56 protein-coding genes and 2 pseudogenes (1 of these 58 running past the window's edge) are annotated in these 57,671 nt (G+C 40.3%); 14 read left to right on the top strand and 44 right to left on the bottom strand.

Annotation, left to right across the window (positions count from 1 at the left end; all coding sequences use genetic code 11):
• From QOZ98_RS00290 to QOZ98_RS00220, 15 genes are all read right to left on the bottom strand, one after another.
• A protein-coding gene (locus QOZ98_RS00290; protein WP_308785563.1) for a Crp/Fnr family transcriptional regulator crosses the window boundary here: on the bottom strand, positions 1 to 49 show its 5' portion. The gene continues 659 nt to the left of window position 1, outside the view; the window shows 49 of its 708 coding nt (coding positions 1-49); the start codon lies at positions 47 to 49; its stop codon lies beyond the left edge, outside the window.
• Between the two features lie 157 nt (positions 50 to 206).
• A complete protein-coding gene (gene moaA / locus QOZ98_RS00285; protein WP_308785562.1) occupies positions 207 to 1,223 on the bottom strand; it encodes a GTP 3',8-cyclase MoaA in 1,017 nt (338 codons plus the stop codon).
• Between the two features lie 56 nt (positions 1,224 to 1,279).
• The gene (locus QOZ98_RS00280; protein ID WP_308785561.1) at positions 1,280 to 1,513 is read right to left on the bottom strand and encodes a MoaD/ThiS family protein; all 234 of its coding nucleotides are present in this window, start codon (positions 1,511 to 1,513) and stop codon (positions 1,280 to 1,282) included.
• Positions 1,510 to 1,947 carry a molybdenum cofactor biosynthesis protein MoaE gene (locus tag QOZ98_RS00275; protein ID WP_308785560.1) on the bottom strand — a complete coding sequence of 146 codons (438 nt, stop codon included), beginning with the start codon at positions 1,945 to 1,947 and terminating at the stop codon, positions 1,510 to 1,512. The genes QOZ98_RS00280 and QOZ98_RS00275 overlap by 4 nt, the downstream gene beginning before the upstream one ends.
• A 77-nt stretch (positions 1,948 to 2,024) precedes the next feature.
• The gene (locus tag QOZ98_RS00270) at positions 2,025 to 3,272 is read right to left on the bottom strand and encodes a molybdopterin molybdotransferase MoeA (protein WP_308785559.1); all 1,248 of its coding nucleotides are present in this window, start codon (positions 3,270 to 3,272) and stop codon (positions 2,025 to 2,027) included.
• Positions 3,273 to 3,378: 106 nt separating this feature from the next.
• Positions 3,379 to 3,894 (bottom strand): MogA/MoaB family molybdenum cofactor biosynthesis protein, encoded by a 516-nt coding sequence (locus QOZ98_RS00265; protein ID WP_308785558.1) that lies wholly within the window; start codon positions 3,892 to 3,894, stop codon positions 3,379 to 3,381.
• Positions 3,895 to 4,184: 290 nt separating this feature from the next.
• Positions 4,185 to 5,705 (bottom strand): nitrate/nitrite transporter, encoded by a 1,521-nt coding sequence (locus QOZ98_RS00260; protein ID WP_308786128.1) that lies wholly within the window; start codon positions 5,703 to 5,705, stop codon positions 4,185 to 4,187.
• 166 nt (positions 5,706 to 5,871) lie between these two features.
• Complete coding sequence (locus tag QOZ98_RS00255) at positions 5,872 to 6,399, bottom strand: hemerythrin domain-containing protein (RefSeq protein WP_308785557.1); 528 nt, start codon at positions 6,397 to 6,399, stop codon at positions 5,872 to 5,874.
• 25 nt (positions 6,400 to 6,424) lie between these two features.
• On the bottom strand, positions 6,425 to 7,072 hold the full coding sequence (locus QOZ98_RS00250) for a response regulator transcription factor (RefSeq protein WP_308785556.1): 648 nt from the start codon (positions 7,070 to 7,072) through the stop codon (positions 6,425 to 6,427).
• A complete protein-coding gene (locus QOZ98_RS00245; protein ID WP_308786127.1) occupies positions 7,069 to 8,103 on the bottom strand; it encodes a sensor histidine kinase in 1,035 nt (344 codons plus the stop codon). Before QOZ98_RS00245 ends, QOZ98_RS00250 begins: the two co-directional genes overlap by 4 nt.
• A 32-nt stretch (positions 8,104 to 8,135) precedes the next feature.
• Positions 8,136 to 8,594, bottom strand: a complete 459-nt coding sequence (locus QOZ98_RS00240) for a GAF domain-containing protein (protein WP_308785555.1) — start codon at positions 8,592 to 8,594, stop codon at positions 8,136 to 8,138.
• Positions 8,595 to 8,633: 39 nt separating this feature from the next.
• Positions 8,634 to 9,323 (bottom strand): respiratory nitrate reductase subunit gamma, encoded by a 690-nt coding sequence (narI, locus tag QOZ98_RS00235; protein ID WP_308785554.1) that lies wholly within the window; start codon positions 9,321 to 9,323, stop codon positions 8,634 to 8,636.
• Positions 9,310 to 9,885, bottom strand: a complete 576-nt coding sequence (narJ, locus tag QOZ98_RS00230) for a nitrate reductase molybdenum cofactor assembly chaperone (protein WP_308785553.1) — start codon at positions 9,883 to 9,885, stop codon at positions 9,310 to 9,312. Before narJ ends, narI begins: the two co-directional genes overlap by 14 nt.
• On the bottom strand, positions 9,878 to 11,464 hold the full coding sequence (gene narH / locus QOZ98_RS00225) for a nitrate reductase subunit beta (RefSeq protein WP_308785552.1): 1,587 nt from the start codon (positions 11,462 to 11,464) through the stop codon (positions 9,878 to 9,880). Before narH ends, narJ begins: the two co-directional genes overlap by 8 nt.
• Complete coding sequence (locus tag QOZ98_RS00220; protein ID WP_308785551.1) at positions 11,454 to 15,128, bottom strand: nitrate reductase subunit alpha; 3,675 nt, start codon at positions 15,126 to 15,128, stop codon at positions 11,454 to 11,456. Before QOZ98_RS00220 ends, narH begins: the two co-directional genes overlap by 11 nt.
• 423 nt (positions 15,129 to 15,551) lie before the next feature.
• Between QOZ98_RS00220 and QOZ98_RS00215 the strand changes: the two genes are divergently transcribed.
• The 5 genes from QOZ98_RS00215 (at position 15,552) to QOZ98_RS00195 (ending at position 19,196) form a co-directional block, all read left to right on the top strand.
• Complete coding sequence (locus QOZ98_RS00215; RefSeq protein WP_308786126.1) at positions 15,552 to 15,977, top strand: hemerythrin domain-containing protein; 426 nt, start codon at positions 15,552 to 15,554, stop codon at positions 15,975 to 15,977.
• Positions 15,974 to 17,839 (top strand): tetratricopeptide repeat protein, encoded by a 1,866-nt coding sequence (locus tag QOZ98_RS00210; RefSeq protein ID WP_308785550.1) that lies wholly within the window; start codon positions 15,974 to 15,976, stop codon positions 17,837 to 17,839. The genes QOZ98_RS00215 and QOZ98_RS00210 overlap by 4 nt, the downstream gene beginning before the upstream one ends.
• A gap of 320 nt (positions 17,840 to 18,159) precedes the next feature.
• Positions 18,160 to 18,648 (top strand): flavodoxin domain-containing protein, encoded by a 489-nt coding sequence (locus tag QOZ98_RS00205; protein ID WP_308785549.1) that lies wholly within the window; start codon positions 18,160 to 18,162, stop codon positions 18,646 to 18,648.
• Positions 18,649 to 18,660: 12 nt separating this feature from the next.
• Complete coding sequence (locus QOZ98_RS00200; protein ID WP_308785548.1) at positions 18,661 to 18,834, top strand: hypothetical protein; 174 nt, start codon at positions 18,661 to 18,663, stop codon at positions 18,832 to 18,834.
• Complete coding sequence (locus QOZ98_RS00195) at positions 18,831 to 19,196, top strand: hypothetical protein (protein WP_308785547.1); 366 nt, start codon at positions 18,831 to 18,833, stop codon at positions 19,194 to 19,196. Before QOZ98_RS00200 ends, QOZ98_RS00195 begins: the two co-directional genes overlap by 4 nt.
• Before the next feature lie 183 nt (positions 19,197 to 19,379).
• Here QOZ98_RS00195 and QOZ98_RS00190 read toward each other — a convergent pair whose 3' ends face one another.
• The 3 genes from QOZ98_RS00190 to QOZ98_RS00180 all read right to left on the bottom strand — a co-directional run bounded on the left by QOZ98_RS00190 (position 19,380) and on the right by QOZ98_RS00180 (position 23,359).
• Positions 19,380 to 19,694, bottom strand: coding sequence for a cupin domain-containing protein (locus QOZ98_RS00190; protein ID WP_308785546.1), 315 nt, complete (start codon positions 19,692 to 19,694; stop codon positions 19,380 to 19,382).
• Between the two features lie 266 nt (positions 19,695 to 19,960).
• Complete coding sequence (locus tag QOZ98_RS00185) at positions 19,961 to 21,010, bottom strand: 2,3-butanediol dehydrogenase (RefSeq protein WP_308785545.1); 1,050 nt, start codon at positions 21,008 to 21,010, stop codon at positions 19,961 to 19,963.
• Positions 21,011 to 21,463: 453 nt separating this feature from the next.
• Positions 21,464 to 23,359 carry a heavy metal translocating P-type ATPase gene (locus tag QOZ98_RS00180; RefSeq protein WP_308785544.1) on the bottom strand — a complete coding sequence of 632 codons (1,896 nt, stop codon included), beginning with the start codon at positions 23,357 to 23,359 and terminating at the stop codon, positions 21,464 to 21,466.
• Between the two features lie 302 nt (positions 23,360 to 23,661).
• On the opposite strand from QOZ98_RS00180, the gene QOZ98_RS00175 reads away from it, so the two are divergent.
• Positions 23,662 to 23,871, top strand: a complete 210-nt coding sequence (locus QOZ98_RS00175; protein ID WP_308785543.1) for a heavy-metal-associated domain-containing protein — start codon at positions 23,662 to 23,664, stop codon at positions 23,869 to 23,871.
• A 116-nt stretch (positions 23,872 to 23,987) separates the two neighbouring features.
• On the opposite strand, the gene lepB is transcribed toward QOZ98_RS00175, so the two are convergent.
• Positions 23,988 to 24,704: a signal peptidase I gene (gene lepB / locus QOZ98_RS00170; protein WP_308785542.1), complete on the bottom strand. Its 717-nt coding sequence runs from the start codon at positions 24,702 to 24,704 to the stop codon at positions 23,988 to 23,990.
• A 324-nt stretch (positions 24,705 to 25,028) separates the two neighbouring features.
• On the opposite strand from lepB, the gene QOZ98_RS00165 reads away from it, so the two are divergent.
• Both QOZ98_RS00165 and QOZ98_RS00160 read left to right on the top strand, forming a co-directional pair.
• Positions 25,029 to 25,277, top strand: coding sequence for a helix-turn-helix domain-containing protein (locus QOZ98_RS00165; RefSeq protein WP_308785541.1), 249 nt, complete (start codon positions 25,029 to 25,031; stop codon positions 25,275 to 25,277).
• 188 nt (positions 25,278 to 25,465) lie between these two features.
• Positions 25,466 to 26,242, top strand: a complete 777-nt coding sequence (locus QOZ98_RS00160) for an ion channel (protein ID WP_308785540.1) — start codon at positions 25,466 to 25,468, stop codon at positions 26,240 to 26,242.
• 249 nt (positions 26,243 to 26,491) lie between these two features.
• Here QOZ98_RS00160 and QOZ98_RS00155 read toward each other — a convergent pair whose 3' ends face one another.
• The 5 genes from QOZ98_RS00155 to QOZ98_RS00135 all read right to left on the bottom strand — a co-directional run bounded on the left by QOZ98_RS00155 (position 26,492) and on the right by QOZ98_RS00135 (position 33,146).
• A complete protein-coding gene (locus tag QOZ98_RS00155; RefSeq protein ID WP_308786125.1) occupies positions 26,492 to 26,689 on the bottom strand; it encodes a phospholipase D-like domain-containing protein in 198 nt (65 codons plus the stop codon).
• 379 nt (positions 26,690 to 27,068) lie between these two features.
• A complete protein-coding gene (ppsA, locus tag QOZ98_RS00150; protein ID WP_308785539.1) occupies positions 27,069 to 29,684 on the bottom strand; it encodes a phosphoenolpyruvate synthase in 2,616 nt (871 codons plus the stop codon).
• A 272-nt stretch (positions 29,685 to 29,956) separates the two neighbouring features.
• Positions 29,957 to 31,417: a UDP-N-acetylmuramoyl-L-alanyl-D-glutamate--2,6-diaminopimelate ligase gene (locus QOZ98_RS00145; RefSeq protein ID WP_308785538.1), complete on the bottom strand. Its 1,461-nt coding sequence runs from the start codon at positions 31,415 to 31,417 to the stop codon at positions 29,957 to 29,959.
• Positions 31,418 to 31,683: 266 nt separating this feature from the next.
• Positions 31,684 to 32,139 (bottom strand): inner membrane protein YiaA, encoded by a 456-nt coding sequence (gene yiaA / locus QOZ98_RS00140; protein WP_308785537.1) that lies wholly within the window; start codon positions 32,137 to 32,139, stop codon positions 31,684 to 31,686.
• A 368-nt stretch (positions 32,140 to 32,507) separates the two neighbouring features.
• On the bottom strand, positions 32,508 to 33,146 hold the full coding sequence (locus tag QOZ98_RS00135; protein WP_308785536.1) for a pyridoxamine 5'-phosphate oxidase family protein: 639 nt from the start codon (positions 33,144 to 33,146) through the stop codon (positions 32,508 to 32,510).
• Between the two features lie 653 nt (positions 33,147 to 33,799).
• Here QOZ98_RS00135 and QOZ98_RS00130 point away from each other — a divergent pair.
• The gene (locus QOZ98_RS00130; RefSeq protein WP_308785535.1) at positions 33,800 to 34,438 is read left to right on the top strand and encodes a hypothetical protein; all 639 of its coding nucleotides are present in this window, start codon (positions 33,800 to 33,802) and stop codon (positions 34,436 to 34,438) included.
• A gap of 193 nt (positions 34,439 to 34,631) precedes the next feature.
• On the opposite strand, the gene QOZ98_RS00125 is transcribed toward QOZ98_RS00130, so the two are convergent.
• Both QOZ98_RS00125 and QOZ98_RS00120 read right to left on the bottom strand, forming a co-directional pair.
• Positions 34,632 to 35,303, bottom strand: a complete 672-nt coding sequence (locus QOZ98_RS00125; protein ID WP_308785534.1) for a DNA alkylation repair protein — start codon at positions 35,301 to 35,303, stop codon at positions 34,632 to 34,634.
• Positions 35,304 to 35,828: 525 nt separating this feature from the next.
• Entirely contained in the window at positions 35,829 to 36,059 is a 231-nt protein-coding gene (locus QOZ98_RS00120) for a hypothetical protein (protein ID WP_308785533.1), read from the bottom strand.
• 510 nt (positions 36,060 to 36,569) lie between these two features.
• On the opposite strand from QOZ98_RS00120, the gene QOZ98_RS00115 reads away from it, so the two are divergent.
• Entirely contained in the window at positions 36,570 to 37,187 is a 618-nt protein-coding gene (locus QOZ98_RS00115) for a hypothetical protein (RefSeq protein ID WP_308785532.1), read from the top strand.
• A 500-nt stretch (positions 37,188 to 37,687) separates the two neighbouring features.
• On the opposite strand, the gene QOZ98_RS00110 is transcribed toward QOZ98_RS00115, so the two are convergent.
• The 8 genes and pseudogenes from QOZ98_RS00110 to QOZ98_RS00075 all read right to left on the bottom strand — a co-directional run bounded on the left by QOZ98_RS00110 (position 37,688) and on the right by QOZ98_RS00075 (position 46,761).
• The gene (locus tag QOZ98_RS00110; protein WP_407676694.1) at positions 37,688 to 38,476 is read right to left on the bottom strand and encodes an endonuclease I family protein; all 789 of its coding nucleotides are present in this window, start codon (positions 38,474 to 38,476) and stop codon (positions 37,688 to 37,690) included.
• Positions 38,477 to 39,214: 738 nt separating this feature from the next.
• Positions 39,215 to 39,550, bottom strand: a pseudogene (locus tag QOZ98_RS00105) (lamin tail domain-containing protein); the annotation flags it as partial.
• A gap of 806 nt (positions 39,551 to 40,356) precedes the next feature.
• Positions 40,357 to 40,875, bottom strand: a complete 519-nt coding sequence (locus QOZ98_RS00100) for an SMI1/KNR4 family protein (RefSeq protein ID WP_308785531.1) — start codon at positions 40,873 to 40,875, stop codon at positions 40,357 to 40,359.
• A gap of 284 nt (positions 40,876 to 41,159) precedes the next feature.
• On the bottom strand, positions 41,160 to 41,408 hold the full coding sequence (locus QOZ98_RS00095) for a hypothetical protein (RefSeq protein WP_308785530.1): 249 nt from the start codon (positions 41,406 to 41,408) through the stop codon (positions 41,160 to 41,162).
• A 283-nt stretch (positions 41,409 to 41,691) separates the two neighbouring features.
• Positions 41,692 to 44,271, bottom strand: coding sequence for an ABC transporter permease (locus QOZ98_RS00090; protein ID WP_308785529.1), 2,580 nt, complete (start codon positions 44,269 to 44,271; stop codon positions 41,692 to 41,694).
• The gene (locus QOZ98_RS00085; RefSeq protein WP_308785528.1) at positions 44,268 to 44,951 is read right to left on the bottom strand and encodes an ABC transporter ATP-binding protein; all 684 of its coding nucleotides are present in this window, start codon (positions 44,949 to 44,951) and stop codon (positions 44,268 to 44,270) included. Before QOZ98_RS00085 ends, QOZ98_RS00090 begins: the two co-directional genes overlap by 4 nt.
• A 119-nt stretch (positions 44,952 to 45,070) precedes the next feature.
• Positions 45,071 to 46,075 carry a sensor histidine kinase gene (locus QOZ98_RS00080; protein ID WP_308785527.1) on the bottom strand — a complete coding sequence of 335 codons (1,005 nt, stop codon included), beginning with the start codon at positions 46,073 to 46,075 and terminating at the stop codon, positions 45,071 to 45,073.
• Positions 46,076 to 46,077: 2 nt separating this feature from the next.
• Entirely contained in the window at positions 46,078 to 46,761 is a 684-nt protein-coding gene (locus tag QOZ98_RS00075; protein WP_308785526.1) for a response regulator transcription factor, read from the bottom strand.
• Between the two features lie 455 nt (positions 46,762 to 47,216).
• Here QOZ98_RS00075 and xerS point away from each other — a divergent pair, with 455 nt between their 5' ends.
• Positions 47,217 to 48,182: a tyrosine recombinase XerS gene (gene xerS / locus QOZ98_RS00070; RefSeq protein ID WP_308785525.1), complete on the top strand. Its 966-nt coding sequence runs from the start codon at positions 47,217 to 47,219 to the stop codon at positions 48,180 to 48,182.
• Positions 48,145 to 48,345 carry a tyrosine-type recombinase/integrase gene (locus tag QOZ98_RS00065; protein ID WP_308785524.1) on the top strand — a complete coding sequence of 67 codons (201 nt, stop codon included), beginning with the start codon at positions 48,145 to 48,147 and terminating at the stop codon, positions 48,343 to 48,345. The genes xerS and QOZ98_RS00065 overlap by 38 nt, the downstream gene beginning before the upstream one ends.
• 113 nt (positions 48,346 to 48,458) lie before the next feature.
• On the opposite strand, the gene QOZ98_RS00060 is transcribed toward QOZ98_RS00065, so the two are convergent.
• The 9 genes and pseudogenes from QOZ98_RS00060 to QOZ98_RS00020 form a co-directional block, all read right to left on the bottom strand.
• On the bottom strand, positions 48,459 to 49,256 hold the full coding sequence (locus QOZ98_RS00060; RefSeq protein ID WP_308785523.1) for a fumarylacetoacetate hydrolase family protein: 798 nt from the start codon (positions 49,254 to 49,256) through the stop codon (positions 48,459 to 48,461).
• Positions 49,257 to 49,282: 26 nt separating this feature from the next.
• Positions 49,283 to 49,605, bottom strand: a pseudogene (gene aspA, locus QOZ98_RS00055) (aspartate ammonia-lyase); the annotation flags it as partial.
• 166 nt (positions 49,606 to 49,771) lie between these two features.
• On the bottom strand, positions 49,772 to 50,122 hold the full coding sequence (locus QOZ98_RS00050) for a DUF2178 domain-containing protein (RefSeq protein ID WP_308785522.1): 351 nt from the start codon (positions 50,120 to 50,122) through the stop codon (positions 49,772 to 49,774).
• Positions 50,112 to 50,351 (bottom strand): helix-turn-helix transcriptional regulator, encoded by a 240-nt coding sequence (locus QOZ98_RS00045; RefSeq protein WP_308785521.1) that lies wholly within the window; start codon positions 50,349 to 50,351, stop codon positions 50,112 to 50,114. The genes QOZ98_RS00050 and QOZ98_RS00045 overlap by 11 nt, the downstream gene beginning before the upstream one ends.
• Before the next feature lie 414 nt (positions 50,352 to 50,765).
• Positions 50,766 to 51,320, bottom strand: a complete 555-nt coding sequence (locus tag QOZ98_RS00040) for a S66 peptidase family protein (RefSeq protein WP_308785520.1) — start codon at positions 51,318 to 51,320, stop codon at positions 50,766 to 50,768.
• Between the two features lie 447 nt (positions 51,321 to 51,767).
• A complete protein-coding gene (locus QOZ98_RS00035; RefSeq protein WP_308785519.1) occupies positions 51,768 to 52,250 on the bottom strand; it encodes a hypothetical protein in 483 nt (160 codons plus the stop codon).
• Between the two features lie 286 nt (positions 52,251 to 52,536).
• The gene (locus QOZ98_RS00030; protein ID WP_308785518.1) at positions 52,537 to 53,538 is read right to left on the bottom strand and encodes an LLM class flavin-dependent oxidoreductase; all 1,002 of its coding nucleotides are present in this window, start codon (positions 53,536 to 53,538) and stop codon (positions 52,537 to 52,539) included.
• 142 nt (positions 53,539 to 53,680) lie between these two features.
• The gene (locus QOZ98_RS00025) at positions 53,681 to 54,241 is read right to left on the bottom strand and encodes a GNAT family N-acetyltransferase (protein WP_308785517.1); all 561 of its coding nucleotides are present in this window, start codon (positions 54,239 to 54,241) and stop codon (positions 53,681 to 53,683) included.
• A 130-nt stretch (positions 54,242 to 54,371) separates the two neighbouring features.
• Complete coding sequence (locus QOZ98_RS00020; protein WP_308786123.1) at positions 54,372 to 55,142, bottom strand: MBL fold metallo-hydrolase; 771 nt, start codon at positions 55,140 to 55,142, stop codon at positions 54,372 to 54,374.
• A 678-nt stretch (positions 55,143 to 55,820) separates the two neighbouring features.
• Between QOZ98_RS00020 and QOZ98_RS00015 the strand changes: the two genes are divergently transcribed.
• Entirely contained in the window at positions 55,821 to 56,156 is a 336-nt protein-coding gene (locus tag QOZ98_RS00015; RefSeq protein ID WP_308785516.1) for a winged helix-turn-helix transcriptional regulator, read from the top strand.
• A 245-nt stretch (positions 56,157 to 56,401) separates the two neighbouring features.
• Here QOZ98_RS00015 and QOZ98_RS00010 read toward each other — a convergent pair whose 3' ends face one another.
• Positions 56,402 to 56,845 (bottom strand): Lrp/AsnC family transcriptional regulator, encoded by a 444-nt coding sequence (locus QOZ98_RS00010; RefSeq protein ID WP_308785515.1) that lies wholly within the window; start codon positions 56,843 to 56,845, stop codon positions 56,402 to 56,404.
• 118 nt (positions 56,846 to 56,963) lie between these two features.
• Here QOZ98_RS00010 and QOZ98_RS00005 point away from each other — a divergent pair, with 118 nt between their 5' ends.
• Positions 56,964 to 57,527: a cysteine hydrolase family protein gene (locus QOZ98_RS00005; protein WP_308785514.1), complete on the top strand. Its 564-nt coding sequence runs from the start codon at positions 56,964 to 56,966 to the stop codon at positions 57,525 to 57,527.
• The last annotated feature ends 144 nt before the right edge of the window (positions 57,528 to 57,671 follow it).

Below are 57,671 nucleotides of genomic sequence, written 5' to 3'. Positions count from 1 at the left end.
TTTTACTGGTTTTTGGATCATCATGCCGAATTTCACCTTCATGGTCCATACTTCCAATCCTCCCTTCGTGTGTCAATTAAACGATAGGACTAAAAATATACTTCTTTATCATTGAAACGTTGCGATCTCTGTCGAAAAGTTTGAGAAGTACGACTACTTATATGTTTTGTAAACTAATTTTCGTAATTAAAAACAGCAAATGCATTTTAACCGCCAATATAAGACATACCGATTTTTTTACGGGTTTTTGCAGTTTGTTCTGTTCGTTCGTCAGAATAGCGATCTGTACGATTGCCCCATACATCGCTGACTGCCTTTAAAATTTCAGCATCACTTAAACCATTTCGTATTAAGTCACGAATGTCAAAACCTTCTGTGGCAAATAAACAAGTATAAAACTTCCCATCAGAAGACAGGCGTGCACGCGTACAGGAAGAACAGAAAGATTCTGAAACGGAAGTAATAAATCCTATTTGTGAGTTGCTTTCTTTATAACTGTATCGCTTTGCCACTTCACCAAAATAGTCTTTATCGACAGGATCAAGTTCGTAGACGGTTTGAAGCAACTCAAGAATTTCTTTTTTCGTGATTACTTTTTTAAAGCTCCAGCCATTGTCGGTTCCCACGTCCATAAATTCAATAAAGCGCAGTGTAATTCCCCGTTCTTTAAAATAAGCGGCCATTGGCAAAATTTCTTTTTCATTAACATCTTTTTGAACGACCATGTTTATTTTTATTTCAAAACCTAGTTCGTTTGCATAGTCAATTTGCTGAAGTATGTTTGAAGAACCAACACCTCTGCCATTGAGTTTACCAAAAAGAGTAGAATCCAATGCATCCAGACTGATGTTCAATCTTCTTAAACCCGCATCATACAAAGCTTGTCCTTGTTTTTTTAACAAAAGACCATTAGTGGTCAACCCCAAGTCCTCTACGCCGTCGACTGATAAAATTTGCTTGATCAGTTCTGGAAGTCCAGTACGTAATAAGGGTTCTCCCCCTGTTAATCTGATTTTTTTAACTCCCATCGATACAAATAACTTAGTCAACCGATAAATTTCTTCAAAAGATAGTAATTCCTGTTTTGGTAAAAATGCATAGTCATCCCCAAAAACTTCTTTGGGCATACAATAGGAGCATCGGAAATTGCACCGGTCTGTAACAGAAATTCGCAAATCGCGGATCGGCCGGCCCAGTTGATCGTTCAATGGTTGTCTTTCCATAGTGCTTCTCCCTTTCTACTGCTTGTAATATCAAGTCTACAAGCACAGTCTGTTAGTCAGCCACCGCTTACTGGTGGAATTAAGGCAACTATATCGCCATCTTTTAAGAGCTCACTAGACAATACATATTCTTCATTAACCGCGAATTGAACTGAACTTCCTTTTAAACCGCCATATTTTTCTTCAAGCAGTTTTTGCAGCTCACCAACAGATTTTTCTGCAAAACCAAAAATTTCACTAGTCTTATCTGTTATGTTTCGGACTCCCGCAAAATACTGTACCGTAATCATATGAATCCTCCTGGTTTTTTCTTTTGGTCGCCAATCCATTCTTCGCCATTATTCCAAATTTCTTTTTTCCAGATCGGAACGATTTCCTTGATTCGTTCAATCGCATACTCGTTGGCTTCATAAGCATATTTTCGGTGAGGCGAAGAAACCGCAATGACTACCGCGATATCACTGATTTGAAGTTCCCCGATACGATGGGCAATTGCCACTTGGCAGCCTTCCCATTTCCTCTTTATCTCCTGTCCGATTTGTGCCAGTTTCTTTTCTGCCATCGGCACATATGCCTCATACTCAAGGAAAAGTGTTTGTGCCGCACCTGTCCATTCTCGAACGTGGCCAGTAAAAAGTATGACTGCCCCTGCTTCTGCTCTTAAAACATAGTCTGCATAAAGTTGAGGATGGATCGGTTCTGATACGATGCTAAATGCTTTCATCTAGTTTCCCTTCCAACCAGTTCACAAAACACTGGCCTATCTTTCTGGTGTTGGTTCGAAATTTTTTTCCTGCTGAATTATTCTATTTTCCATAATGCACTGCCTTCTTCTACTCCTAGGAGAAGTACGTCTACCGTATCTCCACTTTTGAATCCCCTTGTCCCATCAGGCAAGACAATAAGTGCATTTCCTTTTGCGATTGAAGCAACGGCATTAGATTTGTTAAAGCCGGCTGGTTTTATAGTGTGGCCATCATATACCGCTCTAATAAAACGAGTAAACGGATTTGCTTTTGTAAAATCTTCTCCTAGTATGGCTGTTGTATGCGGCAAATATAGTTTTTCTGCACCCATCATTTTTAACAAAGCTGGGCGAACAAATAACTCGAAACCTGTAAAACAAGCAGAAGGATTTCCGGACAATCCAAATAAATATTTGTTATCCGCCACTGCCACTGTTGTTACACTTCCAGGACGCATGGCAACTTTATTAAATAAAATTTGTGCACCCAGACGCTCATAAATGGCCGGCAGAAAATCAAAGTCGCCAACAGATACACCGCCAGTGGTTATCAAGCAATCCGTTTCCTCAGCCGCTTTTTTTACAATTTCAAAACTCTTATCCAATTTGTCCGCAGACAAGCCATATGTTTTACACAAAATTCCCATACGAGCTAGTTGCGCCGCAATCATTGGACCATTGCTGTTGCGAATTTTTCCCGGAACGAGTTTGTCAGCTACATCCAACAGTTCTGTTCCTGTCGACAGAATGCCAACTATTGGCTGTTTAGAAACACATACTTGTGCATATCCGAAAGTAGCCAAAAGTGCAACGGTACCAGGATGGATCAAGTTTCCTCTTTCTATTACTGTTTCACTTTGTTTGATATCTTCGCCTTTCTGCGAAACATTTTCCAAAGGCGTGAAAGGTTTTCGAATTGTGAAAGAGTCCTTTGATTCAACAGTTTGCTCAAACATGACAATGGCGTCTGCGTTTTTCGGGAGCGGTGCACCTGTCATAATCCGGATTGCCTCGTTGCCGGACAGAAGTTTTTCTGAAACTGATCCTGCTCCAATGTGGTCGATAACTGTAAACTTGATGCGATTATCACCGGAAGCTCCAATTGAGTATTTGGAAATGATGGCAAAACCGTCGTACGGAGACCGATCAAATGGCGGTACTGGGTGCTTAGCTATAATAGGTTCTGTCAGTATCCGATTATAGCTTTGATCAAGGGATACCATCTCGGTCCCAAGCAGCTGTGCCTGTCCAATTACTTTTTTTACAGCTTCTGCCACCGGAATCGGCTTACGTTGTTCAACCATCTCCATCTACCCCTTGAGTTTATTTATAAAATTTACTTGTAAGAATCATAAATATTATCGAGAAATCACACGTACTGTTTGATAGAGCCAGGCATCGGATGCATACCTATACGCGAGGGTGATGATGTTTGCAGAGTTCAAAAATGATATGACGGATTTCTGGCAAAATGAGTCGTTTCATTCCAATTTTTACTGCTGCACGCGAACCCGGTAGAACAAAAATTGCTTTTTCCGATGCCACACCTGCTGAAGCCTGACTTAAAACTGCTTTGGTTCCAATACTTTCTTTAAAGCTCAAGTAGCGGAACATTTCTCCAAAACCTCTCAATTCCTTATCAAAAAAAGGCTCAATTGCTTCCAGCGTCACATCACGTTCGGAAATGCCTGTGCCTCCGGTAGTTATGATTGCATCCAGTTCTTCATTCTCCAACCATTCAGACAATACTCCACTAATTTCGTTCTTGTTGTCATTTACGATTTTATAATTACAAACTTCCAAGCCGTTTGCTTTTGCTAATTTTTTAATCAATTCACCGCCTGTATCAGTTTCCTTATTCCGCCTATCGCTGATTGTTAAGATAGCGATATGTATACTTCTTTTTAATGGGAACGAATTCGACACTTAGCTCTCCCTTTCTAAATCACCCAAACAAGCGATGATATACTTTCCTGCCTTCTGCCGTACTTCGAACTCCGTAAATCAGCAGACAGAATCAACCGCTTTTCAAATGCTTTTATCTCAACAAAATATGGGGTAAATTTAACTGCGCTACTTAATCGCAATCCAGCATTTTCTGCATCGGCTAATTGTAATAGGACGATTCCGATCAGGCAGTACCTGCACTGTCTCTCCCCCACATCATACTGTGCAAGAATTGCTGGGCTCATTTTTCACCTTTTCATCTAACTCATTCAGTTGCTTTCTGAGCCTAGAGTTTCTTTATATTTAGGAGTAATGTCTGTAAAAGTTCCGACATAACGCACAACTTCGCCTGTATCATCGTTTACTGCACTAATATTCAACCACTGAAGATACTCTTCTCCATTTTTTCTCTTATTCCAAATCTCACCTTGCCACATGCCATTTCCCTCAATCTCTTTCCACATCTTTTTGTAGAAATCAATAGGTTGTCTGCCAGACTTCATGATGCTTGGTTTTTGTCCAACCACATCAGATTCGTCAAATCCTGTTAAACGGGTAAAGGCTGGATTGACCGTTTTTATTTTCCCCGAAATATCCGTCACCAGGATTCCTTGGCCCGTAGAATTGAAAACTTCAACAGACAGCTGCAGACGATCTTGGTAGTACATCCAGACAACCAGCACGAGACTTGCCAAAGCCACTTGGGAGAGAAGCATAAAACCGATAGAATATTGGCCCGTAACTGAAAAGATAATCGATAGCATAATCGGAGGGAAAAATCCGCCTAAACCGCCCATCATCGATACGATTCCGTTCGCAATACCGGCTTGTTTATTAAAGTAGAAAGGAACGAGTTTGAAGATAACACCATTGCCAATCCCGGCACTTACGGCAATAGCTAGACTACCTACTGTATAAAGCTCAATTGTTGGAGAAAATGCCAAAATAATAGCGGCCACCGTATAGATGGAGAAAGTACCCATCAATAGCAGCAATGGCTGCAATTTGTCGCCAAGCCATCCTCCTACTGGCCGCAGAAAAGTTGCAAGGGCGATAAAACCAGCAGTTCGCATCCCGGCATCCACTTTGTCAAGCCCGAAGTTGCTGACTAAAAAATTGGGCAGATAAATCGTAAATGCTACAAAAGAGCCAAATGTGATGAAATAAAATAAAGAGAAATACCAAAGCTTTTCATTTTTATAGACACCTTTAATTTGTTCAATAATAGGAGTTTTCACTTTTGTTTCGTGACGATCCCCGAAGAAAAAATTCAGTGCTGCAAAAATTAGCAACAGGATTAAGTAAATTTTGACAGTCGATGACCAGCCAATTTGAGTAGCTATCAATGGTGCAGAAAATGTGGTGATGGCTGTCCCGATGTTGCCGGCACCATAAATCCCATTGATAAAACCGTGCTTTTCTTTCGGGTAATACTTAGGCAAGGAAGTAACACCGACAGAAAATACTGCTCCACCGATTCCTAAGAATAACCCACTCACAATAAGGTCTGTAAAACTAGAAGCTTCGCTCAAATAAAACACAGGAAACAAAAGCAAGATAAAGCTTACTAAAAATATAATACGAGCTCCAAAGATATTGGCATAATACCCTAGTGGTATACGCAGAATTGATCCGAGTACGACAGGAACTGCTGTTACAATAGCCAATCTTTCTGGAGCAATGGCTATGTCTTCACTGATAAATGGAATAAGCGAGGATATTATCACCCATACCATAAAACCTACTACAAGATTCATTGTTTGAAGCGGCAACTGCATTTTCTTAATCATCAAAATCACCTTTTCTGCTAAATTTTGTTTACGCTTTTTTTCGTACTTATTTCCTGCCTTCATTGTATCCCGTGGTCAGTTTCTTTTTAATAAGGGAGAGCCCTTCCGCTGAAAGGGAAAACCCTTAAAATAAAAAGCCGCTTCCAAAGGAAGCGGCTCGGTTGATTCAGGTAATAAGAGTATTTAATTTTTTGTATAATTCGTCTTGATCTACCGCTTTCATCGCTTTTTCAGCCATTGGAAACAGCACTGTTTCCTCTTTCATAAAATGGACGGTCAATACTTCGAAAGCCTCTGCAGCGTCTTGAGCAACAGCTTTCATTTGTTCCAGCGTCAGCAAGTCGATATTATCACGGGTATGATGAAAAAAATGCCCAATATAAGCATCAATTTCCTGGTGCTCATCTTGAATTCCGACAAGTGGACCCTGCTCAAACCCTATATAGTTACCAAGCGCCGGGAAAAAGAATTCTTCTTCTTTATCAGTATGGTTTTTAAAGGGTTCGATAAATTCAAAGAGCTTCTGGCGTAATGTCTTCATGTTTTCACGACCAGCTTCCAAGCTTAGCCGATCATCTTCAAACGATAAGACGAGCGCATGCCATTCATTCATCAAAAAGGTTAAATAGGCATGTTCATTTTCCAATAGCCTCATCCCTGGTTCTTTAAAACGAAACTCTGACTTTTCTGCCATGCAAATGCCGCCTCCTAACTAATCATCAAAAATTCATTAGTTTTTTCTTTAACACATATTCAACTAATTCTGGGCGGCTCTTTAACTGCAGCTTTTCCATTATTTTTGACTTGTGAGCTTCCACTGTTTTTACAGATATGAAAAGTTTTTGAGCAATTTCTTTATTTCCGTAGCCTTTAGCAACCAGGGGAAGCACTTCAATTTCCCGTTTAGACAGTATCTCAAAAGGATCTGATTCCTTAACATTATGATCTTTATTCTGCAATTCCCGAACCAGTGAAGTGGCCATATTCGGATGGATATAAGTTCCACCGTTATAAATAACTCTTATTGCCTGCAGAAGTTCTTCATCTGGTGCACTTTTTAGCATATAGCCAGAAGCACCGTTTTTTAACACATGAAATAAATACTCTTCGTCGTCATGCATTGTTAAGACTAGAATTTTGGTTTCAGGAAAGTCTTCCTTAATATTTCCTGTCGCCACTAACCCACTTTCACCCGGTGGCATGCTTAAATCTAGAAGCAGTACATCAGGATGGTATTTGGCTACCATCTGATAAGCTTCGATTCCATCTGCGGCCATCGCAATTACTTCCATATCCTCTTGGAAATTAAGAATCATGGAAAAACCGCTGCGCACAATTGCATGGTCATCTGCTATAACAATCTTCATTCCGCCATCTCCCGCTGTTCTTTTAAAGGCACACGTAAATGCACGGTTGTTCCTTCACCGATTTCAGAACTTATCGTCACATTTCCTAGCACCAATTCGGCTCTTTCATTCATTCCGTACAATCCAAGCCCTGTTCCTAAAGGATTACTTCCTCGAATAAAACCAGCACCTTCATCTTTAACAATTAAGTGCAATATGTTCTGTTCTTCAAACAATCTAACTTGAACAGTTTCGACATGAGCGTATTTAACTGCGTTAAATACAGCTTCTTGACAAATTCTGTAAAACACTGTTTCTACTTCAGTTTCATAACGGTTTCGTTCAATTGTAGATACGAAGTCGACGCTCAAACCAGAACTTTCTTCCAGGCGTTTAAAGTGTGATCGAAAAGCTGCTTCTAATCCAAAATCATCGAGGGCCGAAGGACGAAGTTCAACAGACAAATTGCGTATATCATCCATTAACCTGATCAATGTAGTGGTGCTTTCATTGGTTTTCTTCAATACATCTTTATCATCTGTCATGTATTTAAGGGCACGCAAATCAACAACAGCACTTAAAAGTTCTTGAGCTACACTGTCATGCAATTCCCTAGAAATACGCTTTCGTTCATTTTCCTGTGCTTTGATGACATTTTTCATCATTGTATTTTGCTCAAGTTTACTTTGAGTTTCAAATTGAACTGATAAATCTCTTAATATAAATACCCGAGTGCCTTTTTCAGCATCTATTACATGGAAAGTGGCGGCATAGGGTGTGATTCCTTTGCCCTCAGTTTCAAGAAAAACTTGAAAAGAGGAAAAATCTTCATGGCTGGAACTTGTAAAATAACAATCTTTGCATGTTGTCAGATCACTTTCACTGGTATAGCCTATACAAACCGTGCAAAGTGCATTTTCCGCTCCTTTTTTTAACTGCTCCAGCACATGGACATTCATAATTTTTTCGGCGGCAGGATTCATGGAAATTGTCTGGCCTTCCCTGGTAAAAAAGAAAATTGCTTCAGTGCTGTTTTCATACATCTTCAGCATCAAGTCTGTTAATTGTTCTTTTTTGTCAGAAATCAATTACGCAACAATTCCTTTCCATCCAGTTTGCCCAAACCGGACTTTGACATGCTGATTAACAGCTGCAATTTTTCCGTTGTCATTAAATTTGATTCCCGATATCCCCCTAGAAGCACACCGACCACTCTCCCGCTATGCCATAAAGGTGTAGCTCCTACACTCTGTAATTTTTCCAACCTTAGTATTGGGTAGTTGAACAAATCATCTTTTGAAGCAAATTCGCTTACATTTGGTACCATTAAAGGCTTGCCGCTTTTAAAAACACCTCCGGCAATCCCTTTTCCTGACTGAAGAACAACTTTTTTGATGCGCTCGCTTATATTGCCAGAAATGTACTGCCATTTTAATACGTAAAGATTTTCAGCTGGTTGGACCAATGCAAGCGCCATAATATCACAACCAAGAGCTTCCCGAAATTTTTCAATCTGCAATTGGTATTCTTCTATATACTCCATACTTTTATCTCCTATCAAATTAAAAAGAAATACTCATTTTTAATTTGTTGGTTTGTGTCTTCTGTATAGGATATAACTTCTGCCCACATAATTCAACGGCACGCTCCAAACATGCACAAGACGAGTAAATGGCCAGAAAGCAAATATTGCGAAACCTGTTAAAATATGAATTTTAAATGACAAGGGAACATTCGCCATAATTTCAGGATTGGCATTGAAAAAGAAGAGATCACGGAACCAAACTGAGACTGTCAATCGGTAATCAAAATCGGGTTGTACCGCATTGGTAACCAGGGTTGCATACATCCCCATAAAAACGATAAACAAAAGAAGTGAGTTTACTGCAAGATCGGAAAATGAACTTAATTTTCGGACACTCGAAATAGAAAAACGTCTAAACGTCAAAATAATCATCCCAAACAAAGTCATGAAACCGAAAAATCCGCCAATGTAGATTGCGCCGATATGATAGAGGTGATCATTTACTCCCATGGCGTTCATCCAGCTTACTGGAACTGCCAATCCACCGATATGACCAAAAATCACTGGGATAATACCTAAGTGGAACAATAAACTGCCGAACATCAGCTGCTTTTTCTCAATAAACTCACTGGATTTTGCTGTCCAATGAAACTTATCGACACGGTATCGGTATATATGGCCGAATATGAAAATAGCCATACAAATATATGGGAAAACCACCCAAATGAATTTATCAACTGTTTCCATCGACAGGCACCTCCTGCTCGATGCATACTTTGAATGTTTCACGCAATCCTTTAACAAGATAATAGTATGGACTATTTTTTTCTTCTAAAGATTTAAGTAAATGAAACGTTCCATCTTCCAGTACTGCAATCAGCATTTGGAAACTTTGAGGTGCCCGGGGGTCCCCCAGCCACTCAGCTGCATATAGAAACTCACAGATAAGCGGGAGGAAATCAGATAGTTCCGAGTCAGGCATTTCAAGTCCGAACATTTCATACGAAACCTTCATCTTAGCGAGCATCTGTCCACGCTCTTTAGCATCTTCAAACTTGAAATACGTCATAAACAATGTACTGTCTTTGTCGAAATCAAAGATATCAGTATACATTTCCTGTATCTGATCCAAGCTCAATTCATGCATCAGTTCCCAGTAGCGTTGAACATGCTCAAATGCAGGATGATCGGCATCAAATGATTCCTCTATAAGAGAAGGGTGAAAATCCAGTTTTTGCGGATAGGTCAGATGATGGGCAAAAAAACCAAATGATACTTTATAGCGATATAGCTTTTCTAAATTAATCACGCCATATACCTCCATAGAAGTTTTCTTCGTAAATTTCTTTGCCTGTTTTCGTAGCTGTGCCAGTCGGGCTTGGTGATGCTGGCCCACAACCATCACATGATCCACCAGAATCAGTTCCCCAACCTCCCATGCCTTCCGTATCGAAACCTTCCATACCTTGTGCGCGGTAAGGGTTTACGCGCCCTTCACGATGTGTACTTGGAATAACAAACCGGTCTTCATATTTGGCAATTGCCAAGAGTCTATACATTTGTTCCGTTTGATGGGCCGTCATGCCAATTCGTTCCAAGCGGCTTTCATCAAATTCTTTGCCGGTTGTCTTCGCACGCATGTATGAACGCATCATGGCCATACGTTGCAGCGAATGTTTCACCGTCTCCGTATCCCCCGCAGTCAACATATTTGCAAGGTATTGAATCGGTGTCCGCATTTCTTCTATTGCCGGGAAAATCATATCTGGATTCTTAATGGAATCTTTTCCTTCAAAATAGTTCATAATTGGGCTGAGCGGCGGCACATACCAGACCATAGGCAATGTACGGTATTCAGGATGAAGCGGGAAAGCGAGTTTATGTTCAATTGCCAGTTTATAGACAGGTGAATTCTGTGCCGCTTCAATCCAGTCTTCCGAAATTCCGTCTTTTCTTGCTAATGCCATCATCTCTGGATCGAATGGATCAATAAACAAATCACATTGTGCTTTGTATAAATCTTTTTCGTCTGGTGTGGAAGCTACTTCCAGAACTCGGTCCGCATCATAGAGCAGGACTCCTAAATAACGAATCCGGCCAGTACAGGTTTCCGAGCACACTGTAGGCAAGCCTGCCTCGATACGCGGAAAACAGAATGTACATTTTTCTGCTTTATTGGTCTGCCAGTTAAAGTAAACTTTCTTGTATGGACAACCAGTCATACAATAGCGCCAGCCTCGGCATGCTTCTTGGTCAACTAAAACAATACCGTCTTCTTCCCGTTTGTAAATTGCTCCGGAAGGGCAGGATGCGACGCAGCTTGGGTTTAAGCAATGTTCGCACAGTCTAGGCAAGTAAACCATAAACGCCTTGTCGAAGTTAAACTTGATTTCTTCTTCAATTTTTTGAATGTTCGGGTCAAGTGGGCCTGTAATGTGTGCACCAGCCAAATCATCTTCCCAGTTTGGACCCCATTCAAGGTCCATTTTTTTGCCGGTAATCAACGAGTGTGCTCGTGCAACGGGTGAATGTTCCAGTTCACCGGCGTTGGTCAAGTGCTCGTAATTATAGGTCCATGGTTCGTAATAATCTTTCATTTCAGGCATGTCAGGATTATAAAAGATTTTTCCCAACGCAATTTTTGATAACTTATTGCCTGACTTTAACTCCAGCTTTCCTTTGCGGAGCTGCCATCCGCCTTTATACAGTTCCTGATCTTCCCAACGCTTTGGATAGCCAATCCCCGGTTTAGTTTCTACGTTGTTGAACCACATGTATTCAGCACCTTTACGGTTAGTCCATGTGGTTTTGCACGTAACACTGCAGGTATGACAGCCGATGCATTTATCAAGATTCATAACCATTGCTACTTGTGCTTTAATCTTCAAGCCAGTCAACCTCCTTCATTTTCCGAACCGCTACATATTCATCACGCTGATTGCCGATAGGTCCATAGTAGTTAAAGCCATAGCTAAGCTGCGCATATCCTCCGACCATTTGAGTTGGTTTCAAATGGATCCGCGTTGGTGCATTATGGCTGCCGCCGCGGGTATCTGTAATTTCCGATCCCGGTACTTGAATGTGCTTATCTTGGGCGTGATACATGAACATCGTGCCTCTTGGCATGCGATGGCTGACTACGGCACGTGCTGTAACTACGCCGTTCCGGTTGTAAATTTCAAGCCAAGCATTATCGTCAATGTCATGAGCCTTCGCATCTTCATTGTTGAGCCAGACAGTTGGTCCTCCACGGAATAACGTCAGCATGTGCTGATTATCCTGGTAAGTGGAATGGATATTCCATTTGCCATGTGGTGTCAAATATCGCAATACGAGTGAATCGACTCCGCCTTTAATCTTCTTATCATTTTTGCCAAACACCATAGGTGGCAATGTCGGTTTATAAACCGGCAAGGCTTCGCCAAACTGCTGGAAAATTTCATGGTCAATATAGAAATGTTGTCTGCCGGTCAATGTCCGGAATGGAACTAAACGTTCGATATTCGTTGTAAACGGCGAGTAACGTCTTCCCATTTTATTGGATCCACTAAAAACTGGCGTTGGAATGACTTCGCGCGGTTGGACGGTGATGCTTTGGAAAGTAATTTTCTCTGCGGCGCGATCTGCAGAAATATCCTTTAGTGGGACTCCGGTATCTTTTTCCGCCTCGATATACGCTTTTTGTGAAACCCGTCCATTGGTCGCTGACGATAGATTTAGCATCGCATCTGCTACTTGACGCGCTGTTTGGATTTTCGGCAAACCGTTTTTAATCGTTTCATCAAAGTAAGTGCCGTTTATATGCTTCAATTCCTCATACTCTTCCGCAACTGAGAAGCTGACGCCGTGGGCACCGGTTTTGCCCGTAGCCAAATTTGGGCCTAAGGTAATATATTTATTGTGAATTTGAGTGTAATCCCGCTCCACTATACTGAAGTTCGGCATTGTTTTGCCGGGAATCGCTTCAATTTCGCCTTTAGTCCAATCTTTAACTAAGCCCATCGGCTGTGATATTTCACTGACCGTGTCATGAGCCAGAGGTGTAATTACGACGTCTTTGTAAATGCCTGGCAAATGTGTTTCGGCCATTTCAGAGAATCTTTCAGCTAGTTTCGCGTAAATATCCCAATCTGAACGGGATTCCCAAAGTGGATTGACAGCTGGATTAAACGGATGGACAAAGGGATGCATGTCAGTTGAAGACAAATCCGTCTTTTCATACCATGTAGCAGCAGGTAAAACAATATCCGCATACAGTGGCGTTGAAGTCATCCGGAAGTCGAGTGCAACCATCAGATCTAACTTGCCTTCGACATCTTCTCTCCAGACAATTTCTTCTGGTTTTTCTTCGACGTTCGGTTCAGCCAACAAGCCATCCGAAGCGCCCAGCAGATGTTTCATAAAGTATTCCTGTCCTTTGGCAGAACTGGAAATCAGGTTTGAACGCCAAATGAACAAGGTTCTTGGGAAGTTCTCAGGTGCACCAGGATCTTCTACTGCAAATTTTGTCTTACGTGATGTAACCTGCTCAACAGCGTAATCTAAAATTTCCTTATCGGTCTTCCCACCTTTTTCAGCAGCTTCTTCAGCAAACTGGAGGCTGTTTTTATCGAATTGTGGATAAGAAGGCAACCAACCGAGTCTTGCTGCCAAAACGTTATAATCAGCAGGATGCTGGTAAGCAACGTTTTCTGCGAGCGGTGAAGTTAGTGCATCTGTGCCACTTTCTTCATATCTCCATTGCTCAGTTGCAAAGTAAAAGAAGGATGTTGCATTCTGCAGTCTTGGAGGGCCCTGCCAATCCTTTGCAAAAGCGACTGTAGACCAGCCTTCAATCGGACGGCATTTTTCTTGCCCAACATAATGGGCCCATCCCCCACCGTTAACACCTTGAGAGGCTGTGAGGATGACCAAGTTTAAAATTGCACGGTAAATGGTGTCGCTGTTGAACCAATGGTTGATTCCGGCACCCATTATGATCATCGAGCGGCCATCTGTATCCAGTGAATTTTGTGCAAACTCGCGGGCGATTTGCGTAACGACTGATGCTTTGACAGATGTTATTTTTTCCTGCCATGCCGGTGTATAATGGGACGTTTCGTCATCGTAGCCCTTGGCATTGTATTCGCTGTCTGTCCGAATAATACCGTATTGGCTCATCATCAAATCATAAACAGTTGCAGCGTAACGTTCAGTGCCATCTGCCAACAAGACTTTTCTTGCTGGAATCACGCGCTTAAACACGCCATTTCCTTGGTTATCGAAATATGGGAAAACAATTTCCTTCCATTCCTCTTGATGGCCTTCTACACTCAATGCCGGTTCTACTTTAGAACCATCCTCATTTTCAAGAATCAAGTTCCATTTTTTATCTTCTTCCCATCGCTGACCCATCGTACCGTTTGGAACCATCAATTTGTCTGCCGCTTCATCAAAGATGACCGGTTTCCATTCTGCATGTTGTGAAGTATCTCCTAAGTCACTGGCACGCAGGAAGCGGCCGCCTTTTAGTGTATCTTCATGAGGATCCAGAAGAATCATAAATGGCATGTCCGTAAACTGTTTTGCATAATTGATGAACATCGGTTCTTGGCGTGTTTGGTAAAACTCATCCAAAATTACGTGTGTCATGGCTTGAGCCAATGCTGCATCTGTTCCAGGGTGTGGAGCCAGCCAATTGTCTGCAAACTTTACATTTTCCGCATAGTCTGGAGCTACAGATACTACTTTTGTTCCTTTATAGCGAACTTCTGTCATAAAATGCGCATCCGGCGTCCGAGTCATGGGCACATTTGATCCCCACATCATTAAGTAGCCTGCGTTATACCAATCCGACGACTCAGGTACATCTGTCTGCTCGCCCCATATCTGAGGGGAAGCAGGCGGAAGGTCCGCGTACCAATCATAGAAACTCAGCATCTGTCCACCAAGAAGCGAAATAAAACGTGCTCCTGAAGCGTAGCTGACCATCGACATCGCAGGGATTGGCGTAAAGCCGGCCACCCGATCCGGTCCGTATTTCCGAATTGTATAAATCAATTGTGCCGCAATCAGTTCCAGAGCATCATCCCAGTTAACCCGAATATGCCCGCCTTTTCCCCGTGCTGATTTATAAAACATCGCTTTTTCAGGATCCTCCACAATGCTTGCCCAAGCCTCTACTGGATTAGCATGGCTTGCACGTGCTGCTTTCCAAAGCCGCCAAAGCTTGCCGCGCATATAGGGATATTTCACCCGAAGTGGGCTGTACTCGTACCAAGAAAAGGTAGCTCCTCTTGGACATCCGCGTGGTTCAAATTCTGGCATGTCCGGTCCACAGGAAGGATAATCAATTTGCTGATTTTCCCACGTGATAATGCCGTTCTTCACAAATACTTTCCAGCTGCACGATCCCGTACAGTTGACGCCGTGTGTGGTGCGGACTACTTTATCATGTGACCATCTTTGGCGATACATATTTTCCCAATCTCTACTTTTTTCTTCAAGGATTGACCAGCTGCCTGAATAACTTTCTACTGGTTTAAAAAAATTTAATCCAAATTTTTTCTTCATCGCTTACTACCACTCCTTCTCAGAATGAAAAACATGGATGGGAATACACTCCATATCATTCGTATATTTTCATTATGGAAGCGAAACAAAAAAGTTCCCATTAGGGAAAGTCCTATTGAACCTGTGGAACTCCCTTGTCCCCAAAAAATTACCGTCTTTTGTTCCATTAATAGAAAGACCACTTACACACCTTTTATAAAAATTTTGTATAAGTAGACAGGAAAAGTTCAGTGTTCCTTCCATAGTTATTTATGCAAAAATCAATCCTATGAAGACAAGTTCCCATTTGGTTAAACTATGCTTTAACGTCTGTCATTAGAGCGAATAAGGGAGTTCCCTCTTTCCTATAAGGAAAAGCCCTAGCTGGAAAATTCAAGGTTTTTAGCGTGTTATACTGAAAAAAAATGAGGGGAATGAATGATTATGTCAGGACCATCTTTGCGCCAATTGCATGCACATCATGCAATTCATGAAGGCGCCTTATCCGGAGCATTAACAAAAACTGAAGAAGTAGAAGATTTATTGAGAGCTAAAGAATACGAGGTCGCTCGTCAGGCAGCCGACCATTTACTGGAATATTGGGAAACACGGATCCTCAGCCATGCCGATGCGGAAGAAGAAGGATTTTATTTGGAAATGATCGAACAAAAACCCGAACTCCAGCAAACCGTAGCCGAGTTGACGCGAGATCATGATATATTGCGCATTATTGTTGCTGATATTAAAAAACTGCTTGAAGAAGAAGGCGTCAGCTACGGAGTTATGAAACAGTTTCATGCGTTGCTTGTGATAAATGCTATTCATAGCCGTGAAGAAGAACGGCTGCTTCTTAAGGAGCCTTCCCTATGATAAATACACTTGGAAGAAACGACTTATGTCATTGTGGAAGTGGAAAAAAATACAAAAAATGTTGTGGAGTCCAAGATTCTTCAAAAATGTTCATCGAAGCACAAAACAAAGCACTTCAAGGATTGCTTCAGGAGTTTTTTGAAAATCATCCTCGCCCGTCAGAACAAAGAGATTTGTTGAAATGGAAAGATACAGTTGAGAACCTGCTCGTCCCACTTTACGGAGAGGATAAATCGAACGGAATTATTGGAGATATCTTTTTCTTTTCCGAACGTGTCGATGTTTGGAATGCTTTTATCGAACAGAAGATTGCCAAAGAAGAAAGAATACAAATCAAGCAGATCCTTGAAACGTGGCTCAATCCCATGTTTATGGCCGGCGAAGTTGTTTCTGTCACTAACTACCGGGCACAGGTCCGGGATTTACTTTCTGAAGCAGTCATGGAAATTGAAGTCAATGAATCTTTTCCTGTTGAAGCTGGAAATATTGCTACCGGTTTTTACTTGCCTGATGTTCGTATTGGTGCACATTTCTTAATGGTGCTAAATAGCCTGACCGTTGCTGTTGAAGTAGAACAGGATAGCATTTCTAAGCTTCAGAATATGTACCGGAGCTCTGAAGCTGCAACGGCACAAGAATTTTACAGCCATAATATACTGACTGTTTATCAATTACTGAGCAGCGGCCTCATAGCTACTGACAAAGTATCTTCAGCCGTACTTGAGACTGTACAAGAGTTGGAAAACTTCCTTATAGCTCATGATTTAAAAAGCGATGAACTAATCGAAGCCTTCTTCCATTACGCAGAACCTTTAGCGCTGATTCCAAAAGAAGCAGTAGCCGGCGCAATTCAATTTGCCATCGAAAACCGGTTGATAAAACTGGAATGGCGTACCGACGACACTGCAAAGTACTTTGCCGTAGACGAAGACAAATTGGAAGGCTTCAAAAAAGAAATTGAATCTTTTTATCTGAACGCGATGAGTAATGAAGACACTGAAAAAGAAGCAGCTTATGCCTTCGAAGTAGGAACAGATCCAAAAGGCAATGAACTTCAGAATTGGCAATTGTATATGCATTTAAAAAATGCCACCATCCAGAGTGAAAATGAATTAAAACGCCAGATGGAGTATTATCACAGCAAATCCTATGAACCGAAAACCAAATTCGAAAGTGCTCAACTTCTTGCCTACAATGCATACACGAATTCAAATACGGCCAGCCGCCTGAAAGAAATTCAGCAGTTAGATCCCAAAAATACTGACGCATTTCTACTAGCTGCTGAAATGGAAACCGATTTGGCAATCAAAGAACAATTGCTTCAACAGGCAGTTGCCTGCGGCAAAGAACGTTACGAGCCGGAAATGGATGTTGCTTGGTTATACGTTCCCAATCGCCCCTACTTGCGTGCGTTATTTTTGCTTGGGAACTTCTATTGGGAACAAGCACGCTTTGAAGAAGCCTTCCCTGTTTATTATGAGGTACTCCGTTTAAATCCAGGTGATCACCAGGGCGTACGATATTTAACGGTATCTGCTTTAATAGCACTAGGACGTTTTGAGGAAGCTGAGAGTTTGATTCTCCATTACGAACAAGAATTAAGTGATAACGCATTCTTCGGTTGGTTTAAGTGGTCGATTGAACAGCAAAAGAGCATGCTTTCACAAAAATCCCAAGATCTCTATACAGAAGCTATTGATCAAAATCCATATGTGAAAAAGTATATTGAGAAACAGTCTGGCGCTTTGCCTTATCCAAAGTCAGCTGCTATCACTCCACGCTCTCCCGAAGAAGCAGCGTTAATTTGGACATTTTTAGCGCCGACTCTCAAAGGCAGTAAACACAATATATTTCAGACATAGAAAAATAAAAGAGCTTCTGAAAAAGGCTGCATTTTCCGTACAGAGGATGCAGCCTTTTAAATTTATTTCCAAAGGCTCAGCTATTGCTCAGCTTATGAATGAACGAGTTTATTCCGACATTATTTTATTGCAGTAATGAAGCACACAGCAAGCTCACATTATTTTTAAGGCAATAGTTAAAACAAGTGCCACTTCTCCTTAAACTTGACGTATATCAAGGTTTCTCCAAAAAATTTCAGTTAAGCTAAGTCTATAAAAAGCTACAACTTTTTATGTGGAGTGAACCATATATTGTTACGTAATAAATAGGAGTGTTCAATATGAAGAAAATACTCATTCTTTATGCAAGTTCTACGGGAAATACAGAAGAAATAGCCTGCTTGATGCGGACATATATAAATCCAAAAGAATTCGAGGTGACGCGAAAAAATATAGAACTGGACAATATGGATTTAAACTTTCTGCTTAACTATGACGGCATTTTGTTCGGTACCTATACTTACGATGATGGAGATCTTCCTTTTGAAACAGCAGTTTTCTGCGATAGCCTGGAAAACGTTGATTTAAGTGGAAAAGTAATTGGAGTTTTTGGTTCAGGTGATGCTGCCTATTCTCAATTTTGCGAAGCAGTAGATTTGATGAAAGAAAAGTTTAGACACATGAATGCGACAGTCATTGACCATACGGTAAAAGTTGATCTTTTTCCTAATCTTTTAGAAGATCTGACGTCGATTAAAAAGCTGACGGATCAATTTCTAAAAACTTTATCAAATTCTATAACAACCGAACTGTTCAAGATAAAAAAATGAGGAGAGATTAAAATGAATGATCAAAAACAAACTATATGTGACTGTGTTAATGAGACAGATCGCATGATTAATGAAGGATTAGGCAGCGGCTCAATTAATCCGAAATATGCAGAAGTACATGCAGAACTTAAAGAAAAACAAGAACTTCTATCGCTTTCTAAAAAAAAGACAGGTGACAGTATATGAATGCCATTCAATTGACCTCAATGTTTTTAGTTGATTTTAAATTTTCATCATTAGTGCATAATCATAATTTGATTCTCATTGTTGGTATTGTAGTTCTTTTCATTTCTGTACTTTTACGATCAGTAAAAACACTTTCTTTGCAATCTATTCTTTTGTTTTTGTTGTTTGCAAGCCAGGAAGTCTTTTCCAATCCACTTTATATCTTATTGATTGTTCTGCAGTTAGCTTTAGGCTTCTGGGTAATGTGGAAAGTGAAAGAGGCGATAGATGAAACATACTATCGGCATTCCGAAAAAACACTAAAAAGAACACGAGATATAACAAGAGGTGGAAATCCTGGCACGCATCATTTTTTACTTTAAAAAATGACTGATTAACTTCAAAAAATCCACTTTTCATATGAACATATAAAAACGTCTATTCAACGCCTGGCAAGAGCGTTGTATGGACGTTTTTTACCGCTGATTTACGGTATATCTTTTATAAATACACCAAATGAAAAAGTCCATCCGATGATGTGCCGGCTTGGACTTTCCATTCTTGATTTATTCGTCTGCATGAACCACATATACAGTCATCGATGTGGTTCCATTATTTTCTATGCTTATTTTTTGATGAGGATTGCAGTGAATGATATCTCCCTGCTGAACAGCAGTGTCGATATCATCCAGATAGCATATACCCTCTCCATCGACTACAAACACATAAGCATTCTTATGAGGATGTCCATGCTTAGGCATTACTTGTCCTGGCAGAAAGTTAAATACAATTACTTTACTTTTTTCTTCTTCTATAACTATTTGCTTTGACATTTTCTTTTCATCATATGTTTGAAGATCCAACAACTTTTTAATAGTCATCATTTTTTGCTCCATTCTGGTTTGGTTTTTTTCTGCTTTCTTGTTAGGTAAATATTGTATCGATAACTTCTTACTGTTCTATCATACGAGTTTTCAAGATAAAAAAACTTGATCACCGTCAAGGAACTAATATAAAAGATTTGCTATAGTGCGAGCTTTTATCTCTAGATCGTTTTTCCTTAAAAAAATACACCTCCTATTGCAAGTTGTTTGTTCAGCAATTGGAGGTGCAGTTTATATTAAGTTAAATTTTGTAGACTCAGCAGTTACTTTTCACCGCTTAATTCTACAAGGATTTTCACTTGTGTTTTATCTTTCGTTAAAGCCTCAAAGCCTTTGTCCACAATATCATCTAATTGAATTTGAGAGGTTACAATGCTTTGCGGGTTTAATTGGCCCGTCCCCATCAAGTCTACCGTTTGTTGAAAAGAAGTAGGTGTATAGGCAATAGAAGATGTGATTTTCACACCTGTATTGGTCAGTTGAAGAGGATTCCATTCTATTGGTCTCGCAAAAATAGAAACAATCACCATCGTTCCACGCGCTTTAGTGGACGCAATTGCTTGTGTAAATGTTGGAGCTACACCTGCAACTTCAAATGATACATCTACCCCGTCTGGAACAATTGCACGAATTGCTTCTACAGGATTTTCTTTTCCAGAGTTTACGATATGTGTTGCACCTAATTCTTTTGCTTTTTCAAGACGTGTTTCTGATAAATCCAAAACAATGATTTTGCTTGCTCCTGCAGCTTTTGCCGCAATTACAGTCACTAATCCAATAGGTCCGGCTCCAAATATGGCTGCAGTATCACCAAATTGAAGTCCCCCTTCTTTGATCGCTTGTACAGCAACAGCAGTTGGTTCAACCAGCGCCCCTTCTTGCAAACTTAATGTTTCTGGAAGAAGGTAAACATTTGATTCGGGTGCATTGGCAAAAGTTGTGAATCCTCCATCTCCGTGAAGGCCAATAAAGCTGAATCCATCGTATTGATCAATATCTTCTGGCTTGTTGCCAAAAGTTAAAGTAGGATTAATCGCAACGCGATCTCCAACATTAAACTTGGTTACTTGTGATCCTACTTTTTCAATAACACCAGCAAATTCATGTCCCATGATAAGGGGAGCGATCTGACCGGTTAATTGGTCTTCTTTTTCAGTAGGGACAAAAACCGGTCCTTCTTGATACTCATGCAAATCACTGCCGCAAATGCCAGCCCACGCGACACGGACGGTTACTTCATTGTCTTTTAATGCTTTTAATTCTCGTTCTTCGATGCGAATGTCTTTTTCTCCATACCATACTGCTGCTTTCATAATGCAATTCCTCCTGAGTTTTGAGTTCTTTAATCTTGAATCCTGTTAATAAATTCTAAGAGTCAAAGCATCCATTTCTTTCGGCTCTCTTCAATCTTAATAGAATTCTTACTTTCTATCTGTAACTTTTCTCACAAAGCGAGTTGTTTTTCTTATCAATAATTCACTATGCAGGCGCCATTAAAACTTATTAACAAACTAGAAAATAGAATGAATAAGTCTGCTTGGCTTCAGTTTCACAAATAATATATATTAATTTGCGATTAAATCATTGACCATAAAAGCACCAGTAGCGCTAATAGTGTTCAAGCGTCGTGTGTTCAGACATAAAATTATTCCTCCTCGCATTTGATTTGGATACATATCAGTAAAAAAAGAAAGAAATTATGATTTTTATTTTCTCCATTCATTTACCAAGTCGCATTAACTATAAGAGAAAGTTATATAATAAAATTAAGCATCCACGGGTTCCATGTTTTCTTTAATGTGCATATTTTTACGGTTGAATCCCATCAACCTCGTGGCATTCAAGATAACAATCAAGACGCTCGCTTCATGTATGAACATGCCAGATGCTAGATGGACTGAACCAATCAGTACACCAATCAACAAAACGGCAACAATTCCGATTGCAAAAAATGTATTTTGTTTCATATTGCGGATAGTTGCTTTAGATAGCGAATAGGCATGAGAGAATTGCATCAGTTTATCTGCCATTAAAACAACATCGGCAGTTTCCATTGAAATGTCTGTTCCGCCTTCCCCCATTGCGATACCAATATCCGCTGTTGCGATGGCGGGTGCGTCATTGACACCATCACCTGCCATTGCGACAATACTCCCATTTTCTTTTAACTTCTTGATGAAAGCCACTTTGTCTTCCGGCAATAATTCTGCATGAAATTCATCCAACTCCAATTGGCCAGCAACAAGTTCAGCTGTGTGCTGATTGTCTCCAGTCAGCATAATAATTTTCTTGATCCCATTTTTTCTCATTTGAGCGAGGGCTGGTGCTGCATCTTCACGAATCTGATCGGCAATCGAAAAGATGCCGGCTACTTCCCCGTTTACTGCTGCTAAGATTGCTGTATTACCAGCTTTTTCATTTTCCACTGTATAGGTTTCAACTTCTGGTGAGATGATAATGTTTTTTGCTTTCATCAGTTTTCGGTTACCAATTGCCAAAACATGTCCTTCTACTGTAGCCAGTAAACCATTGCCTTTAATGACTTCAACTTTTTCCGGTTTTTTATCGAGATCCATATTCCGTGATGTTGCTTCTTTGACAATTGTCTGGCCGAGATGGTGTTCAGACACTGTTTCAGCTTGTGCTACTAGCCGAAGTAAACTTTGTTCATCAAATGAATGAAAGACTTTAATATTTGTCACCTCAGGTTTACCTTTGGTCAATGTGCCCGTTTTATCAAACACGAGTGTATCAACTTTCGAGAAGCGGTCCATCACTTCGCCACCCTTGACCAGTACACCATTTTTTGCGCCGTTGCCAATACCTGCCACACTGGAAACGGGTGCGCCGATAACTAATGCACCGGGGCAGGCAATGACAAGAAAGGTAATTGCGAGATGAAAATCTCTTGTCAGAACATAAACTAGAATGGAAAGTACAACTACCGCAGGTGTGTAAATATTAGCAAACTTGTTCAAGAACTTTTCTGTTTTTGACTTGGATTCCTGTGCTTCTTCCACGAGTTCAATAATCTTTGCGAATGTTGTATCGCTTCCGACTTTTTCCGCAATAATTTCAATATAGCCAACATCAATAACGGTGCTGCTAAAAACTTTATCGCCTGATTTTTTGGATGCCGGAACCGATTCTCCTGTAATGGCTGCTTCATTTAATGAGGCATGGCCTGTGACGATTTTGCCATCCACTGGTACTTTCCCGCCAGTCCGGATAATGACTCTATCCCCTTTGATTACTTCTTCTACCGGAACTACCAAATCATTGCCCCGGCGTATAATAGTTGCTTCTTGAGGTGCCATATCCACCAAGTTTTTTAGAGAGGAACGTGTTTTTTCCAGTGTTCGCGCTTCTAAATAATCTCCAAACAAGAACAGAAATGTTACGACCGCCGATTCCACATATTCTCCAATAAATAAGGCACCAACAACAGCGATGGTTACAAGCATTTCAATACTGAACGCTTTCATTCGAAGCGCTTGAAGCGCCTTTATTGCTATTGGAATTCCTGCAATTATTGAAGCCACGATTAACGTCATTTGCCGCAAGTTCTCATAGCCCATGTAATGCAAAACTGCGGCGAGTATCAATAAGAAACCAGCGACAAAGGCAAGATCTTTTTTATGCTTATGAATAAATCCAACCACTTCTCACACCCCTCTTTCTCTAATTATTTTGTACACCCATCTTTCTAACTACCTCCATTTTTTGCTCTGCCCTTTTCTTTACTTACTTTTTCTCTACAGATTTATCATAAATCGTTTTGAATAAAGATTACTTGATCTTTATCAAGACTTAACATTTTCCTATCGATTAGTTTTTCTAATGCCTAATTTCTCATTATTTATAATTCAAGAATATTACTCCATATAAAACATTGATTAAGGTCAAGGAGTTATACTTTCAAACGTTTTATACTGAAGATAGAAAAAATAAAGGAGAGATTAACATGACCACAGTTAAATTCCAATTAGAACCACTTACTTGTCCTTCTTGTATCAAAAAAATTGAAGGGAAAGTAGGAAAAATAGATGGCGTTGAGGAAGTGAAAGTCCTTTTTAACTCAAGTAAAGTAAAAGCCAGCTACAATGAGGAAAAAGTGTCATCTGAAGAATTGAAAAAAGTCATCGAAAACCTGGGTTATCCCGTAGTTGCTTAATAGCAGGTATCAGAAAGGGCTGTAGATCTTATATATTAAACAAAAACACGAGCTTCCTTAGATAGAAGGAGCTCGTGTTTTTGTATGCAATGATTGCTTTAAGATATTATCAATATCTATTCTTCATATCCCAACACTTTCCCCTGCAATTGTTCAATAGGGATTGGCCCGTACTCTCTGCTGTCCATCCCTCTCCACCACATATCCACTAAAACAAATACAGTATTTTCATCGGCGGAAACAGGTTCCATCGAAGTATTGAAATAATTTTCCATCGCTTCGAGATTGACATTCTCTGCATCCACCCTTTCAAAATACTCGTCTTTTGTTAAACCCAAACTTGTTGCAGCTCCATAAAAAGTGTTGAGTTTTTTTCCGTCCAGATAAACTTGTCCCTCTTGTATTTCTACCGTTTCACCGGGCATTCCTATTAGGCGTCCCAGTTGTTCTTCCCCTTGAAATTGATAGTAAAGGATATCACCGCGTTCCAGCGGCTTCATATCTTTCGAAACAATAATATTGCCGTGAAAGGAAGTAATTAAATCATGATTTCCCCGGTCCATTGAATCAGATAACCACTTTATAGCGAAGGTATTATCAGTTCCCGGAACACTGGAAACAATCTCTGGAGTTTGGGCATCCATGATCACGCCCTTGGTTTCTTCAGTAATCATATTAGTGAAAACATTAGGGGAATCGAAAACCTCAAAATACGTAAGAGTGAGAACGAGAACCCCTAAGATGCTTCCGATGATTTTCAGTGAAGAAGGGTATTTCCGTTTTAGCGGAGCATTAGATAGCCTTTCGAATTCCCCATCTTGTCGATTATTCATTTTATATTCCCCCTGCTTTTTAAGAAATACTCTAAAGAGTCTAGGTAACCAAAGAGTTACACTTAGCTTTCATTTATGGAATGTAATCAGAATTCACCTGATAAAATCCCTTCAGAAAAGTCTTTTATGAGGATTTAATGCTGCTAGGTAAATTGAATAACTTAGAACTCAAATTTTTTTAAATTTTGATAGTGTATATTTTTAATAGTTCACTTCAAATTTACAGATTATTTACAAAACGATTACAATAAATCATTTACTAATATATGATGAAAAGACTAATATATATAAGCAAATCATTATATAATGATAAGGGGTGAAGAAATGTTAAATGAACCATGCAATGGTTTTGGGGAATTTATTCAAGTGTCACGTGAACTTAACAATCTTTCCGTGGAAATGTTAGCCGGTCGATTGGGCGTCTCAAAGAATATAGTTGAAAGGTTGGAAAGCGAATCTCTCTATCCTTCGTACTCTTTAATTGTAAAGTTGTCTAATGTTTTAAATGTGAATGAAAGTAAACTTAATGATTTTATCTGGTGTGAAAACAAAAAATGCGGAAATCTTGCATAGTACATTTTTTGATACTCTGACTTATATAGAAAGAAAAGTTGCCTAACGTTGCAGCTCTTCTTTCTATTTTTTTGTTTTTACAGCATACTTTGCTGCTGTCCTTTGTGGCGTACAATATGCTGTGAATAATTGAGTTACCGGCGCTCACATTTGGTAGTGTATACTAATCAAAAAAGGGAGGTTCAGAATTGATTATACTTCGCCGACTCTATCTGCAGGCGACCAGCCTGTCGTGGCTCATCCTCACTGTAAGCACATTAGTATTAATTGCATTTAGTACGCTCATGCTGCCTATCATTGAGCCGTCAACTTTTACAAGATATACAGATTCATTATGGTTCACCATGACGACGATCCTGACAGTCGGTTATGGCGACCTTTACCCTTCCACCTCTGCAGGAAGAATCTTTACAGTTGTTTTTCTATACATAATTGGCATTGGGTTGTTTGCCTCATTCATTGGAAAGGCAATAGAAAGTCTGACACTACATAAAAAACGGGAAGAAAGAGGTGAGTTAATGTACAAGGGACAAAACCACATTGTCATTATCGATTGGTCATATAAAGCTGAAAATGCAATAGCTGAGATCCTGAAGAAAGATAAACAAATCAAAGTAGTGGTGATCGATAGACTGGAAAAAGCAAAAGAGATCAATACGAGAATTCACTATGTCCGAGGGAATGCCACCCATGAAATAGTACTGCGGCAGGCAAATGTTCAACAGGCAAAAGCAGTCCTAATTTTTGCGGATGACCGGATTGAAGATCAGATGCTGACGGATGGAAAATCGCTGTTAATTGCCACAGCCGTAGAAAGAATGTCTCCGGGTGTATATACAACTGTAGAAGTTGAGCGGGAGGAACATCTCCCAAGCTTCTCGCACATCAAGGTGGATAAATTTATCATGTCCAATGGTACGATAGCGAAAATGGCAGTAAACTCAATCTTTTCTGAAGCGAACTGAGCGTTAGGATTAGAACAGTGCTGCTCCAGAATTCCTTAGATAAAACCATTGGAGATTTTTCTCCAGTGGTTTTATCTAAGGATAGATTTTTACGTATAAATATTTTTTCATTAGTTCGCTGAATTTCTTCGTATTCCTTTTTAGGATCTTCTATTGTTTTTTTCAAGGCATTCAAATAACAACCCTCTACTGATAGTTATCTCTAACAATGGAATACCGATTCCACCTCTTTAAAATACCTTATCCTATTCATAAAATCGGACTCAACAAACGCGACACGCCTTCGCGGAATTTGATTGTCCAATTGCGCTGAGCGTATAGCTCTTTTGTCAGTTTTCGGCAGCTGGCAGTGTCCGACTCAAACAAAGACTCTAGTTCAAGCGCGACCATCCGGTTAAATACCAGCGCATTAATTTCGAAATTTAAGCGAAAGCTTCTGGCATCCAGGTTGGTCGTGCCTACGGTTGAAATTTCGCTGTCAATCGTCAGCGTTTGGAGTGCAGAAACCCGCGGTCATATAAGTAGACATCGGCGCCGTAATCGAGCAGTTCGCCAAGAAACGACCAGGATCCTTCGCCATGTCCCATTCCTATTCTCTAAATATCCTGATAGTCCTCTTTTCAAAAACGAAAAAGCTATCCAGACAGAAGATTTTTCTGCTCGGATAACTTTTTTTGGCCGCTTTACAAAATTTGGCCGCTTTGTAGACTTACTCTAATAGGTATCGAAAAAGAGAGAAGAATTGGTAATGACTCCTTAGAGTTAGAGTTTCATTTGTGCAATTAGTTGGCTGAAATGACCCGTTGTCGCATTGGACTAATAATAGCTATTCCAGTACTTCCACATAACCTTCAGCGCCGTTGATGCGAATTTTCTGTCCGTCTTTAATGACAGTTGTTGCGTTAACTACTCCGACCACAGCCGGCAGGCCATATTCCCGTGCAATGACCGCTCCGTGTGTCATCAGCCCTCCGACTTCTGTTACCAAACCCGACAGCGAGACGAATAGCGGGGTCCAACTCGGGTCTGTGAAAGCCGTTATGAGTATATCCCCAGGTTCGATCTGGGCATCCTCCATCTTCAAGATGACCCTCGCTCGTCCTTCAATGACGCCGGCGGATACCGCAATGCCTGGAAACGCTCCGATTGGCAGCTTATCGTTTTGATAGTTTCCGAAAATCTCTTCGCCTTCTGAAGTCATCAGTCTCGGCACCTTTAGTTTCTCGTAGTAGCGGTAGGCCGCTTTCCGCTCTTCAATCATCTGTCGGTCTACACTTTTGCCGTTGACAGCATCCCTAAATTCATCAAATGATAAATAATACACATCCTCGGGCGCTTGGATTTCCCCTTTTTCATGCAGAAAAACAGCTTCTTTCATCATAGCCTGCTTATATAGAAAATAGCGTTTGATAAAAGCGAATTTCGGATATTCTCGGTACCCAAGAAAATTTTGCAGCATGCTGATCATTTGCTTGGTCTTTTTAACCTTCCTCTTGCCTCCAGGCAGCTTGGCCAAGCGTTCCAACAACTCCTGTTCTTTCTGCTTTGCTTTTCGTTTCCCTTCTGCAACTTTGGCAGCGCGCGCATGAGGCTCGAAGTTTTTGTTATTGCCCAAGATAACGGGAGCCAGGATTGTCGGGTCTTCGCTCCACCGTGTTTTTGTAATGTCGATTTCACCAGCACAGCGCATGCCATATTTCTCGAGGTATTCTCTCAGTGCTGTGCTGACCGCCTTGCCGCCTTGCATTTTTTCCAGGTCTTCGAAAAACGTTGCTTTCCGAGGGTTTTCAAAATAGGCTTGCACCTTGGGATAGTTTCGCACCACATCCGTTACATCGAGAAGCTCAAGTCCCATTTCGGACGTCACGTTGTGGGCCACCGACTGGCTGAGAATGTCTGCCGCTTTTTTTTCACCCAGCCATTTTTCCATGTAATTATTGAGCCAGTATACTGCAAAGATGCCGACCACAATTACGCCAAAGCTTTCCTGATTATAAATTTCTTTTTTCAACTGCTTCTGGTCTTCTTTAATAAACTCAAACAATTCATCCCTTGAAAAAGTTTGTATGCGCCATTCCAACGAGCGGATGGAAGCTTCGCTCATATTGATCAGCTGGCTAGTCAGCCTGGGATCATTTTTCCGATACAATTTTAGCAGTTCCACCGGAAAGCCCCAAGTAAATGGCTCTGATCCAAATTTATAAATACGTTTTCCTTTTGGAAGCGGTGGTTTCCGCTTCATGAAATTGATCAACGCATCTTTCATTAGAGGATCGTTGCTTCCAAGGGATGCCAACATAAATATCCGTCCAGTAACCGAAGCAAGCTCAGGTGACAAATCCATGAATAGCCGTCCTCCGGCCCTCTCTATATTATAATCGGCGAGAAATTCGAAAAATGACATGCCCAGTGGATTGATCGGGTCGGTCATCATCTGTTGGTGCCCAATAGATAAGTAAATGCGGTACTCCCCGTCACTTTTTTCAGGCAAGGGGAACAGTGTAGTGATTGGCCGGCTTTGCACGATATATATTGATTCATCCACTAGACACCATTCGATGTCCTGCGGTGTTCCGAAATGCTTTTCTATTTGACGGCCTAAGCCTTCGAGCGCCAAAACCTGTTCATCCGATAACACTTGTTGTTCCTGTAGTTCAAAAGGGATTTCCCTTTGTTCCGTTCCTCCTCTGCTTAATGGATAAACGGCAATCTTCTTCAGAGAAACAGTTTTTTGGATGATCTGCCCTTCCTTGACTTTGTAATTATCGGCAGACACAATGCCTGAGACGAGTGCTTCACCTAATCCGAAACTCGCATCAATCGACACCATTTTGCGATTGGATGTAACAGGATCTGCGGTGAACAATATCCCGGATGCAATCGGAAAAACCATTTGTTGGATGATGACCGACAAAAGGACCTTCCGGTGATCAAAACCATTTTGGATGCGATACACTACTGCCCGCTCCGTGAACAAGGAAGCCCAACATTTACTGATGTGCTTTAAGAGCTGCTCTTTACCTTGGATATTTAAAAACGAATCTTGCTGTCCTGCAAATGACGCCGTTGGCAAATCCTCTGCCGTCGCACTCGACCGGACCGCATAGGTTAACTCGCTCCCCAATTTTTCAAAAGAATCGACAATTTCCAGTTTTATCTCTTCCGGGATCTTCGTGGTTTCGATGGCATTTCTTAGTTTTTCACTGATCAATCGAATCCTATCTAGATCGCTGGATTCAAGTATGGCCAATTCCTCCATCAATTCCGTGAATACCTGATTATCCTCCACTATGCGCTTGAATACGTTAGTAGTAATACAAAATCCTGCCGGTACCTGAATGCCAGGAACTCTTGCCAGCTCCGCTAAATTCAAGCCTTTCCCGCCAACCTGCAACAAATCATTTTTCTTCACTTCTTGAAAATCCAGCACGTATTTTTGCAAAATGATCGCCTCCTTTGCATTTTGCTGTTGGTTTTAACATAACATCACTTTACAGCGTTCTAAGTTTTTGTAAGACAAAAAAACAACTCTGACTTTTTTCATGGTTGATATGACGAAAAACCAAAAAAGGAGTTGTTTGTATTGAACTTATTTTTTCGGTCATGGTGATTACAATGATTTTTAAACGGCAGACACGAAAAAACGAAATTTTTGATAACTTGTAATGTGATGCTAATTCAAAGTGTTTTCTAAAAAATAGGCTACTGACCTTTCTACGTCCTAAGATTGAGCTGTTCGAGCGCAATTTCTTTGTCGCTATGAGGGAAATAGCTGCTGCCGATGAGCATTGTGTTTTCATGCCCTTTGTCTGTCAAGAGTACGATGTCGTTTGTGGCTGCGTGTCTGATGGCATGGCGAACAGCTTCAGCCCGGTCGCCAATGCAAATATATCGATCATGCCGCATGCCTCTTTCAAAGTCACGAAGGATAGTCGCGACTGCCTCCTCGCCTGGGTTATTGGTTGTTATGACTACATAATCCGCAACGGATGCTTTTTCAGCCATCATCGGCCGTTTAAAACGGTCCCTAAAATTGCCACTCCCAATCAACACGATCAATCGTTCCTTTTTAAATGGCAGCAAACTATTGACCGCTTTTTCGATTGCGTCAGGTGTATGGGCGTAATCTATATAAACAGCTGGTCCACTAGCATGGGACAGCTTTTCCATCCGCCCGGATGCAGGCCTTACTCCAGGCATATATTGAAGTATCACATGCACATCCAGCCCATATGCATATAAAGCAGCAACTGCTGCCAGTGTGTTGTACACGTTGAATTCACCTATAAAAGAAGTAGAAACTGTATAACTGCCTTGTGGACTATGCAAAAGAAAAGCAGCACCATTTTCTTTGTATTCAATTCGATTCGCATAAAAGTCCGCCTTTTCTGAAAGCCCGTAAGTAATCGTTTCAAATGGCGTCATCTTTGAAAATGCCAATGCCCATGGATCATCATGATTAAGCACCGCATATTTCTCTTTTCTCACATCCTGGCCGAGCTGAGCAAAAAGCAAACCTTTTGCATAGCCATAATGTTCCATGGTCTTATGATAATCCAAATGGTCGTGTGTCAAGTTCGTAAAAACCGCGATATCTACATCAATGCCCCACATCCGGCCGTTGATAATTCCTTGAGAAGACGTTTCAAAAACGATCGCCTCACAGTCGTTATTAATCACTCGTTGCATTATTTCTACACTGGAAATGATATCGCTTGTCGTGTTCTGTGTGGGCTCGCTAATGCCATCCATACGAAAACCCAGCGTCCCGCTGGAAGCAGATTTTCGGCCAGCTGCTTCCAGCAGTTCATAAATCATGTGGGAGACAGTTGTTTTGCCGTTCGTGCCCGTCACTCCAAATACCGCCAATTCGGACGAAGGATAACCGTAAAAGTGCTGAACAAAGCGCGCCATCACTCTCATCGAGTCTTTCACTAAAACGAAACAGGCAGATTCGGAAACCACTTCCCGCTTTTCAGCAACAATCAGTGATGCTCCGCGCCTGATTGCATCTTCCACAAAATCATGGCCATCCACATTGCTTCCCACAACACAGATAAAACAATTGCCGTGTTTAATTTTCCGTGAATCCATCTGTATCCCTGTAACTTTAGAAGGAATGGTACCGGTAACCGTCTTTATTTTAAGTAAATTCAGTAATTCGGTTGTCTCCATTAGTCTTCTTCCTCCTGATATATAATCTAAAGGATTCCTGCATTATTGTTCTTTAATTATAATTCCACATACCGCTACCATGCAATTTCTTGAGGTCACCATATTTAGAACTATAATGATTGGGAAGCGATGGAAATCGACACAACACCTCTTTGTAAATACAGTTTTCTATCTTAAAATTTTTGTGATCGGTTTTCGTCCACTATATGCCGGGACACACAAAACGCCTAACTGTTGGAACAGTTAGGCGTGTCTATTTTCATGATTCACTTATCTTGGTTCGCTTCTTCTGTGTCCCGGACGTTCTTCTGTACGGTAACCACGGCGAACAGGCTCAAGACAAACGAGATGCCGTAAAAACCTTTCTCACTCAAAATTATGCTCTCGGCGTTGAACAGTCCGATCGCCATTAGTGCCAATGCTGAAATTAGCGCAAACCAGCTAATGCCGAAATACAGGTTCGTGACTCGTATTCCCTCGTCACGATCCCGGACTGCCTTTTGAAGCGACACTGCAGCATAAAGTCCAAGTATCAATAATGTAATATAATAGCCTTTTTCGTTCAATTCCATCTGCGCATTGTACAAACCGATTAAATATGTCGATACCCCAATAAGCAAAGCGCCCCAAGCTGCCCCTTTAAATGCACCCGTCGGTTCTCCAAGCCTGCGTTTCTCGCTCGGTTTTTTCATGAATACATCTTCGTCTTTTTCACCTAACATACAATCAGCCCCTATCATCTATAATACTAATTGATATATATCTGCAGAACGTCGTCAGCAATACTCTGCCAGCTCTAGCGTCCGTTGAATTTATTGATTACAGTTTACCGTTCGCACAAAAAAGTTACACTGGAAGGGCTGTTTTTACTTTCTTCCTGTAGTTGCAGCAATATAGGAGTCCACTTTCTCTTCCTACCATATTTTGCTCTTTTACTAGTTATATTTTATCACAACATGCAGAATTAAATAACTAATAATTCAGTAATGACAATATAAATCCAACATTTTTTTAAAGACACACAATATCTTTTCAAGTGGTTTTAAATGCATCATCATCTTCGCTGCAAACAGATGGTGCCCGTTTACCTTTAGTACAACGTTTCCCGATAGCTCTTCTCCAGAAGTTTCCCAACCGCCTCTTCATCCACATTTGGCAATTTTGCATGGGCTGCTAAAATCTTCGCACCTTTGGGTAGTGCATGTTTAGTCATCCATGTATCGGGACTCCACAGTCCAGACCTTCGGAACGCCTTTGCGCAATGAATAAAGCACTCTTCCACGTCCACGCCGATACCAAGAACCGGGCTTTTTCCGTCGACTGCCATTTTCCCTAACATTTCTTCATCATGGATAACGCTTGCTTTACCGTTGATACGCAAGGTCTCACCCAATCCAGGGATTAGAAACAGTAAACCGATATTTGGATTTGATAAAATATTCCGCATGGAATCCATTCTCTTATTGCCGGGCCTTTCCGGAATGATCAACTGTCTGTCATTTACCACATATACAAAACCGGCACCGTCTCCCCGTGGAGAAACGTCGCAAAAACCGGATTCATCGGCTGTAGATATTGTCAGGAATGGAGATTTCTCGATAAAGCCTATGCAATGTTCATCCAAAAAAGAGATGACCTTATTACTCACAAGTTCACTGGGCTTTCCGGTGATTTCTCGCAGTTCTTCCACTGTATTAATTGTATTTGGAAATGACGGTTCAGTTTTCAATCCTTTCAATTCCTTTCGCACTAAATTTCTCGCGACTATTTAGACATGGATACCTATACGAGCGATCAGCGAGCAAGTTATCGTCCTGTAATTCTATTTTACATTACACGGCTCTTAATATTTTATTTTTTTAGTTATCTTTATGTATTGTAGCCTGATACTTCGAGTATGATTCTAGCTAAATCAACAATTAGCAGATAAAATTCTAAAAAATAATTTAAAAAAGATCCATCTTATTGGGCAATTTGGAATAACTATAGATTATAAACTTCAGTAGACAAACAGATTCTATTAAAAAATCATTGTCTCTTTTTTATTTCTGGTTAATTTAAAATACTTGTTCGACTTGCTCTCTATATCTATCGCTTACTTTTTTTATTTCGTGGTGGTATTGTCTAAGGATTATTCAGTAATAAAGCCTTCCTGGATGGATTAAGTATTCAGCGCATCTTGGCCATTTGATAGGCATCTCTCAACTATGCTTGCCTGGAAAAGTCGATCGAACTTATTAAAGTTTGTTTCATCAAATCTCTTTGACTAAAGCTAGCATAATAAGCTATTCCTAAAAGAATATTGTATCCCATGAAAATGGGTTTTATGGAAATAAATGATTTTTACTATGATATAATCGGGCTATAATCGGAGGGGATTAAATGAGGAAGTCCACTTTAGGAATAGTGATTTCAGCGGAATTATTGCTAGCTGGATGTGGAAATGCAGAAGAATCAGCAGAAGTAGAAACAACTGAAAATGAACTTCAAGAAGAATCATCATCTGAAATCTCTGCGAATGAATCGAAAGAGCAAGAAGAAAACAAACTAGAATCACCTTATCAAGAAATCAAAGATTATTTTGAGGCGTGGGAGCTTCCAGAAGGTGGAGAGGAAAGTAGTGAAATGGCAAATGGTGTAACGTACGAGAACGGGTACACGTTTGATAAAACTACAAAAGCGCTAGCTGCTCGTACTTATCAAGTAAATGGTAGCCCCGCTGAACCAACTGAAGAGCAAAAAGTGGGCGTGATCATGGGGTGGCTTGCAGATGCAGCCGCAATACCAGCGCCAGAGGATCGTACAACTGGGAATGCTGCAGGACAAGTGGCCAATCCCCTTTCAAGACTTGACCAAGTGAAAGAACTGAACGATATTGAACCATTAGAAGAATGGATCATCGAGACAGAAGAAATTTTGAAAGATTTTGATGAGATTAAAACAGAAGAACAAAGAGCCAAAGTTTATGCTGAAGGTTATGAAAGACTTCAGAAAATAAACGCCTTAATACAAGAGCAGTAAGGAAGAAATAATACTAACAGTTCCAGAAGATTATAAAAGTTCATATTCACATTCTAAAAGAAAGAAAAGGTGCGGTAGTAACTCCTTAAAACTAGAGTTTCAGTTATCCAGCTGATTGGCTGGCATGAATTTGACAGTTCACCGTGTTTATGCCGGCCAATATTGCATTAAATTCTAATAATTTTTTCAGAGGTTACAAGTTATCTTGTCGCTTGTTAGCTTCGATCCTAATGAACTCCGGCAAATAATTGGGAGTACATCCTTTTGCTACTATTTCATCTTTGTAAAGTCCCGTTTTCTCGCCAAGTTTAATACAACGTGCGCGATTCTTTTCACCATAAACGCCGATCCAGCCTGCGGTGAAATTCATTGCCCATTGAACTTCCGGTTTTTCCTGCATAATATTAGCTTCTATTGCTGATAGCAGTTCTTCCGTGTTATCAGGCGGTGTTTGTCCAGTCCATCTCAATCGTGCCTGATAATACCAGTAAGCACGCCTTTGAAGAGCAGAGGGGCTATGTTCCCATGACTCCATCAATGCAACGTTCTTCTTGTCTTTGGTGAGCTGATTGGCCATCAACCAATCCATTAAGTTATTTTGCTCATCAAAAGTGTGAATCTGCATATCCTCATCAAGCTGATCTAGCACATCTTGTGAAAGAAGTTTTTTGTCCATAATTAAGATCGCTAATAGTCTGGGCAAAAACTCTTCGGTTGACCAAAGTTCCAAAGCGAGTTCGTGATCCCTTTTAATGTCCTTTGCGATTTTCCGTAAGTCGCCTAGCTTAGTTTTGCTATTGATTTGAGATTGAATGCTGTCTGCTTTTGGAGAGAGTTTTATTCCTGTGCCTTGTTTTTCATCCATATTATACAACTCCTCTATTAAAGAACTGTTTTATAATGTGTTCTTGATGGGATCTTTCAAAACTTAATTTTTTTTAGCCTTGTTGCACTGGTTTACCTTCAAAGTTCATCTTTTTTAATATTGTAGCATATGTCGTATTTAATCTTTTTCCACTTATAGTAGAAGTGTCACTATCTTTAAGATGGATGTGCATCACCGAATGCAAATGCACGTGCCAGTAAAATGCTCTGCTCAAGACCTGTGATAGTCTTTATACCGGCGAAATCATTTGCATATGCAATGGCCAAATGCCCCATCATCCTTATCGATCAGGGCTGTCGTTGCAAACACCGGTTATTGGCGAAGAACTTAAACGATACGTCCACTACTACAATCAAGAACGCATCAAAAAAATTGGCTGGCATAAGCCCAGTAAAATACCAGACGCTTGCCAGCCAATTGGCTGCATAAAAAACTTTTAGGGGGCACTACCCAGTCTAAGACCATCCTCTTTTTATATTGCATAAATCGTAAAAAGCTCTACCGTCATTCTATCAACCCCCACATATTGGAAGTTTTACCGAAAAAGATCAATGCCAATGTGATAATTGAAAAAATGACCACACCGACTTGTATCGGCATATATTCCTTGACTATCGGTTCAATTAAGCCATCCCTGTGGTCGATATAGTGAGCATGCGGCAACGGTTCGACAGGTACGGTAGATTCCTGGGCGGTTTGGAATTCCTCTTTTTCCAAAGGTTCTTGGTGAATCACGATGAACGCCTCCCTTTGTTCTTCTTATTGATGCAATATTAACATAAAAATCAGAAAATTAATAATATATAGTTTTTCGAAATCAGCCGAATACACACAATTAAATCTTAACCATTTATGTGGAATGACTTCACATTGTCTCTAAAAAGTATTCACTCATAATTTTCTCCACGCAATCTAATCGCTGATTTTCTTCTTAAAGGCTTGATTCTTGTTCAGTTTCTTTATGAAGTTCAGCATGTAATGGGTTCCGCTAATTTAGATTCCTGTGATGGCTAGATAATCCATTAAAAATTTCATAGCTGATCATGTTTCGCCTATCTTATCCGCGTAGAATCTAGTAGCCTTCTTACAGGATTGAATATCTTCGTAAATAAACGTCTTCAAAAAGCAGTGCAACAGGATTTCCATCGCCTTTTGGCACTCATTTAAACCATAAAGAGTTAGATTTCTTATACAATAGCTAGGACAATAGTTTACTGTTACCATTACAAAAAAAGGAGATTGACTATGAAGTGGTTTATGCGTTTCTTGATTTCGGCAGTAGCCGCAGTAATGGCCGCAGCCAGTATAGAGTTAGGAATATATGGAGTCTATGCTTTTTATCTAAATGAAGTTGTACAGATGCCTTCTCCGGAAGCTGGATCATTTGGACCTATTTTCGATCTTTTCATGTTTCTAATTTATAGTGCATTGTTCTTGGTGCTGCTGTTATTTATCATTTTCCTGATTTTTTATAAGCGACTGAATATGCTTGGTCTTCTGCTGGGGGCAGGATTCGGATTCTGGCTCGTTCGCCTGCTTCAGCTCCTCAACCAATGGATTCGGCCATATTCTGGTAACAGCGACTCGCTATATGTATATCTCAATGTGTTGGTCTTCGTCTGTATGCTGGTCGGCTTATTCTTCATTAAACACGATACAAAACGATTCAGTTTGGCAGGAACTGTCGCTGGTGCAGCAAGCGGACTTCTCCTCTCTTATGGAGCCGTGATTGTTTACCGCTGGGTGGATAACACACTGACGTCTTTCCTGTATTTTGATCTACTGGAAACTACAGTAGTGATTTTCGGTATCCTGGTATTCACATTAATCGGAAATAGAGTCGGCAAAAAGAATCTGCGGTAAATGGCCGGCTGGAAAAAGAAAAAACTATACTTGAAAGTAGAGTTTTTACTGTTCTTTCAACAAATAATCGACCAGTTCGTCGGTGTCTTTGTACGTCATCCGCTCTTCATATCCAACGTTTAAAGATTAAGCGCTCTTAAAAATCTACTTATACATACGAAAGAGGAAAACCATTTCAAATCAGCACTGGTTTTCCTCTTTTAATGTTGCGATTAAAATTACTACTACTTCTGTTAATCCCTCATATGTAAACTGTTAATGAGCATTTTTATAGAACTATAATCGAACAAAAAAGACAGAAGGCCAATATTCCTGCCTTCTGTCTTCTTTTTTGTTTCGTATCGATTTCAAAGGAAGGCTTTTCAATGGGGGCGTCATCTCTCAGAGTGCTCTTTTTTTATGCCATTGCTTTCCCGCTCCATTAAAATTTTACATTGAGGCGTTGCGATTTTATAAGCGATGACTTCGCAACTAGAGACATCTTTCACACAAACAATTTCTTACCAAATCGATTCGGCCCATTCTGGATGGTCGATAAATGGGTTGCGGTTGCCTTGGATATTTTCGATTTTTTCATTGCGTTGCTGTTCCCAAATACTGACAGGATCTTGCGCGTGCCACTCCAGCAAAACGGAAATCTTGCCATGGTATGGTATTGAGCCATTATTCACAAGATCGTTCAGTTCCAAGTCCACCGCGTCATGTGACTCGTAGCGGACTGCCATGTAAAACAGCATCCGGGCGATGTCACCTTTTACTTCATTCGGTGGCTCCCATGAAGTAGCTGTTCGCAAACAGCCATCGCAGCCGTGCACTGCAGTGCCGCCGTAATCAAAGTCCAAGTTGCCACGCAGTCCGTTCACTTGTACATCCGTCGGACGCAAATGGTGGATATCCGTGCCTGCCCCCATTGCCGTTCCAAAGCTGCCATGAGACTTCGCCCATGTATGCTCACGGTTCCAGTCCCCGACATTGCCGCCATTCAAAGATTTTGAGCGCGACTCCCCGCTATACAACAAAAGGACATTGTTCGGATTGTTCGGGTCTTCATCCGTTGTTTTCAATGCGTCCCATACTTGGGAATAGCTGAGTTGACGGTGGTCATCAATGATTTCATGGAGTTCTGCTTTCAAAACCTCGCCTTGCAAGCCATCTGCTGTATCATAATATTCTTCTGGCGCAGGAGCTTCTGCAGACACAGTCACTGAAAATGACTGTGTGACGTTTTGATTGCCATCACTTGCTGTCACGCCGACTATGTGTGAGCCTTCCGGCAAGTCGAGCGTCAAGGTAGATCCGGTTACCGTCCCTTTTGTCGATGAGAATGAGAGAGCCTGTCCTTCAGGATCAGAGAAATATTCCGTCAGGTCATACTGTAAGCGATCCCCTGCCCACAGTTGTTCCCCGGCAAACATTTTCGTTGCTACTGGTGCTTTATTTTCCTTTGGAAAATGCGGAGAAGGGATCTGCTCATCATCCGAATTGTAGAAGCGAATCTCTTCATAATCCGCACCATTGGTAAAATCAATCACCCGGATGTTTTCAGCTCCTCTGATTTCAGAAACGTTCTTGCCATCCACCACTACTTCCTTTACATCAATTCCCGTAAAATCAAAAATCGAATTTGCACGAGCAGGACTTAATACCACTTTGACATCTGCAAATCCCGAACCATGGAATTCGCCGTACTTTCCTTTCATATAGACTCCATCCGTGATGGATGCTTTTCCATTCAACGTCACTGACACGCTTGGTTGGCCAATCGTCATTTTTTTCTTTTTTAGGTTCTCGTAATGAAAACTTTTTTGGGGTTCCATTGGCTGCAGTTCTGGAGCAGGTACTGGTGTTTCACCGGACCCACTCATTGTATGGCTACCCAGGTGTTCAAATGTATCAGAGGGGTACGCAGTCCATTCAGCCGAGGGATCGAATGCGTCATCTATTACGCTGTCGCCAGCTTGGATATCCGGGTTGCGGACCAGCGTAACATCTTTCGTGTTTTCAATGCGCGTGCCCACTTGGCCAATCGAATCGATCGGAACTCCATCTTTTTCCAATACCAATGTATCGTCACCGTTGAAATTGATGACACCATTATTCTGCAGATCTCCTTGTTCCTGAATTGCCGGATCTGCGCCACTATTATAAAGAACTACTATATCACCACTTGCAACAGTACCGGAAAGCGTCATTTCGCTTTGCACTGATGTGCTGCCATTTGCATACAACGCTAGGGAATAAGTGCTCAATTCGATTGAAGCGTCTGTTCCGTTGTAAATTTCAATTGCTTTGTTCAAGCTGCTGCCTTCAACATATTCCGAAATAAAAAGATCGCTTGCCGGTGTAGCTGCTTGTACCGTCATTTGTGAACCAGGCAACCACAGGCTCGCAGCCAACCCTACCGATAATAGCGCCTTTGCTGATTTGTTCCATACTTTTTTGTTCATCGTATTGTCGGCCTCCTTTTTCTGTTTACACCGCTTTTTTATCTGACTTTTCTCAATAAAATTTTGTAAATTATTTAATAATCCATTAATTTAATTTACAATTTTTTCTATTCTCTTGTTAAATCTTACCGAACGCTTTCCTCTTCGTCAACGTTATTTAGCAAAACTTACATAAAGTTAATAAAACGCAAAAAGCTCTGCGAAATTGTTTGTGTGCCAGGCACGTAAACAATTTCTGCAGAGCTTTCTAGCTTATTTGCCGCTCATCGGTTCAGCAATGGCTCCCATGTATAAATTAATCCGGTTTCCTGGTCTTCGATCGCAATGAAAAATCGCGGTGAATGCCCGCAAGTACAATGACCTGCCTTCTAAGTGTTGCACTTCGGTGGGAGCCTTTAATTCCCGTTAAGGTGCTGCACCTCAGCTTCTCCTTTTCCTTTCTAATTCCTGTTTCATGCAGCTTCCAGTAACCTCATGATATGTAAACTGGTATTCTTTAAAATTCGATCTTTAAAACCTTATGTGCTAGCTTTTTAAATGTATCATTTTTTCTAATAAAATCAGTTTCGTTGAGGTTTCTGATCAAGACAATGAAATGCGGTTTATGAATGTAACTTAATTACTAATAAGTTACATTTAGATTCACTAAAACGACTGCAGGTAGTTGTTGAATATCTAAAACAGAGCCAATCCAAAGCAAAATCTCTTTTTGAAAAGTTTTTTTATATCCCTGTTGGTCTTCTAACATCCCATTCCCAAAACTTAGAGCCTTGAGCGATAATCAACTTTTCAAGCCAATCTTCGAATGTCATTCCGATGGATATATCGTCATCGAAATCATTTCCTGTTTCGTACCAACTTAAATACCCGCCCTCTATAGGCTGATCCGTAACGATAAGAAAAGAACCATCGAAGCCCATGGCTACTGGATACCAGTTTTCGGGAAAGTCATCATCGTAATACGATCTATGTTCTAAAATTTGTTCTATCGTGTAAAGTTCTATCCCATTATTTCCACCGTCTTTAGTAAAAAAGAGGCGTCCACCGTGATGCAGTCGTAAAAATTCTTCATAATCTTGCGGCAGCTTAAATGGAAAATGTTCGATTTCTTTTTTTGTGGCAGGGGCATTTAGCTTCACATATACTTTTTCAAAGTATCCATCCTCCTGTTGGACCAACAGAGCTTCATCCTTATCCAATCTTTTTTTCAAATTACTTATTGCTGAAGTTAATTTAGACATATACTCTTCTCCACCTCCACCTCTTCGTGAGTATTTTGTATATTATGTTGAGATTGTACCTGTATAAAATTCCAGTGCTAAACAAATCAAAGTTTCCTTAATAATTTCAAAACTTGATGTTGGCAAATTAGCAAGATAATCGATGAAATTTTGGAGATTGAATGTAACTTAACTGCACTTTTGTTACATTCGAATACTTAATAATCCTGATGCATCATACTCTTCAAATGCTTTGAATTTTTAGTTGTATAAAGGGAGTTTTTAATTTGTTTCATTTGAATTCTTTAAGGCTCACTTATTCCCATTGCGAATAAAAGTAGAAAGGCAAATAGTAATGGAATCAAATTCACAACAATACCTAATACCTTCCATAGCAATTGTTTAGATAATACTGCAAATAACACACCGATAACCGAAAGGGTACTTAATACTATTATGGTTAAATAAATATCTCCATCTGGTCCTCTCATTATTAAGAATGCAGTGACACTAATAACAAACATCAGTAGAGACAACAAACCAAATATGTTCATTCTATTCCACCTTTAATTTATTTTTATTAGCCAACTTTACATGAATTATAAATCCAGTTTCTTATATATTATACCAAGATGACCCAATATCTCCTGATCTTTTTTATTTTGCTTTAAAACCAAAACCGTTCGTAAAAGTACACTTTTACGAACAAAAAAAGAAGAAGCTCTAATACAAGCTTCTTCCTTCCGCTAATCTCTCATTTGTAAACTACTGCTTTTCTTTATTGCTCTTGTGTCTTTCCCTGCCTATTGTTATAAAATTGCCCCTTTTTTTTCTGCGTTACGCATTCTCCTGCTTCAAGCTTTCAATGATATTCGCATTCTTTATTTTGATAATTGAATACAGCATGGCCGCTCCAACAATCAGGAAAATCACCACAATCGTAAAAAAAATGCTCATCCACGGAAGAGAAAATTCATATTGGAACGTGTAGCCTAGCGAACGATGCATTGCGATCATCACTGCTATACTGATAGGCAGTCCATAAGCCAATGCTTTCCCTCCATAAAAAAGACTTTCGTAGCGGATCATTTTATTGAACCCTTTCGGAGTCATACCGACCGATCTCAGCATCGCAAACTCCCTTTTCCGAAGGGAAATGCTTGTGGATATTGTATTAAAGATATTCGCGATGGAAATGAGCGAAATCAGTGTAATAAAACCGTAGATAAAAACGGACATAAGTAAAATCATCTGTTCTTCTTGCTGGCGCTGTTGATAGATATTATACACTTGGATATTGTTATCGTTTTGTTCTTCAATCATTGCTTGAGTTGCCATCGGATCGGAACTGGTTGCATAGATGGAAGTCGAATTTTCATCTTCAGTAAAATCCAATTGCTCAAAGGTTGTTTTTGGAATGATAATTGTCAGACCGCCAAGCCCCGCCTCTTGGACACCCATTGGCACTTGGTCAGTCAAAGCCGCAATTTCAAATGTACTCAACATTTCCCCTTCCAGTTGTTCATTTGTCTCACTGTAAAGGATCTTCTGCAATTCAATCTCGTTTCCAACTTCGGCATTGATGGTTTTTGTTTCAATAAATTTGCCGGAATCTGCGTCTTCATATGAAGTTTGGTCGATGACAATGGCTTTCCTGTTGCCTGCAAACGTATCCCCCTCTATCCCCAACTCTTTGGCATAGGCTTCAAAACTTGCATCGTCTATGCCTTGAAGATCGACATAGTAACGAAATTTCTCATCTTCAAGGAACATGTCCCCGTTTTCCAATTGTTCTGTTAGTTGTCCTGGAAGCTGATCAGATTCGATAAATGCTTCTGCTTGTGCACTTTTGATCAATGATGTCTTCGTGACTTGTTCGAGCTGTGCATAAATCTCCAGGTCAACTTCGTCCAACCCACTTCCACTGATTTGCAGATCGAATTGACTGGCGGTTTGGGACATTTCCAGAGATTTTTTCAAGCCGTCAGTAAAATAAGTCACGGATAAAAATAAGACGATGCTGATGACAAGTGAGAACACGGTCGCCAAATAGCGTTTGCGGTTTCGTTTAACGTTTTTCAGACCAATCTCAGCTTCAAGGCCGAACACTTTCCGAACCCATTTGGACGTCTTGACATTTTTTCCAACCAGCTTGATATCCTGTGTTTGGCGCATGGCATCAATCGCTGATATTTTGGACGCTCTCTTTGCCGGTACATAACTAGAGATGAAAATTGTTAAAATCGAAATACTGCATGCCAGAATCAGAGAAGCCGGTGTAATTACCAGTTCCAGCTTTTCCGTAATATTGAGTGCATCTTCGATAAGGGGATTGATAAAGACAAATGTCAGTCCAATTCCTCCAAGCCCAGCCAAGAGGCCAATTGGAATACTAATTATTCCAATCACTGCACCTTCGAAAAATACAGAATTGCGTTTTTGCTTTTTCGTTGCCCCTACGCTTGACAGCATGCCCAGATGTCTGGCTCGCTCAGACACACTGATTGCAAATGCATTATAAATCAGTGCAACCGAGCCGATCAGGATAACCGCCATAATAATGCCTGCTAAAGAAAATAGCGTAGCCCGCAGATTGTCATTGTCTGTCAGGCCATAATAACGGAGCAGCTCGGAATTAAACTGAACGCCAACAATTCCATTCTTATCGGCCAATTCATCGGCATGGTCAAAAAGCTCCGATTCCAGCTTGGCAACGGTCACAAAAACGTCCAGTGTTTCGCCCTTAGCAATGGTGGCTTTATCCACATATCCAATCACCGTGTAGCCTGGTGACCAAGCTGGTTCCCAAGCTGGCCGATCGATTACTCCAACAATTGTTACATTTTTAGTTTCTAACTCATCCAGCTTTTCAAGGGTTTCGCCTTCATTGGTTTGAAGTGAGTCCATTTGCGATAACAGCTTGTTATCGGTTATATGGACCCGCTCACCGACTTCAACAGTCAGCTCATCTCCGATTTCAAAAGGCACTTCAACATTATCTTGAATCACATCTGAAATAGCGACTTCTTCTTTCGTAGTTGGCAAACGTCCTTCAGAGACAGTAATTGGAAACTGTTCCATTCCCTCTTCATCGTAGTTTTTGAAATACAAATACGGCTTGAAATCATTTTGGGAACCTTCCAAGATTGAATACCCATCGCTTGAGAAAACCATATTTTGTGTGCCGCTATCCTGTTCGATTGCCTCTATCTGTTCTTCCGTTACATTTTTGTATTGGACATGCCATTCACCGTTTTTCTCGATTTCCTGGCGAACCATCAAATCAAGAAACGATACGCCCAGTGTGGCCACTGCTGTAATCATCGCAACAGAAATGATGACCCCAATAATCGTCACAAGCGAGCGGCGTTTGTTCTGCTTTAAATGACGGATGGTGACTTTATTGATGATATTCATGGGCGGATAACCTCATCTTTTGCTATTTTACCGTCTTCTATGGAAATAATACGGTCGGCCTGCAGAGCGATGCGCTCATCGTGAGTAATCACGATCAAGGTTTGATTGTATGTCTTATTAAACATTTTCAACAGATTCATGATTTCTTCGCTGTTTTTGCTGTCCAGGTTGCCCGTCGGTTCATCTGCCAGCATAATTGCCGGATTGCTGATAAGTGCCCGCCCGATTGACACACGTTGTTGCTGGCCGCCCGAAAGCTGATTGGGCAGGTGAGACAACCGGTTCTCGAGCCCTAATGCATTCGAAATTTTGTTGAATTGCAGCGGATCCACTTTTTGCTCGTCCAACAACATCGGCAAGGTAATATTTTCTTCGACGGTCAAAATCGGAATCAAATTGTAAAATTGATAAATCAAACCGATTTGCCGACGCCTGAAAATCGCGAGTTGGGTTTCGTCCAACGTATAAACATCCGTTTGGTCGATTGATACATTGCCACTCGTTGGCTGATCGACCCCGCCCAGCAAATGGAGCAATGTCGATTTCCCTGACCCCGATGGTCCGATGATGCAAATAAACTCGCCTTTGTTCACGGAAAACGACACGTCATCCAGCGCAGCCACAGCTGTTTCGCCTTCACCATATACTTTTGATAAGTTTTTTACTTCTACAATTGTCATTAGAAAACCTCCATTTATGTCCATCTCTAGTTTCAGTATAAGGAGACTTTATGACTTTGAGATGACTCGGGGAGTGACAGTTCTGTCACTTTGCAATATACAAAAAAAGCAGGAGCAATTTAAACCACCTGCTTGTAGAATTTAATATGAAAGACCGTGCCCGTCTCCGGTTCGCTTCTCACTTCGATATCTCCTTGTTGGCTAGTGATGATACTATAAGCCATCGCAAGGCCAATGCCGACACTCTCATCGCTTGCATTGCTGCCTTTGTAGAAACGTTTAAAGATGTGCGGCAAGTCCTGTTTTGATATGCCGCTTCCATTGTCCAGTATTGTAATTTCAGTAAAAAGTACATTCTCCGTGTAACGAACAGACAGCTTCCCACCAGGTGCGGTATGTTCAACGCAGTTTTTCAAAATATTGATCAGCGCTTCAGCGGTCCAGTTCAGATCTCCTGAAAATGCAGCAAGCTTGTCCCCTTGGATATCTACTTGCTGCATTTTAATATCCATTGGCACCATTAAAGGCGCGAGTGCTTTTTCGATGAGCTCGGCAACTAGTATTGGTTCTTTTTTGAAAGCAATAGTACCGGCATCAATTTTTGACAACTTCAGGAGCGACGAAACAAGCCAGTCCATCCGTTTCAACTGAATGTTCAAATTCCGAGTGAATTCAGTGCGTTTTTCATCGTCAATCCGATGGTCACTTAACAAATCTGCCATGATCATCATGGAGGTAAGCGGCGTTTTTAATTGATGGGAGATATCAGAGATGGCGTTTGTCAGTTTATCTTTGTCTTCGTGGAGTGTGTTGCTTTGCTCTGATAACCTTGTCGTTACTTTGTAGATTTGGCTTTTAAGCAAGCTCAATTCTCCTTCAGCATTGTCTCGAACATCCAACTGGTAATCGCCATTGCTGATCTTTTGCAGATAGCCTGATAGCTTATCGATTTCCCTGTAGCGCCACCACGTGAAAATACCAGTAGTTGTAATCAATACGATGGAGATGGCAAACACACTCCAAGCGGCTGCAACTGAACCCAACGCAGCTGCAAGCAACACGCCCGCTAAGCTGAAAAAAGCAAGAACAGTAAAGAAGAGCTGAATTTCGCGATTTCTCAGCAAACTCAATCACCTGCCTTGTAGCCCATACCGCGGATGGTCTTGATGAGAACAGGCTGCCCTGGATCGTCTTCGAGCTTTTCACGCAGCCGTTTGATATAAACCGTCAACGTATTGTCGTTGACAAAATCCCCGCCGACGTCCCAGATCCGATCAAGCAGCTGCGTTCTCGTGATAATTTGTCCGATGTGGTTAACAAAAACCAATAGCAGCCGATACTCCAGAGCCGTTAAAAAAATTTCATTGCCGCCTTTGCGTACTTTTCCGTTCACTGTGTCTACTTGGACATCTCCCAGGTGCATGAGGGATTTAGCTGGACTCTTGTGTTTGTAACGGCGCAGCACTGAATTGATGCGTGATTGAAGTTCGCGTATGCGGAATGGCTTAGTGATATAATCATCGGCTCCCATGTCCAAACCCATGACCACGTTCACTTCGTCATCAAATGCCGTCAGAAAAATTACTGGAATGTCCCGCTTGTCCTTAGCCAGCTTACATAAATCATAGCCACTTCCATCTGGCAGAGACAAATCGAGCAAACATAAATCAATGTCGCTAAGCTGTTGTTCGATTGCAGTTTTTGCTGAAGCTGCTGTATAACACAAAATTGTTTGGAAACCTTCTTGTTGAAGCGAATATGTTAATCCGGAAGCGATGGTGCGATCGTCTTCGACAACTAGGATGTTCATGTGTATCCCCCTATTATTTCATTCGAAATTCTTAAATCAAAAGGCTAGCATCGTAAATTCCTAACGAATCAACGATACATGCTTTTGCTTTCTATGACCAGAGGCTTTTTTTGTTAAGCATATTGCAAATTGCACATTAAAATTTAGTACAGCATCGTACTTCAAAATAAGCGTTCGTAAAAGGACACTTTAATAAACCAAAAGGAAGAGATGGTGCTCAATTACAAGCATACACTCTTCCTTCTTACTTCAATAATATTATTATATTCGCGGCTTCTACTAATAAGTCGTCATATGTAAACTTATAAAGGCTTGATACATACTTGGAAACTCTTTATGATATTGAAACTATGAAATAATAAAAATAGAACTACCTTCTTTTTTAATCCTTATATGTTCGTTTAAATTACATTTTGCGAACATATAAGAATACATAAAAAGGAGGCCACTATGATATGGCGCTTACACCTGATGAACTGCAAGTCCTCCAACGGATTGAACATCAGCTGAAAGATATGCCGTATTATGTCGTCGAGTACATCCGCTCCAAGAAGCGCGCTGGTCTTTCGGCTGATACCTTGCTGCAGTACCTCTACCAGTATCAGCACTTTTTCCAATGGCTGCTCCGGGAAGGACTGACAGATGCCATAGACACCTCTTCTTTTTCTTATACCGTATTAGCCAAACTGAAAAAGCAGGACGTAGAGATGTACCTTGAATACTTGCAGAAAGAATCCATTCCACATGAAAATGAGGCTGTGAAAAAGCGCGGCCAGGCGGTCGTTGCCCTTTCTGTCAATGCGTTAAAATCACTCTTTAACTACCTCACGAAAGAGACCGAGGATGAGGACGGGGAATCGTACTTCTACCGAAACGTAATGAGCAAAATTGTGTTGCACACGAAAAAAGAAACGGCCAGCCGCCGCGCACAAAAAATCAGCTCTGTCATACTGAACGAACATGAAATCAATGATTTTCTTCAGTTCATTGACCAAGAATACGAAATCACGTTGACAAGTGGACTTGCCCTTCAGCGGTTTAACCGGGATAAGGATCGGGATTTGGCGATTCTCTCCTTGTTCCTCGGCAGCGGCATCCGACTCGGGGAAATGGTCCGTATGCTCGTCAAGAAAGTGAACCTCAAGAAGCAAATGATCGATATCAAACGAAAAGGTTCAAAAGAAGATACTGTTCGGGTCATGGATCAGGCGTTTCACCATTTTAGAGAATACATCGAAATCCGGGAAGCCATGTATACCGGATCGAAAGAAGTGCCTTTTCTTTTTGTCACGCTTTATGGCGGTTCTGCCCGTCCTCTCTCCCGTCGTGCCATCGAAAACTTGGTAACCAAATACACTGGAGCATTCGCTCAGGGAGAATTGCATGAGCCCTCACAAACTACGACACAGTTTTGCGGCTGATTTCATACGAAATGGCGGAAGTATTGTCCTTCTGCGAGATCAGCTAGGTCACAGCAATATTGAAACTACTTCTCTCTATACCAATCTATCCAATAAAGATAACGAACAAGTACTAACGCGTATGGAAACCAGTCGCTTAAAGCGTACAGATACCGAAAAGTAAGGGCATTGAAAAGGACAAATGGCTTAGTAAGCTATCTGTCCTTTTTCATATGCATTTTAATACTGAACAACTTCTAACGTTGAGCTATTAAAATTCCTTAAAAACTATATCTATTATTTTACATAGTTACGTAGTTTACCAATTTTCTCTACTTCCACAACAACTATGTCTCCTGACTTCATTTGACAACTACCTGCAGGTGAACCAGTTGCTAAAACATCTCCCGGTTCCAGTGTCATAACTTGTGAAATCCAACTGATAAGAAAAGGCAGTGACAGTGACATCTCATTAGTATTTCCTTCCTGAACTACTTTATCATTTAAAGTTGTGACTATTTTTAAATTTGTTGGATCTATACCTGTTGTAATCCACGGACCCAATGGACCAAAAGTATCAAAACCTTTACCGCGGGTAAATTGAGGATCCGTTTTTGTAAGATCTCTTGCAGTAACATCATTAAATATGGTATAGCCAAAAACATAATCCATTGCTTCTTCTTCTTTTATATTTTTTCCGCGTTTTCCAATAACAAGGGCAACTTCCCCTTCCATTTCCACCTGTTTAGTTAAATTACTAGAAGGAAGTATGATTTCTCCTTCATTTGGAATTAGAGAAGATATTGGCTTTAAAAATAGAAACGGTTCCTTCAGGTTAGCCGTTCCCCCAGTCTCCCTTGCATGTTCAGCATATGTCCAACCGAAATTAATGATTTTTGAGGGTGATACAGGCTCTAAAATTTTTATGTCACTGTGTTTATGTTTTATACCATCAAATTTTATTTCATTATTTACAATTTCAGTAAAATCACTAGAAGATTGTAGGACTACATCACCTTCGACAACTCCATAATACCTTTTGCTATTAGGAGCCTGATAACGAACTATTTTCTGTGTTTTTTGTAGTATTTGCATTTCGAACATCACCTTTTCCTTTAAACTTAAATCCTATTTACAATTGTGTAATTAATAGCTAATAATCTCGAAACAGAAATACCTGGATTAGTCATTTCATAAGGGTCAAGGATGCATTCGATGTCCTCTTCTGTTAATAAACCCTTAAATAATTCACTAGTGATTTTTCCAGTTAGAATTGCTTCTCAAGCAATTCTAACTGCACTTTCATAACCTATATGAGGATTCAATGCAGTAATTGCACCAACACTTTTTTCGACATATTCTTTTAATCTTTCGACATTAGCTTCGATACCACTTAAACAGAATCGGTAAACACATTGAATGCATTATTCATAATACTTATAGAAGGATAAGTTCATTCAAAAAAGAAGAAAAGGAATGGCAGCAACCCCCGTCCCTTCCTATAATGTTATTATATGTAAATTATAATTATTTTTCTTTAACTCCACTTTTTTATTTAGTAAGCATTTTCCTGTTCGATTCAAGGCTGGGCTTCGCCCCTCGACTTTTCGTTATACAAAATCCTTTTTATATTGGACAGCCATGTAAATTCCAGCTGCTAAAAATGCCAGTGTATATTTGAACAGAAAAAAGATGGTCCACATATACTCTTTAGGAAAAATCATGTCACACAAAATGATCGCTCCAAGCATATAAAAACTACTTTTTAAAAAGATTTGATTTGTCCGTTCGTCAGCTTCCCCAATCTTCTTATGAACAGCATAGAGAAAAATTGCACTCCCCATAAGCAGTATAAAACCAACTCCAATAAGCATATTCCAATTTCCCGTAGATTGTTCAGCCCAGGACCTTATAGGGTTAAAAATAGCATTATGGATGTCTACGATAAAGTTAGTTATCATTTTGATCATTTCCTTTCACATAAGTAAAAATATCGTTTACATCAACATCAAAAAAATCGGCAATTCGAAAAGCCAACAACAGAGTTGGGACATAGTTTCCTTTTTCCATAACGAAGATGGTTTGTTTGGAAACCCCCACTTTCTCTGCTAATTCTTGCTGTGACATTCTGGCGAGTACACGATATTCATAAACCTTATTGGATATCGAATCACCAAAATCTTTTTTCATGATCATCACCTCTTAAACCAAATTATAAAATATTTATTTACAAAAGTAAAGTATACTTATATAAAATATAAAATAAATGTACTTTCAACTTAAATACTTTTCAAAAAAGTTCTAGTATGAAATAGACCTGACAAAATTCATAATTCCGTCAGGTTCACACATCAATCTATTGTTACTGTTCTGGAGTTGAACCGTTCGTAAAAGTACACCTATATTACCCAAAGAGGAAGAAGAGAACAATCAGCCTCTTCTTCCTCTTTGGGTATTGCTATTGGAGTCACCACTCCTACCATTATGTGTTGATATGTAAATGATTTGTAGTTTTGCTAACTATCTTTAAAATGTGTTTAACTCTCTTTACATGTTCTAAAAGTATAAGTCTGGATAGCGACTTACATATATTTTACGAACTCATTAAAATTGAATCATCTTTATTAGGTTTTCTTCACTATTCAATTCTATTTTGCCGCCAATTGGGAAAGTAAATATTGGTTGTGTATGGCCAATATCCACATCGTATAAAACCGGAATTGATTTTAAAATCGGCAATTTATCAAACAAAAACAATAGGTGTTCTTCTGTCATTTTGGACTCACGTTGGAAACGTCCAATGACTAGTCCATTTATCTTTCCGGCTGATTGAAGTAAAGAAGATAAATCGCGCGCAAATGTTTCAGGAATTGTCATCTCATCGTCTTCCAAAAATAATATGGTATTTTCTAGATTTGGCATATAAGATGTTCCTTGCAGTAAATTCAATGTACATAAATTACCGCCAAAGAGTCGCCCATTTGTATGACCTTTGTTATAAACCTTCCAGTATGTGGATTCCAAATTTCGATTATCTTGATCTAAGAACCAAGCATCATCGCTCCATGCCAAAGAGGACTCAATTTGATACGAATTAGATTGCATTAAGCACTTTTTGAAAATTCCATTTGCATGCTTGAACCAATCGGCTTGTTTCATTTGCCATAAACTCCGGTAGATATTAATTGCATCCATGCCCACGCTTTCTAAATACCACACTCCCCCCTTCTTCAGCAGCATACTTGGAAACATAGTCGTTTACTTGATCGAAAGGCGTACCGATCAATAGGCGCAACGTGCTGGTGCTGCCTCCGAGGAACCTCCCCGAAAATTCGGCTTGTGAATGTCCACTCAGATGTTTCCATTCTGTCTCCGAATCAGAATAAAAGCCGGTTGCTGGATTTTTATAGACCTCCTCCCAGCTGGACTGATATTGATCAGATGAACGTTGAGTTACTTCTCCATTTTCGGGACAACTTAACACTTCTGTCCATCTTGAGATCAGTGAATCCCATCCTAGGGCAGGTAATTCAGCAAAGTTCGTTCCATGAGCAGAAGCGTTTGGTCTATAATAAAAAAGGGAGCCATTAAGGTTCCCTTCTTTTATTATTTTATTGAGTTGTATGCTGCTTCCAATTTTTCATTAAAAACGTTTACGTAATCTTGTCGTTCCATTTCAGACAATGCGGCTGGGTTACCATCTAACAAGCCTATAATCTTTTGCATTTCAGCTATTTCATCACTCAGACCCAACGCTTCTTGTTGTTTTTCTTCGATTGATTTAATAGCGATAAAGGTTACATTATTTTTATACCCCATATCTGTCCCATTAGCTCTATACTCCAGATTTTCAAATCCGCTGTTGCCGTCATAATTCCAATTTTGCCAAGCTGTTTCTATGTATTCTTTCCCTTCAGAAACATCTACATTGTCTTTAGAATATTCATCAGCCGCTTCACTTTCTACAGGAGAAAGATTGGCCCAAGCGATTAGTCCTACCAGTGCAGCAAGAAGGATAAAAGGTGAAGCAAAAATAGCTTTCTTAATTAACGATGTTGAAGTACCTGTTTTCGTAGTATGTTTTTTCATTTGTACTTCCCCCTAACTATCTCCTAATTCTATCATATTCTTGGTATAAATCGATAATCTATCATATGTTAACTGATAGCTTAATTGAAAAATCTCTTTTTAAATTAGTTACACATAATATATCGCGATCACACTGAGAAGGAAGGAAAATATTTTTTCAAAAAATGGATAAATACACATATAAAAAGAAAGAGAAAAAGCAATGTTAATTTCGCTCTTCCCCTCCCACTTTTTGGTGTAGTGATGGATGCTGCCTTTAATTAGTTATCAAAAGAAGAAATACCTTTTATTCAAACAAGGCATCGCTTATCTGCTTGAAAATTCCATAGGAATGTATTTCCTTTTTAAGGTCGTAGATAGCAGATAGGGCGATGATTTCATCCACTTGGTACGTCTGTTGGAAGTCAATCAGTTCCCGGCGAATCGTTTCCGGATCTCCCATGATGGTATATCCCAGTCGGTGGTGAAGAATTTCCAATTCCACTTGGGACAGCGATTCAAGAAAGTCGGGAGTCGGTGGGATCAGCTGGCTTAAATTATTCGTATAGATATCGATATACACCTGTAAATGGCTGGCGGAAATCAATGCCGCCTCTTCCATGGAATCAGCTGCAATCACATTTATAGCAGCAATCACATAAGGCTCTTGTAAATATGCAGACGGCTGAAAGTTTTTCCGGTAAATGGCGAGCGCTTCCTCCATCGCCTCAGGTGAAAATTGAGCGCCAAATGCATAAGGCAGACCCAGATTTGCAGCGATTTTTGCTGAACCGGTTGAGGAGCCCAAGATCAGGACCGGAACATTGGTTCCGATACCTGGATAGGCTCGTACCTCTCCCTGATCTTCTTCATCCCCCATATAACGCAAGATATCCCGGACTTCCCGTTCAAAGAAAAACACGCCATTATGATTCGAACGGCGAATCACATCGGCAGTTTTTTGATCCGTTCCCGGCGCCCGGCCTAACGCTAAATCCACGCGGTTCGGGTACAAGGTTTCAAGTGTTCCAAATTGCTCAGCGACAACTACCGGAGAATGGTTCGGCAGCATAATTCCGCCGGAACCTACCCGAATGTTTTCGGTATTGGCCAATATATGCTGCACGATGGATACGGTAGCGGCACTGGCATACGCATAGTGGTTATGGTGTTCCGCAAACCAGATCCGTTTGTAGCCCATCTTATCAACCGCTTTTGCTACCGATACCGCAGAATCAATCCCTTGTTTCATGGTTTCACCTTGTCTTAATGGAGCAACAGATAAAACGGATACATCATATTTCTTCATTACTTCACCTCTAAAATTGTGTTGTATTGCTATACGGATAGCCTTTCTCTTTGACTGAAACGAAGCCCACTTTGTCAAAGCTTATGCATTTCCGGTTTTACCTCTCAAGCTATAGTGTTATTCGCTTGTTTAAGGGATTATTTCACCCTGCCGTGGATGACGTTATTTTTGGCTTAAAGACTGAAAACAGTAAAGCTCCAGCATATATTTTCAATAAAGCATGAAACTCGTCCGCACTAACCTTTCCACCGTGAACCATAACCTCGTACACGCTCCAGCGGTCTTGATATAAATAAGTGGAGCCTTTATAGCCATTCCGGGTATAGAACTTTCTTCGGGTTACTCGTTGCTCATGGTTGTTTGCTGCCTCGTCCACAACTTCTATATTGAGGATGATACGGTTGTATGGATACTTCTCTTTGATTTCAGCGAGTGCCTGGCCGCCATAGCCATTTGATCTGGCATTGCTATCGATTGCGATATACAGCACGTACGTTAAATCTTTATGGGTGATTAAATAAGTAAAACCGACAAATTGACCCTCGTCATATAGTGCGAGAAAATCAACAAAATCTTGTTTTGCTTTCCACAGCAAAAGGTTCATGGGAATCTGTTCATTTTTCGGGAATGATCCATAATACAACTCTTTTACTTTACCGAAATTGTGCTGTTTTTTGGTTAGTGGTTCCAGTTTTAAAATCATAATATCCACTCCTTTAAGTTATTCTTTCTGCCATCATTTGAGCTCAATTCTTTTTTATGTTGAGAGAGAGACCCCTAAAGGGTCTCTCTCTACAGTTAAAACCTATTGTAATTATTTCTATTTCATCTTATTAGGAATAAGATTCTCCGTCATCTGGCACAAATACGTTTGACTCGATTCCTTTTTCGTTAATGAAATTCTGTAATTCTTCTCTAGATAATCCCCAATGGTTCACGGCTTCCATATGGCTCACAATTGTGGCAGCTTCGGGTGCAGCTTTGTAAACTTCATATACGTCTTCTTTGCCCATAATAAGAGGACCAACAGGGCCATCTTCAACAAATTGGTTTTCGCCACCGTTCAGCATAATAACTTCTGGTTTGTAGGTATCGATAATCTGTTGTACTTCTTCATACCAGACGGTATCACCAGCTAAATACACAGTTTTTTCATCCTTGTGTTGGAAGACAAGCCCCATCACATTCCCCATGAGCTTTGCCGTTTCTCCATGTCCGTGACGACCATCCACTTCAGTAAGTTCGACTCCATTAAAATCTATACCTACTTCTTCTTCCATGACTTCAATATTCGTAAATCCTGATTCTTTGGCCATTTCCGCATCGGCTTCATCTTGCATAATCATCTTCATGTCTTTAGGCAGCTGTTCTTTTGCTGCTTGGTCAAAGTGATCCTCATGTGTATGAGTTACGATGACAGCATCTACACCCTCAAGAATCTCATCAACGGACATTGGCAATTCAACGATTGGATTTCGATCATCTCTTTCGGCAGGAAGAAAAGGATCAAATTCGCCTTTTTTGGAGAACATAGGATCAATTAAGAACTTTTGACCACCGTATTCTACCGTTACTGTCGCATTTCGTATTTGTTGGATAACCATATCCTGCTCTTGTTGTGGAGAAGCATTTTGCTCTTCTGCTGGCTGGGTATTCTGTGGAGTTCCGCAAGCAGCCAATATGCTACTCGCCAAAAGCATGTTCATAGTCAGCATAGATGTTTTTTTGAATTTCTTCATAATCGATGAATCCTCTTTTCTAAAATTTAATAGTCTTTTTTTTCATCAAGATCGACAACCCAATGACCTGAGTGAATTACTCTGTCGTTATGGCAGCACCTTTTCGGTTTCGTTGGTGGTATAACCTTGTCTATAGCGAATATTTTTGAACGCAGGATGTTTTTGCAAACAGAAGAATATCGGATATTTATTGCCCTGAATTTGTAACTGAACAACGTATGCCAACCATTCTTCCTTCATTGCAGAAGTTATTAGATAAGCCCACAACTTAAAGCACGGCCGACTAGAATGGCATCAGTTTCTTCAATTCTTAATAGTGATGAGTCAACTCATTTTTCTGATCCTCCTCAATAGAACTTCGATTCAACTCCCTTTTCAACGCCGTTGAATGTTAAAGGAATCGCAAGGTGCAGACTACCTGAAATTTCACTTTTAAACTGCTGCAACTCTTTACTTGAAGTTAAATGTATTATATAGTGAGTACAAATATATAAACAAGTATGCACTTTTTTCGCATATACTATCAGAAAGGATAGTGTTACTATGAAAACATCCAAGATTAGTGTGGCAGATAGCCAGGAAACTTCCTTTGGCTACACCCTTTCCATCATCAATGGAAAATGGAAGTTGCTGATTATTTACTATCTATCGAACAACAATGCCGTGCGTTATAACGAACTACAGCGTATGATTGGGAAAATAACTTACCGGACACTCAGTTCCACATTGAAAGAGATGGAAAGTGACGGGTTAATTCATCGGGAGGAATACCCACAAATCCCCCCAAAAGTTGAATACAGCCTTACCGAAAAAGGAAAAACACTCTGGCCAATCGTTCAAGAGATGTGCCAATGGGGAGAATTCAATAAAGCGAAATAAAAAACTTATCTCCCTACTGATCACTTGAGCTATGTATTTTTTAAGTGACTGAAGAATAGTTCCCAAAAAGGAAAAGGCTGCGATACTTGTTTAAACAAGTATCGCAGCCTTTTTATTGTGAACCGTGAAGAGTCTGTGATTTTTTCTAGAATGTAAATTTTCTAGCACCCTACGATAACCCCCCCCTTTCAAGAGGATAGGGTATGAGTTTATAAGCAGAGATTCTTTGAATTAATTAAATGACTTCATCTACCCTCAATCAATGAAATACGCTGTTTGACCTCTTTAATGGAGAGATACAAAGTGTAGTTCCCGTAATCCAGAATGGCATTTAACAGAAGATTTAATTGTTCCTGGGAAGTCACTTTTATTTTTACATGATAGCAGCCTTCTCCTGATACCCGGTGCGCTTCCATCACTTCTTGCCGTACATCTAGAAATTCGATGAACTTCCCGTGATTAGCTGTTTTCATATAAATAATAACAAATGCCGTATAAGAAAATCCTAACTTCATTTCATCAACAATCAGTGAATAAGCTTTAATGACGCCGTTGTCTTCCAACTTTTTGATACGATGACCAACAGCTTGGCCCGTCATATGAATCTGCTCACCCAAGTCTTTCCATTGAATTCGTGAGTTTTCAGACAGCAAGCGTAGGATTTGAAAATCAATATCGTTAAGTTCCATAGTCAATTCCTTTCATGGTGAAATAATATAATGCGAAATTTCTTCACCAGCCTCTGTATCTAAATAGCGAAGGTGTATATCATTAAAGTGTAGGAAAAATTAAAAATGAGGTGAAAATATGAGCACAGCTTTACTTATTATTGATATTCAAAAAGACTATTTTCAAAACGGAAAAATGGAACTGAGCAAGCCTGAAAGCGCAGCTAACAATGCAGCAAAAATTCTCGAGTGGTTCAGAGACAATCAGAAAGAAAACATTTTTCATGTTCAGCATATAGCAAGCAACCCCGCCATGGGCTTCTTTCTTCCGGATACAGAAGGCATTGAAATACATGAAGCGGTTCAGCCTTTTGAACACGAAAGCATCATCGTCAAACATTTTGCGAACAGCTTTTTGCAAACAGACTTGGAGAGTCAATTAAAAGACAAAGGAATAACCAAGCTGGTAGTGGTGGGTATGATGACACATATGTGCGTCGACGCAACTGTGCGTGCTGCTGTAGACTTAGGCTATGAAACAACTTTGATCGAAGATGCCTGTGCGACTCGAGAGTTATCGTATCAAGATAAAGTCGTTTCAGCCGAACAAGTTCATTATTCGTTTGTTAGCGCACTCCAAGGTATGTATGCCGAAGTAACATCGACAGAGAATTTCTTGCAACAAAAAACCGAAAGTCTGTAAATATAGTGACTTAAATATAAATGGAAACTTGTTTTTATACAAGTTTCCATTTTCAGCTTGTTGAGAAACTAAGATTTTATTCGTTTTTACTTAGTTTAGGTTATGTAGTAAAAAAAGAATCTGAAGTTTTTAGGTCCTTCTGCT

It is taken from the genome of Planomicrobium stackebrandtii, assembly GCF_030814955.1.
Classification (GTDB): domain Bacteria; phylum Bacillota; class Bacilli; order Bacillales_A; family Planococcaceae; genus Planococcus; species Planococcus stackebrandtii.
This window is presented reverse-complemented; position numbering and strand designations above follow the sequence as displayed.

Excerpts from the sequence above, each read along its gene's own strand:
- yiaA (WP_308785537.1), bottom strand. The coding sequence starts at position 32,139 with ATGTTAGGTGAAAAAGACGAAGATGTATTCATGAAAAAACCGAGCGAG.
- QOZ98_RS00260 (WP_308786128.1), bottom strand. The coding sequence starts at position 5,705 with ATGATTAAGAAAATGCAGTTGCCGCTTCAAACAATGAATCTTGTAGTA.
- QOZ98_RS00100 (WP_308785531.1), bottom strand. The coding sequence starts at position 40,875 with ATGTCTAAATTAACTTCAGCAATAAGTAATTTGAAAAAAAGATTGGAT.
- QOZ98_RS00215 (WP_308786126.1), top strand. The coding sequence starts at position 15,552 with ATGTCAGGACCATCTTTGCGCCAATTGCATGCACATCATGCAATTCAT.
- QOZ98_RS00220 (WP_308785551.1), bottom strand. The coding sequence starts at position 15,128 with ATGAAGAAAAAATTTGGATTAAATTTTTTTAAACCAGTAGAAAGTTAT.
- QOZ98_RS00125 (WP_308785534.1), bottom strand. The coding sequence starts at position 35,303 with ATGGATGAAAAACAAGGCACAGGAATAAAACTCTCTCCAAAAGCAGAC.
- QOZ98_RS00030 (WP_308785518.1), bottom strand. The coding sequence starts at position 53,538 with ATGAAGAAATATGATGTATCCGTTTTATCTGTTGCTCCATTAAGACAA.
- QOZ98_RS00025 (WP_308785517.1), bottom strand. The coding sequence starts at position 54,241 with ATGATTTTAAAACTGGAACCACTAACCAAAAAACAGCACAATTTCGGT.
- QOZ98_RS00280 (WP_308785561.1), bottom strand. The coding sequence starts at position 1,513 with ATGATTACGGTACAGTATTTTGCGGGAGTCCGAAACATAACAGATAAG.
- QOZ98_RS00250 (WP_308785556.1), bottom strand. The coding sequence starts at position 7,072 with ATGAAGATTGTTATAGCAGATGACCATGCAATTGTGCGCAGCGGTTTT.
- QOZ98_RS00090 (WP_308785529.1), bottom strand. The coding sequence starts at position 44,271 with ATGAATATCATCAATAAAGTCACCATCCGTCATTTAAAGCAGAACAAA.
- QOZ98_RS00040 (WP_308785520.1), bottom strand. The coding sequence starts at position 51,320 with ATGAAACAAGCCGATTGGTTCAAGCATGCAAATGGAATTTTCAAAAAG.
- QOZ98_RS00255 (WP_308785557.1), bottom strand. The coding sequence starts at position 6,399 with ATGGCAGAAAAGTCAGAGTTTCGTTTTAAAGAACCAGGGATGAGGCTA.
- moaA (WP_308785562.1), bottom strand. The coding sequence starts at position 1,223 with ATGGAAAGACAACCATTGAACGATCAACTGGGCCGGCCGATCCGCGAT.
- QOZ98_RS00185 (WP_308785545.1), bottom strand. The coding sequence starts at position 21,010 with ATGAAAGCAGCAGTATGGTATGGAGAAAAAGACATTCGCATCGAAGAA.
- narI (WP_308785554.1), bottom strand. The coding sequence starts at position 9,323 with ATGGAAACAGTTGATAAATTCATTTGGGTGGTTTTCCCATATATTTGT.
- QOZ98_RS00075 (WP_308785526.1), bottom strand. The coding sequence starts at position 46,761 with ATGAACATCCTAGTTGTCGAAGACGATCGCACCATCGCTTCCGGATTA.
- QOZ98_RS00240 (WP_308785555.1), bottom strand. The coding sequence starts at position 8,594 with ATGGAGTATATAGAAGAATACCAATTGCAGATTGAAAAATTTCGGGAA.
- QOZ98_RS00245 (WP_308786127.1), bottom strand. The coding sequence starts at position 8,103 with ATGCTGAAGATGTATGAAAACAGCACTGAAGCAATTTTCTTTTTTACC.
- QOZ98_RS00165 (WP_308785541.1), top strand. The coding sequence starts at position 25,029 with ATGTTAAATGAACCATGCAATGGTTTTGGGGAATTTATTCAAGTGTCA.
- QOZ98_RS00050 (WP_308785522.1), bottom strand. The coding sequence starts at position 50,122 with ATGATAACTAACTTTATCGTAGACATCCATAATGCTATTTTTAACCCT.
- xerS (WP_308785525.1), top strand. The coding sequence starts at position 47,217 with ATGGCGCTTACACCTGATGAACTGCAAGTCCTCCAACGGATTGAACAT.
- QOZ98_RS00010 (WP_308785515.1), bottom strand. The coding sequence starts at position 56,845 with ATGGAACTTAACGATATTGATTTTCAAATCCTACGCTTGCTGTCTGAA.
- QOZ98_RS00190 (WP_308785546.1), bottom strand. The coding sequence starts at position 19,694 with ATGACTATTAAAAAGTTGTTGGATCTTCAAACATATGATGAAAAGAAA.
- QOZ98_RS00195 (WP_308785547.1), top strand. The coding sequence starts at position 18,831 with ATGAATGCCATTCAATTGACCTCAATGTTTTTAGTTGATTTTAAATTT.
- QOZ98_RS00115 (WP_308785532.1), top strand. The coding sequence starts at position 36,570 with ATGAAGTGGTTTATGCGTTTCTTGATTTCGGCAGTAGCCGCAGTAATG.
- QOZ98_RS00205 (WP_308785549.1), top strand. The coding sequence starts at position 18,160 with ATGAAGAAAATACTCATTCTTTATGCAAGTTCTACGGGAAATACAGAA.
- QOZ98_RS00060 (WP_308785523.1), bottom strand. The coding sequence starts at position 49,256 with ATGCAAATACTACAAAAAACACAGAAAATAGTTCGTTATCAGGCTCCT.
- QOZ98_RS00200 (WP_308785548.1), top strand. The coding sequence starts at position 18,661 with ATGAATGATCAAAAACAAACTATATGTGACTGTGTTAATGAGACAGAT.
- QOZ98_RS00065 (WP_308785524.1), top strand. The coding sequence starts at position 48,145 with ATGAGCCCTCACAAACTACGACACAGTTTTGCGGCTGATTTCATACGA.
- QOZ98_RS00085 (WP_308785528.1), bottom strand. The coding sequence starts at position 44,951 with ATGACAATTGTAGAAGTAAAAAACTTATCAAAAGTATATGGTGAAGGC.
- QOZ98_RS00015 (WP_308785516.1), top strand. The coding sequence starts at position 55,821 with ATGAAAACATCCAAGATTAGTGTGGCAGATAGCCAGGAAACTTCCTTT.
- QOZ98_RS00210 (WP_308785550.1), top strand. The coding sequence starts at position 15,974 with ATGATAAATACACTTGGAAGAAACGACTTATGTCATTGTGGAAGTGGA.
- QOZ98_RS00045 (WP_308785521.1), bottom strand. The coding sequence starts at position 50,351 with ATGAAAAAAGATTTTGGTGATTCGATATCCAATAAGGTTTATGAATAT.
- QOZ98_RS00175 (WP_308785543.1), top strand. The coding sequence starts at position 23,662 with ATGACCACAGTTAAATTCCAATTAGAACCACTTACTTGTCCTTCTTGT.
- QOZ98_RS00095 (WP_308785530.1), bottom strand. The coding sequence starts at position 41,408 with ATGAACATATTTGGTTTGTTGTCTCTACTGATGTTTGTTATTAGTGTC.
- QOZ98_RS00035 (WP_308785519.1), bottom strand. The coding sequence starts at position 52,250 with ATGAAAAAACATACTACGAAAACAGGTACTTCAACATCGTTAATTAAG.
- lepB (WP_308785542.1), bottom strand. The coding sequence starts at position 24,704 with ATGAATAATCGACAAGATGGGGAATTCGAAAGGCTATCTAATGCTCCG.
- QOZ98_RS00145 (WP_308785538.1), bottom strand. The coding sequence starts at position 31,417 with ATGGAGACAACCGAATTACTGAATTTACTTAAAATAAAGACGGTTACC.
- QOZ98_RS00005 (WP_308785514.1), top strand. The coding sequence starts at position 56,964 with ATGAGCACAGCTTTACTTATTATTGATATTCAAAAAGACTATTTTCAA.
- QOZ98_RS00270 (WP_308785559.1), bottom strand. The coding sequence starts at position 3,272 with ATGGTTGAACAACGTAAGCCGATTCCGGTGGCAGAAGCTGTAAAAAAA.
- QOZ98_RS00020 (WP_308786123.1), bottom strand. The coding sequence starts at position 55,142 with ATGGTTATCCAACAAATACGAAATGCGACAGTAACGGTAGAATACGGT.
- QOZ98_RS00275 (WP_308785560.1), bottom strand. The coding sequence starts at position 1,947 with ATGAAAGCATTTAGCATCGTATCAGAACCGATCCATCCTCAACTTTAT.
- QOZ98_RS00130 (WP_308785535.1), top strand. The coding sequence starts at position 33,800 with ATGAGGAAGTCCACTTTAGGAATAGTGATTTCAGCGGAATTATTGCTA.